This window comes from Flavobacterium sp., assembly GCF_027484705.1.
GTDB lineage: Bacteria > Bacteroidota > Bacteroidia > Flavobacteriales > Flavobacteriaceae > Flavobacterium.
Map to the genome: position 1 here is coordinate 115,343 of NZ_JAIXSL010000015.1, position 47,184 is coordinate 162,526.

Consider the following 47,184-nt stretch of genomic DNA (forward strand, 5'->3'; position numbering starts at 1 on the left):
TATTCAAAGGCGATTTCAAAGCGCTTCAGGCAATCGTTTTAGCGTTATTCGACCTTGTGATTTTCATTCCCAAAATAATCAAACACAGTAACCGGCTGACTTTGAGTGAGTACAAAGCCTACGACCAATTAGAGAACGTGAGGTTGTACTGGAAACCGGAAAAATAATTACTTTTACGCTTCATTTTTGAAAGCTTTCATGAGAGACAAACCTTATTTTATCGCTGAGATTGCGCAGGCGCACGACGGAAGTCTGGGGATTTTGCATTCCTACATCGACGCTGTGGCGAAAACCGGCGTGCAGGCGATCAAGTTTCAGATGCATATTGCTGAAGCCGAAAGCAGCATCCACGAACCGTTTAGGGTCAAATTTTCTTATGAAGATGCCACGCGTTTCGATTACTGGAAGCGCATGGAATTCACTTTCGAGCAATGGCAAGGCATCAAAAAACATTGCGACGAAGTGGGTTTGGATTTCATCTGTTCGCCGTTCAGCAATGCTGCGGTCGATTGGCTTGAAAAACTCGATGTGAAAGCTTACAAAGTCGGTTCGGGAGAAGTTTCGAATTTCCTTTTATTGGATAAAATTATTGAAACCAAAAAACCAATCATCATTTCGTCAGGCATGAGCAGTTTTTCAGAATTGGATCAAGTCGTTGATTATTTGAAAAGTAAAGCAGCAGATTTTTCGATTTTGCAATGCACAACGGCTTACCCGACGCTTCCGCACCAATACGGATTGAATTTGATTCCCGAACTTAAAGCACGCTACAATATTCCTGTTGGTTTTTCAGACCATTCCGCTAAAACCGCCACCGGAATTGCAGCTGTGGCTTTGGGCGCGGAAATCCTAGAATTCCATGTGGTTTTTGACCGAGCAATGTTCGGCCCGGACGCGATCGCATCTTTAACTCTCGAAGAAACAAAACAATTGGTCGAAGGCGCGACGGCCATTTTCGAAGCGCAATCGCAACCGATAGATAAAAATAACACCGAAGCATTCACCACTTTAAAGAGCATTTTTGAAAAATCTTTAGCAGTGAATAAAGACTTACCTGAAGGGCACACGATTACTTTTGAAGATCTGGAACACAAAAAACCAACCGGTTACGGCATTCCGGCGCGCGATTACCAAACGGTCATCGGCAAGAAATTATCAAAAGACAAAAGCCAGTGGGATTTTTTAAATGAAGACGATTTGCCATGAACATCAAAAGAAAAATAGCGGTCGTCATTACGGCAAGGCCTTCGTATAGCAGGGTCAAAACCGTACTCAAAGCGATACAACAAAACCCGGATTTGGAACTTCAGCTCATCATCGCTGCTTCAGCTTTGCTAGAGCGTTACGGAAGTGCCGTAAATTATATAGAAAACGACGGTTTCGAAATTGCCGCCAAAGTATTCAACGTGCTTGAAGGTGAAAACCTGACAGCCGCCGCGAAAACGACAGGAATCGGAATTTTAGAACTGTCAACCGTTTTTGACAATCTGAAACCTGATATCGTAGTTACCGTTGCGGATCGATTTGAAACGATGGCTACGGCGATTGCGGCTTCTTACATGAATATTCCGCTCGCGCACATCCAAGGCGGCGAAGTCACCGGAAATATTGATGAAAAAGTACGTCACGCGATTACCAAATTAGCCGATTATCATTTTGTGGCTTCTGAAAACGCCAAACAACGCGTGATTCAATTGGGTGAAAATCCTGAGATGGTTTTTAACACGGGTTGCCCGTCGATTGATATTGCGCAGCAGGTTTTACAAAGCGACAAACCGTTGTTTGATCCTTATGAACTGTACGGCGGCGTAGGTTCGAAACCAAAATTAGATCAAGGTTATCTGGTTGTCATGCAGCATCCCGTAACCAACGAATACCTCGATTCGAGAAAACACATTGAAGCGACTTTGAGAGCGATTCAGCAAATCAATTTCCCGACGCTTTGGTTCTGGCCTAACGTTGACGCCGGAGCAGACGGAACTTCAACAGGAATCCGTTCTTACAGGGAATTACACAAATTAGAGAATGTTCATTTTTTCAAGAATATGAAAGGCGATGATTTCCTGCAATTGCTGCACGGTTCGGCTTGTCTGGTCGGCAATTCGAGCGTGGGCATTCGCGAATGTTCTTTCCTTGGCGTGCCCGTAGTCAATATCGGCTCAAGACAAAACCGACGCGATCGAGGCAACAATGTGATTGACGTTTCTTATGATGAAAATGAAATCGTCAAAGGCATCCAAAGTGCTTTTCAAAATAAAGAACGGAAACAATCTTTAGTTTATGGCGGTGGCGATGCTGGTGAAAAAATTGCAACATTGTTAAGCAACTTGCCTTTACAATTCCACAAAACCATTTCTTACTAATGCGCACTTTAGTCATCATTCCTGCGCGCGGCGGTTCGAAAGGCGTTCCTCAAAAAAACATCAAATTATTGGGTGGCAAACCGTTGATTGCGCATGCGATAGAATGTGCTTTGGGCTCTAAAAAAGATATTAAAATTGTCGTTTCTACTGATGGCGATGCGATTATTGCGGCTTGTCAGAAATATGCAGTTGAAATCATCAAACGTCCAGTTGCATTGGCTCAGGACGATAGTAATGTAGTCACGGCAGTAACGTTCACTTACGATTATTTAAAAGAGGATTTTGACAACATCGTTTTGCTGCAACCCACGGCGCCTCTGAGAACAAGTGCTGATTTGGATGCGGTCATCGATTTGCTCGAAAAAAATCCGGATACCGATGGCGTCATCAGCGTCGTTCCTATGGATGACGTGCATCCGGCGAGGATGTATGATTTGGGCGATGGCGGTCAAATGATTCCTCTAATTGAAAATGGTGAAACGCTTAGAAGGCAGGATTTAAAACCCGTCTACTACCGAAATGGTTGCTTTTATGCTGTGAGAACTAAAGCGTTTTTGGAGCAGCAATCGTTTATGGTAACTCACAAACTAGCGTATGTTATGAATGCAAATTGGCTCGTGAACATTGACAATCAAAGGGATTTTCAACTCGCGACGCTGTTATATGAAGACTGGAACAATGAAATTACTAATCACCGAAGCTGAACATTTCAGTGCCAAAGCCATAGCGGATTTAAAGCAACAAGTCGAGGTTAGGATTGGGAATATCCAAACACGCGAGGAATTGTTGTCGAAATCGGCCGATTGCGAAGTTTTGTTTATCCGTTTGGGTTTTGCGATGGATCGTGAAATCATTGACAATGCTAAAAATTTAAAATGCATTCTTACCGCAACGACAGGTTTGGATCATATCGATGTCAATTACTTTGAAAGCCGCGGCGGGAAAGTGATTTCATTGAAAAACGAAGTCGAATTTTTAGGTTCGATTCCATCCACGGCGGAACATACCTGGGGATTGATTTTGACTTTGCTGCGAAAAATTCCATCGGCTTTCCAGCACGTCAAACAAGGCGGTTGGGATCGCAATCCTTTCAAAGGAAACAATCTCAAAGGCAAGAAATTAGGCATTTTAGGTTTGGGCAGGGTAGGAAAGCAGGTCGCGCGTTTTGCTGAAGCGTTTGATATGGAAGTGGGTTTTTACGACACCAAATCCATCGCGTCAAATTACCTCAAATTCGATACTCCGGAAGCGCTGTTTCAATGGGCCGAAATCATTACGATTCACATTCCACTAAGCGAAGAAAACACCAACTTTGTCAAGAAATCAATGTTTGAAAATACAAAATCACCATTCATCATCAACACTTCAAGGGGAGCCGTTTGGAATGAAAACGACATGGCAATGCTTTTAAAAGAAGGAAAATTGTCGGGTTTGGCGACTGATGTGATTGTGCACGAACTCGATAGCGACAACAGGAATTCGAATCCGATGATGGCTTTGGCGAACCAAAATTACAATGTCATCATCACGCCGCACATAGCCGGAGCGACGTTTGAATCGATGTCGATGACCGAAGAATTTATTACACAAAAGTTTTTAGAACAACTCAAAAAATAAAATTTAAAATATAATGGGAAACTGGAATTACTGGACCGACAGAAGTTACTATCACAAAGAACTCGCCGATCGCGCCAAAGGATTGAAAAGCGAAATGGAATCGGCCAAACAGGTTGCGAAAGTGGTGCATGACGAAGCGAAAAGCTGTCATTCGATTCTCGATGCGGGTTGCGGAACCGGACATTTCATCCTGAGTTTTGAGAAACAACTCAAGAACGATTTCAAATATTTAGGGATTGATATCACCGAGCAACACATTATCGATGCGAAAGAAATTTTTAAGGAAAACCCGAACTATCAATTTATGCTGGGCGACGTGCGCAAACTTCCCGTAGAAGATAAAAGCTACGAAGTTTCGATTTGCTGCAACACGATTCCCCACATTCCAAATATCGATCAGGCGATTAAAGAACTGATTCGTGTGACCAAAAACGATGTGTTCATCAGAATGCTCGTAGGCAATGAAGTGTTGATCACCAAAAAAGGGTTGTCCGACGAACTCGATGCCAATGGCGAACCGGCTTCGTTCATGTACGTCAACATCTACGATGAAAATTATATTAAGAAAATCGTCGGTGATCTGGGAGAAATTAATATTTACGACGACGAGTTCGATGCCGCTGCGATCATGAAACATTACGAAGAGCACAAAGCCAGCGCGGGAAACAACATCGCCACGAGAATCATCGACGGATCGCAATTTAAAGGACACTTGATGTTGCCTTGGAAAATCGTCCACATTAAATTGTAACAAAGCGCTATATTCGCCTTGAAATGTTTTTTATGTCTGATAAAAAAAGGATATTTGACGCCACTAAAATAAGATAATGCGCAACAATAAATTATTCATACTGCTTCCTGATGGCGTCGGACTTAGGAATTTTGCTTTCACGAACTTTCACAAAACCGCCAAGGCAAGAGGTTTGGACATCGTTTTCTGGAACAATACGCCGTTTGACTTAACCGCCTTAGACTTCAAGGAAATCAAAATTAGCAATGCCAAAGCGCATCCGCTGACGAATATGCTAAAAGTCGCGCAGACCAGAATTGAACTGGCTTTGAGCATCAAACGTTCGAAGGATTTAGTTTACAATTCGTACAAATTTCCTTTTTCGAATGAAGATTGGAAGCGAATTATAAAGAATCTCTATACCAATGCACTCATTTTGCGTTACAATTCCGACAAAGGATTGGCGAAAATCAGGACAAAAATTGCGCAGCACGAACGCAAGACGAAACTCTATTTCGACAGTTTGGAAACGTTGCAAAAAGAGAATCCTGCGATGGTTTTTTGCACGAACCAACGGACGATGTTAGCCGTAGCGCCAATTCTCGCAGCACAGGATTTAGGAATTCCGACCGCAGCCGTCATTTATTCGTGGGATAATTTGCCCAAAGCGACTAAAATTGTAGAACCTGATTTTTATTTCGTCTGGAGCGAGTACATGAAAAAAGAACTCGTGTATTATTATCCGCATGTGAAAGAAGAACAGATCATCGTCACCGGAACGCCGCAGTTTGAGCCACATTTTGATGCTGATTTCTTATCTTCAAAAGAAGATTTTTACAAAGAATACAACCTCGATTTTAATAAAAAATACATTTGTTTCTCTGGAGATGATATCGTTTCCTCGCCGCATGATCCTGTTTATTTGAACGACACGGCGACGGCTGTCAGAAACCTCAATCAGAATGGGCAAAATCTCGGAATCATTTTCCGTTGTTGCCCCGTGGATTTCTCGAACCGTTTTGATGAAGTGATTGAAAAAAACAAAGATGTCATCACGCCAATCGCCCCAAAATGGACGCAGATTGCAGAACAATGGAACACAATTTTGCCGACCAAAGAAGATTTGATTTTGCAGATGAACACGATTGCAAACACAGAATTAGTGCTTAATTTAGGTTCGTCGATGGTGTTTGATTATGTGGCGTTTGGCAAACCGTGCGCTTATTTCAATTACAATGTCGAGAATGAATTATATCAAGACTGGTCCGCCGAGAAAGTCTATAATTTCATGCATTTCCGATCGATGCCAAACCCAAAAGCAGTTTTCTGGATCAATGGATCGGAGGAAATTAGCGGTTTGATTCTCAAAATGCTTGGCGATTCCAAGAAAGAAGCCATTGAAAACGCACAACTTTGGTTTGAAAAAATTAATTTACATCCGGCGAAAGACGCGTCCAAACGCATTGTCGATTCGATTGAAAATATCATGAACGAGTCTCAATCCACAAAAAATGACTAAAAACATAGCCATACTTTCTACCGTGGTCAATTTTGATTTGTATCAAAAATCAGCACCGTTGTTTCCGAAAGGCATCCAGAAATATCTGATCGACGGAAGAAACGGCATGCACGCGATGGACAGCGTTTGCTATATGTTCAAAAAACTCAAAGACCAAAACATCGATTGGCTGATTATGGCCGATGAAGATGTCTTGTTCATCAATCCGGATTTGGTTTTTCCGATTATCCAACGCATGGAACAAGAACAATATACCGTTTGCGGCGTTCGCGACGGCGGTGTGATTCCGCATCGCGTTCAGAATCCGTTTGCGATCAATACGTTTTTTTCGATCATCAATTTCAAAGAGATTTCTCAAATCTGGAATGAAGATGAAGTACTCAAACACCAATTCATTGTTAAGGATGAATTTAAAGATGATTTGAGTCAAGTGCCTGGAGATTACAGCAAGGAAAGTCTTTTTGAGCCTTATTACTGTTTTTATTTCTGGCTCAGAAGGCAACATAAAAAAATCCTGTTTCTCGACGCTTCGGTTCCGTTTGAAGACGATGCAATCACCAATTTAGTTTTTGATGACCAAGGCAATAAAATGCTTTATCATACTTGGTACGCGCGCTCTTATGGCAGCAACGACAAGCACACCAAACGCATCAATGCGATTTTTGACAAGGCGTTGAAAACTGAAAATACTGAAATAGCGCCAATCATTTTTAAAGATCCGACTTATGCGTTCAAAAAGAATTGTGCGAAACAATACGCAAAAGTGGTGGTTAAACTGAAATCAATGCTCAAAAAATAATTTTCGTTCCCGACATGACAAAATCAGAGTTAAGAGACATTCTAAAACACGACTTGCTGCGATACCAAATCGTCAAGCCTTTGACTTTGTTGTTGTTTCTCAGATGTTATTTTATGTACAGCATTCCTGGCTTAAAATTCACGATTGTCTTTCGCTATTGCCAGTATTACCGCCGCAAAAACCGTTTGTTCTTTTATTTTCTTTTTGTTTGGTTGCGTCATCTGAACGTCAAATACGGTTTTGATATTTCTTACCGCACCAAAATTGGGAAAGGCTTGTATATCGGGCATTACGGTGGCGTTGTGATTCATGGCGATACGGAAATTGGCGAATATTGCAATTTATCGCAAGGTGTCACCATCGGTGTTTTGGTGCGTGGTAAAAACACCGGAATCCCGAAGATTGGAAACCGTGTATTTATAGGCCCGGGCGCGACAATCTTGGGTGGAATTACCATTGGTGACGACGTGTTGGTCGGTACGCAGGCGATTGTTACTTTTGATGTGCCGAATGAAGCGGTTCTTGCGGCTCCGTTGGCCACGATCATTTCCAATAAAGGCTCTAAAGGCTATATCTAACAGGATTTTCTAATGATAACATTCAGCAAAATTGGCCGAAAAGGAAATCTTGGAAACCAGTTGTTTCAAATCGCTTCGACCATCGGATTGGCGATTGAAAATGAATTAGATTATGGGTTTTTAGCGTGGCAATACCAACAGTATTTCAAAAATAAATTACCGCCGATTTCGGAATTACCCAACGAAATTACTACACTTCCAGAAAAACATTTCCACCACTACCATTGGGATTTTAAAAAGGATACCGATTTTGACCTCGTAGGCTGGCTGCAATCTGAAAAGTATTTCGATAGTGATAAAACCAAACATTATTTTGAGTTTGAAGAAGATTTAGTCGCTAAAATCAAAACCAAATACGCCGCAACTTTTGAAAAAAAGACGGTTTTGCTTTCGATCCGAAGAGGTGATTTTGTGAACCATCCCGATTATCTGCAACTTTCCATAAAGTTTTATTTGAACGCTTTGGCGCGTTTTTTTCCGGATTGGACTTCCAGAAATTTGATTGTACTCAGCGACGATATCGACTATTGTAAATTCCACTTTTCTTTTTTGGATAACGCTTATTTTGGTGACGGACTGAATGCGATGGAACAATTGTGTCTGGGTTCTTTGTGTGATGATTTCATTATCGGGAATTCCACGTTTTCGTGGTGGTCGGCTTGGCTTGGCGAAAAACAAAATAGCAAAGTGATTTGTCCGCATCAAAACTTCGATGGACAGAAACGGCTCGAATGTGATGACAAGGATTATTTCCCCGAACGATGGATTTCCTATAACGCGTCAAATGAAAAAGTTAACTTGAACGAAGTCACTTTTCATCTTGATTTTAAATCCAATCATGAAATTGTAAGTAGTTATCTTTCGCATTATTTTGATGCTGAAATCTTATCAGGTTCAACAGTCCCGAGAACGTTGAAGTATGCTTATATCTTTAAAAAAGACTATTTTGTTCCGCCGGTTTTAGTGTATTACAGCGCTTTAAAAAAGTCATATTCACCGGTCAATACAATCATTAATCAAGTTACAAATGTGTTTAAGGTTTCGAGAAAACTCAATTATGAAGAATTCTTGCAACAACAGGATTTCGGAATGTTTTCGACGATTTTCAGTTTCAAAGGGAATACTTCACATAAAAGCGGCAAAGACATTTACATAGAAAACACAAACGCATTACAGCATTCGAATACAATAATTATCGAAACTGCGGCCGGACAATTCAGTAATACAGGTTTTGCTTTTAGTTTTAAACGCTATCTCAAAACAGTAGAAATCTCCTTAAAGCGAACCGTCAAAAAATTGCTGTTTATCAAAAAATAAATGAAAAACCAACTGCATATCGCTTACCTCGTTTCCCATTATCCGCACGAAGCTTTCGGCGATGACGGCGGTTTGGGCACAAGCGTTTATACTCTGGTTGAAAAAATCAGAAGAAAAGACTGCTATGTTTCGGTGTTTGTGTATGGCCAGCAAAAAGCTTTTGAGATTCAGGAAGAAAACCTCACGATTTACAGCATTGCCGATATCGATGCTAAGTTTTTTAAATTCTATTGCCACAGAAAACACATCGAAAAATTCGTCAAGGAAAAAATAAAATCCACTTCAATTGATATCCTCGAAGCGCCCGACTGGACAGGAATCACGGCCTTTATGCATTTCAACATTCCGCTGATCATCCGTTTTCATGGCAGCGATGCTTACTTTTGCCATCTCGAGAAACGCAAGCAGAAACTCAAGAATTTCCTGTTTGAGAAACTTGCGATCCGCCATGCTGACGCTTTCATTGCGCCGACTTCTTTTGCCGGCGAATTATCTAAAAAGATATTCAATATCCAAGGCAAGGAAATCAAAACCATCCATTACGGTTTGGCGATTGAAAATTTCCACAACCCGCATCCGGAGCAATTCGAAAAAGGATTGATTCTATACATAGGAACTATTATCCGCAAAAAAGGCGTGTTGCAATTGCCAGGCATTTTTCATTTGTTGCAACAACAATGTCCGGAAGCGAAATTGGTTTTGATTGGTGGAGATTCTTATGATATCGAAACCGGCACAAAATCGACTTGGGCATTGGTGCGCCAGCTTTTTCAAGGCGATGAAGAACAAAGCGTCACTTATTTGGGAAAAGTGCCTTATCAACAAGTAAAAGAGCACATCAAAAGAGCGCATGTCTGCATCTTTCCGACGTTTGCCGAAACTTTGGGCATGGTCACCATTGAATCGATGGCACTTCAGAAACCGGTCATCAACAGCGATATCGGCTGGTCTCAGGAACTAATTGAAGATGGTGTCAGCGGTTATCTCGTCCATCCTGAAAACCATGAGCTTTATGCGCAACGCATTCAGGAATTGTTTCAAAATGAATCTTTGGCAGAAACCATGGGGAAAGCCGCGAGAAAAAGGGTTGAAGAACATTTCGATATCGAAAAAATCGTACTGCAGAATATCGATTTTTACAAGAAAATTTTGAGTCGGAACTAAGCTTAAAAACAAAAATTACAGCAATGACGAAATGGATTCATTTCGTCATTTTTTATTTTTACCCGATTCGGAATGTTCATTTTTGTAACGCATTCAATGCCAAATAACATGACAAGGTTCAACCGCGATAAATACTGCGTATTCAGCGCAATAATCTGCCTAATAAATGCTTCTTTTTAAGCGAATTATTTATACATTTGGCTCCGCATTAAAAATTAGAACAAATACATCGCAAGTAAAAGTATACGTTGAGAATGACCTTGAAAGTAATCGGCGTAATTTTAATCCACGAAAGACCCCATGAATTTAAAAGAATACAAAACCGCAGGCGGCGAAATTATCTTATACAACGGCAACCTGAATACCCAAAAATTAGAGCTTCTGGCAGCAGGCTATGGCGATATTTGGCATAGTTCGTTCGAGCAGGGCTATAAAAATGCGTTTCCTGAGATCGCGATTCAGGGTTCGGTGCTGTTTTGGTATGTGCGTGATTTCGACAATCTCGACGAATGTGTGAGTTGGCGCATCAATCCGAACCATTTCGCAATCAGAAAAACGGCTTGGGAAACTTTGGGCGGATTCGATACGGATTTTGAAAATATCCAAACACAAGCTTTGGATTTCGGGTTCAGTGCTTTGCGTTTTCAGGGCGTCACGCCTTTATATGTCAAAGGTCTTTTCGAATCCAATAGGATGGAACCGATTGCAATTTCCGCACGCGACCGTTATACTTTTTTCATCAAGAACTTTAAGATCGACCATTCGGTATTCATGCTTTACCGCAAGGGATTCTGGAAACCTAGCGAATGGAAAGCGTTCCAATATGCCAAGAATAAATTTTCACTTCGAACCAACCGTCCGTTATTACCGCCGCGTCCTTTGAAGGAAATTCAGGGAAATCCAACAGCGAGCTACATTATTCCAACGATGTTCCGTCAGGATTTCACTTTGAATTTATTGAAAGATTTAGCGAACCAGAACTACAAACCGACACAAGTGTTTGTCGTCGATGCCACGCCGGAAAGTGAACGCGACGAATCGATCTACCAATCACAGGAATTTCCGTTTGAACTGACCGTGATTTGGCAACAATCCAAAGGAAGCTGCCGCGCAAGAAACGAAGCGATTGTTTTGTGTACGGGCGATTATATCGTTTTTGGCGATGACGATGTTAGAATTCCACCGGATTTTATTGAGAACCATATTCGAATTATCCAAACCTACAATGCCGGAGCCTGCAATGGTTTAGACATCAAAGCCGATAATTCGACACAGGATTTAGACGATTTGAAACGAAAATTGAAAGAAGTCGATCACCAGCGTTGGTTTGTCGGCAGCACGCAAATGTTCAGCAATGCCAATTCGTGCGTCAAAAAAGAATATGTTGATAGGCTTGAAGGCAACGACATCAATTACGACGGCGGTTACGGAGAAGACGGCGATTTCGGTCTGGCGCTTTTGAAATTGGGCGTCGGCGTATTGCATAATCCGTTTTCTACGAATCTGCATTTGAAACCTGTCAGTGGCGGTTACCGTTTTTGGGGAACGCAAGCCAGGATTATGGGCAAGAAAAGAAAAACCCAACCTTGGGAACTCGATACACCTGTGAAATGGGTGCGTCCGGTGCCAAGTCCGACATTGATGTATCAGTTTCACAAGCATTTCGGCTCCGAACAACTGTCGGAATACAGACATCGGTATTTTATTACTTTCCTGCTGGATGGTCCGAAACTTACTTTTTTGTACCGCATCCTCAGAATGCCTTACAAACAGATACAGTTCAACAAGTCGATATTTTACGCTAAAAAATTGATGCAATTGGGCGTAAGAACAAAATAACATTATGAAGTTTTCCCTGGTTGTCTGCACCTATATGCGTCCAAAACCCTTGCTCGATTTACTGGAATCGGTCAGGAACCAAACGGTGTATCCGAACGAGATTGTCATTGTTGACGGTTCGACGAACAAGGAAACCCAAACCCTATTGACGGCTAATGCTTTTCAAAATCTCCATTATTTCCTTGTAGATCAAAGCCAACGCGGATTGACCAAACAAAGAAATTTCGGTGTTTCAAAAGTGCAACAAGACTCAGAAATTATTTGCTTTCTCGATGACGATACGGTTCTGGAACCTGATTATTTTGAGGAAATTCTAAATGCTTTTCAATCGGATTCTGAAATTGTCGGCGTCGGCGGAAGTGCCATCAATGAAAATTTCTGGAAGCCAAAAGACACCTCGGTTTCCTACAATCCAAAACGGTTTTACGAATTTGAAGGCTATGTTTATCCTGAAGGATTGCGTAACGTCGTTAGGAATTATTTAGGGTTGCAGTCGCATTTACCGCCGGGAAGAATGCCCGAATATTCACACGGAAAAACCTGTGGATTTCCTTTAACCGATAAAATTTACGAAGTCGATTTACTCATCGGAATGTCTTTTTCATTCAAAAAAACGATCTTCGATCACATTGATTTTTCGACTTATTTCGAAGGTTACGGCTTGTATGAAGACGCCGATTTCAGTATCAAAGCGCAAAGGTTTGGTAAGAATGTCATCACGACCAAAGCGCAGTTATCTCATTATCACAATCCGTCAGGTCGCCCGAACCAATACCAATACGGCAAAATGGTCGTCAGGAACGGCTGGTATGTCTGGCGTTTGAAATATCCGAAGCCATCAATATCCGCAAAGTTGAAATGGAACGCCATTACTTTAGTACTTGCCGGAATCCGATTGATTAATGTAGTGACGACTAGTAAAAGAAAAGAAGCTTTTACGGAATTTTCAGGTAGGATGGTAGGCTGGTTTTCGTTATTTTTGAGCAAGCCGAAACGATTATGACCACATTCCAACTCATCCGATCTGACTATAGGAAATACCGAAAGTATGGCGCCAATTTTTTTGTGATCCTGTTTTTTACGCAGGGTTTCTGGGCCATTTTTCAGTATCGTTTGGCGCATGCTGTGTATCGAAAAATCACGGTACAGCCTTTTCGAATCATTTTGAAGAGTTTGTTTTTTTTATGGCAAAAAGGCATTGAAATCCTCACGGGAATTTCTATACCGGCTTCAGCGAAAATCGGACATTCCTTTTATATCGGGCATTTCGGAGGTATTATCTTCAATCAGGACACGATGATTGGCGACAATTGCAACGTGGCTCAAAACGTTACGATTGGGGTTTCTGGTCAAGGCGAAAAAAGAGGCGTTCCGGTGATTGGAAACAACGTTTACATCGCGGCCAATAGTGTCGTCGCAGGGAAAATAACCGTTGGCGATGATGTGCTGATCGGTGCCTGTTCTTTAGTGAATGCAGATGTTCCCGCGCATGCAACGGTGGTCGGTGTTCCCGCACAAGTGGTTTCCCGAAACGGATCAAAAGACTATATCTGATGAAAATAGTTGTCATTTCTGCCGCGCCTTTTATTGAAAAAGAGGGTTGTTATCAAGCGTATAGCCCTTATGTGAAGGAACTCGCGATATGGGAAAAACATTCCGGCGAGATGGCTTTTTTCTGTCCGATTTGGGAAAGCGATAATGGTTTGCTGATTGCACCCATTCCGTTTCGGGTTTCAAAATTATTTCTTGCCAAAGAATTCAACATCAAGACTTTTGCGAATTTTATAAAGGCAATCCAGTATTCATTTTCTAATTTTTACCAACTGTTCAAAGCGATGGCTTGGGCCGAACACATTCATTTGCGATGTCCAGGAAATATAGGATTGATGGGCTGTATTGTCCAGATATTTTTTCCCGGAAAACCAAAAACTGCCAAATATGCCGGCAATTGGGATCCGAATTCGAAGCAACCCTGGAGCTACAAACTCCAGCAATGGATTTTGAGCAACACCTTTCTGACCAAAAACATGCAGGTGCTCGTTTACGGAGAATGGGAAGGAAGTTCGCCCAACATCAAGCCTTTTTTTACAGCGACTTACACCGAAGCGGATAAAATTCCGGTGCAGCCGCGCAGCCTTGACGATAAAATTTCAATCGTTTATGTTGGCACCTTGACTTCTGGGAAACGCCCGTTATATGCTATAAAACTCGTAGAAGAACTTTTAAAATCGCATCCCAATATTGAATTTTCAATGTACGGAAACGGCAATCAAAAGGAAGAATTGCAGCAATACATTCACGACCACCAATTGGAAAAGGCTGTTTTTCTCAAAGGGAATTTTCCCCAAGACGCGATGAAGAAAATTTATCAAGAAGCCCATTTTTTGTTGCTGCCATCCGAAAGCGAGGGTTGGCCTAAAGTCGTTGCCGAAGCAATGTTTTGGGGATGTTTGCCAATTGCCACAAAGGTTTCGTGTGTGCCGAATATGCTCGACTATGGCAAAAGAGGCGTGCTTTTATCAATGCAATTCGAGGAAGATGTTACGTCTGTTTCAAGCCTAATTCAAAACCCGTCAGCTTATATTGATAAAGTGCAACAAAGTATCGTTTGGTCTAGAAAATATACACTGGATTTGTTTGAGAATGAAATTAAAACCCTGTTGCAATCATGAGAATACTTCAACTCATAGATTCTTTGCAGGTCGGAGGCGCTGAACGAATGGCGGTCAATTATGCCAACGCGCTTGTCGATGCCATCGAATTTTCAGCTTTGGTGGCTTCAAGAAAAGAAGGTGCTCTAAAAAATCACATCAACGATAAAGTCAGTTATTTTTGCCTTGACAAGCAATCGACTTTCGATGTGAAGGCCATTTTACGGTTGCGCGCTTTCTGCAAAAAAGAAAAAATCGATTGGATTCATGCGCACGGAACGTCTTATTTTACCGCTTTTTTATTAAAAATGGTCCATCCGAAAATCAACATTATCTGGCACGAACATTTGGGCGCTAGGAGTTCAGAAAAAGCCATCAGCAATCGTATTTTAAGATTCTGTTCGAGGTTTTTCTGCGGCATTATAGTCGTGAACCACGAACTTGAAGTCTGGTGTCAATCAGCATTGCATTGCGACAAGACGATTTATTTGCCGAACTTTACGATGAAAAATGCGAATGAGAAAGCAGTCACAACCTTGCATGGTTCCGATTCCAAAAGGATTCTTTATCTCGCGAATTTAAGGAATCCGAAAAACCATCAATTGTTGGTTGATGTTGCCATAAAACTGAAACAACGCCATCCACAATGGAGTTTTCACTGCGTCGGAAAAGATCTCGAAGATGATTATTCCAAAGCGTTAAAAGCTTCCATTGGCGAAAATAAGTTGACCGAAACGTTTTACCTTTACGGGCTCAAGGAAGACATTGACCACATCATCAGCCAGGCTTCGATAGGCGTGATTGCCTCGTCCTCGGAAGGATTGCCAGTCGCGTTGCTCGAATATGGTTTGCATCAAAAAGCGGTTGTCGCGACTCAGGTAGGGGAGATTCCCGAAATCATTTCCGATGGCATTAATGGTTTTGTAGTACCTTCGAATGATCCGGATGGGTTTCTCGAAGCGCTGGTCAAACTTGTTGAAGATGAAAGTTTAAGACAGCAATTTGGTAATGCGTTGCACCAGACCATCATCGAAAATCATTCGGAAAAAGCCGTGATTTCAAAATATATTAATTGGATAAATAAAGAATTGCAATGCTGAATGTTGAAAAAAAATACCTCTTTTTAATTGTCTTACATTTAATCATCGGGGCTTTACTGTACAACAATGGCTACACTCCAAAAATCTATGGCTACAGCATTATTTTTGGCGGTATTCTTTACATTATCAATTCCAAAAACAGGAACCATGAAGTGCTTTATGCCACGGCTTATATGGTCGGGAGCGAGATTGTGCTGCGAATGACCGACGGAAATCCCGTATACGAATTCTCGAAATTCGGGGTGATGATTTTTGTTCTGGTCGGTGTTTATTTTAGCGGGATTTCAAAGAATGCGGTGGCTTACTGGATATTTTTGCTGCTGCTGATTCCGAGTGTCATCATTACCTGCGTCGAGTTGAATTACGCGATTAGTTTGAGAAAGGAAATTTCGTTCAACGTTTCCGGGCCAGTATGTCTTGGGGTTTGCTCGATATACACCTACAACCGGAAAGTCTCGATTGAACAGATCAATAATATTTTATTATGCATCGGGTTGCCAATCGTCAGCTGTATCGTTTACCTGACTTTGTTTACGCCCAACATCCGTGACATCATTACCGGAACCGATTCCAATGGTCTGACTTCGGGTGGTTTCGGACCCAATCAGGTTTCGACGATGTTGGGATTGGGAATGTTCATATTCGTCTCGAGATTGCTGTTGCTATCGAATACGAAATACTTGTTTGCGATTAATTTATTCCTTACGATGTATATCACTTATCGAGGTTTCATCACTTTCTCAAGAGGGGGTATGATCACGGGTTTTGTGATGATTGTAGCACTGATTGTCGTCTCTTACTTTTTTGTGAGCCAAGTCAAAAGGTTGCGGATGACGCTGATGATTGCATTCATTATGGCGTCTTTCACCGCGGCATGGTATTATTCTTCCGACCAGACTAACGGAATGATCAATAAGAGATATGCCAATCAGGATGCTGCCGGAAGGGTCAAAGAAGACAAACTTTCAGGTAGAACGGAATTGGCGGCCGATGAGTACGAAACCTTTCTGAAATACCCGGTACTGGGTATCGGCGTAGGCAGGAATATGGAACAAAGGTACCAACGTACCGGCGAACTTATCGTTTCCCATAACGAGATTACAAGGATGATTGCCGAACACGGATCTTTAGGGATTTTGGGGCTCATCATCCTGTTTCTGACGCCTTTGATTTTATATATTGACAATAAGTATAACATCTACCTGGTTTGCTTTTTAGCGTTTTGGCTGCTGACAATCAACCACGCTGCGATGCGATTGGCTGCACCGGCTTTCATGTATTCTTTATCACTGCTCAAAGTAGTTCCCGATGAAGAGTAATTTGCTATTTTTTCACTAAATTGCACCGCTTTAATCAGATACTTATTCTTCAATGGTCGCTAACCGTAAAATACATTTTGAGATTTCTGAACGAAAAATCCTGTTGCGGATTTTCGATGTGCTCAGCGTATTGTTGGCGTTATATTTAGTAGGTATCATCTTCAATTTTCATTACTTCAACATCTCTACAACCAATTATTACTGGACGATTGTTTTGGGAATTTACCTCAACATTATCGGAACCGTGTTCGAGATGTATAGCCTTCAGGTCGCGAGCAACCAGTTTCAGGTCGTTAAAAGTATCGTACTCACTTCTTCATCGACGGTGCTGATTTATTTGCTGACGCCAATCTACACACCAAACCTGCCCACCAACAGGATGCAGATTATCTTCTTTTATGTGGCCATATTGGTTGCGTTATTGTTGTGGCGCTTATTCTATGTAAAGTTTCTAGCCTCAAGCCGTTTCCAAAAAAAAGTTATTCTGATTTGCGATAAAGACCAGGCAGAAGAACTGATTCTCGGACTAGAAAATGTAGATCCGCATTATAAAGTCATCGGTTATGTCAATTCCGATAGCAACCAAATCAGCAATCCCGAAAAGAAAAAAGATTTTGTCAAGAATATCGATATCGATCAGCTTGAGCGTTTCGTAGTACAACATTCGGTTTCTGAAGTGGTGATTGCATCGCAGAAAACAGACGGAATCACGGTTAATCTTTACAACCAGCTCATCCACTTGTTAGAAAACGGTTTCATCATCCGTGAATACACACAGGTTTATGAAAATATCACTCAAAGGATTCCTGTGCAATATGTCGCGCGGGATTTTTACAGGTATTTCCCATTCAGCAGAAGCAACCAGAATCAGCTGTATCTGTTGATTGTCAGATTGGTTGAAGTCATTATTTCGTTATTCGGGCTTGGTTTAGGAATCGTTCTTTTGCCCATAATCGTCTTAGGGAATCTTATCGGCAATCGAGGCCCGTTGTTCTATACGCAGGAACGCATCGGAAAAAATGGTATACCTTTCAAAATACTCAAACTCCGTACGATGATTAAAAATGCGGAATCCAACGGTGCGGTATTTACGACGCTCAATGATTCAAGGATTACTGCTTTTGGAAAGTTCTTAAGAAAAGCCAGAATTGATGAATTCCCACAGTTTTTAAACATTCTCAAAGGCGAAATGGCGGTTATCGGACCCAGACCGGAACGTCCTGTCTTTGTGAATGAAATTGCTGAAGTCATGCCTTTCTACGAAACACGCCATGTCGTAAAACCCGGACTTACAGGATGGGCGCAGGTCAATTATTCTTATGGTGAAACCATTGACGACAGTCTGATCAAATTGCAATATGATTTGTATTATATCAAGCACCGCAGCATTTTCCTTGATATCAATATTGTCCTGAAAACCTTTAGCACGGTTTTATTCTACAGAGGACAATAGTTTTCATAGATTTTTAGACTGTAAGACTTTAAGATTTATCTAAACTTCAAGTACTTTTCTTTTTTTAACAAGGATATAACCGGTCAGTAAACTCAAAAAGAAGATAGCGAGATAAGCAATATAATCACCGCTAAAGACATAAAAAGTCATGTCGGAGTTGAGGTGCACCGTTCCTTTCAAAGCAGTTTTCTCGCCGTATTTCGTTCTCGAAACAATGTCTCCTTTCTGATTGATGAACGCAGAAATTCCGGTGTTGGCGCTTCTGGCAATATCACGTCGGGTTTCTATGGCCCGTAAGGAAGCAAACGTCAGGTGTTGTTTGTGTCCTTGCGTTTCATTCCACCAGGCGTCATTGGTGATGATGGCTAAGAACTGCGCGTTGTTTTTGACGAAGCCGCTCACATATTCCCCATAAACCGACTCATAACAAATAATCGGAGCTACTTTTGTGCCGTCGTTTGCGATGAATGGAATGCGTTCCTTTTGTGTGGTTTTGGTTGAAATTGTGCCGCCAAGATCCAGCATCACATTGCCTAAAAGTGGTTCGAGGATGCTTTTATAAGGAAGGTTTTCAATGCCGACTACCAATTTCGATTTGTAATATTTCTGGAAATCCGGCTGTTCATTGATAAACAAAGCAGCATTATAAAAATCAACCCACATGCCCGGGCGAAAAATATTCGAAGACGGGCTTACATCTTTCGGATCATAAATGAAATGATACGTGTCAATGCCCCACAATAGTTGGACTTTAGGATGTTTTGCGATATAATTCGTCATTAAGGCTCGGCTCGGTGAATTGTAAAACGCATCAAACGGAGCGCTTTCAGCCAAAACAGTTTCAGGCGCAATGATGAATTCCGTTTTGGGCGTCACGAGTGAATCGGCCTGTTCTAAAAGCCCTTTGGTGATGATGAAATTCGGCGTGTCGTATTTTTCGGTGTACGGATCGACATTCGGTTGCAGCACAATGACTTCTTTAGTTTTGCCTTTGATTTCGTAGATGTTATAAATCCATAAAGAGAACACAATTGGCACGGCAATCATCAATATAACTTTCGGGAAAATCCTGAGGATTCCTGATTTCGCATTTTCAGCATTCGAGATGGCATAAAAGGCTACAACATTCGTCGCCAGAACCCATAGTGAACCGCCGAAAGCTCCTGTATATTCATACCATTGAATCCATTTTGGATTGTTCGCGAATACATTTCCTAAATTGAGCCAAGGCCACGAGAAATCCCAATTCAAATGGAATTTTTCAAAACTCAGCCACAAACAAACCAGGAAAAACAAACTCCATTTTGTGGCAATTCTTTTCGCTACAATATGGTACATTAAGAACAAAACGCTCATCAGCAACGCATTGACCAAAACGGCAAAAAACATCCCGAATCCCGAAGCGTAATAAAGCCACCAGGTTGTGATCGCGTTCCAGGTTACGAAAGTAATGTAGGCACAAGCCCAAACCTTCAACTTCACTTTATAATAAGATTCGCGAAGTTGTTTCTCGGCCAATAATAACGGAATAAAAGCAAAGAAAATGAGCAATGGCGAACCATAAGTCGGCCAACTGCAGGCGAGCAAAAGCCCCGAAAGTACCGCAAGCAAAAATGGATTCAGCGCACTTTTCATCTTATTGGAAAATACTCAAATCCACTTTGAGTGAAAAAATATTCGAGTATAAAGCCGCACTCTGGTTGCCCAAATCGGTCAGAGCATAATCAATCTGGATGCCTTTGTATTTGAATCCCAAACCTACATTCGGCTGGAAACTCAATTTGGTGGTATTGTCTATTTGCGTCAGATTCTGGAAATTCCCAAAACCGGTGCGCAGGAAAACCAAATCCGTATATCCGAACTCAAAACCTACCGCCGGAGCGATGCTGACGAAGTCCGAAGCGATGATATCGTTGGTTTTGTAGAATTCCATGTTGAGGTTGATGGCGGGCATAAACGTATAATCGTAATCGTATTCGAATTTGCGTGAAATCCCGAATTGCGCTTTAGGCAAAGTGATTTCAGTGCTTTCTGGCAAATCCTGATTCTGACCTGCAACGGCATTTTGCACTTTCTTATATTCGTCCTCATCGATGTTCCAGATGTTGTAAGTCGTAGTGATGTCGCGCAGCATCAAGCCAATGTCCCAATTTTTTTTCTTGAATTTAAATCCAACATCGACACCAAATCCCCAAGAATTTGCGAATTTTCCAATCACACGGCGGATTACTTTGGCATTGACGCCGTATTGTAATCCATCTAAAGGCAATCTTCTGGCGTAAGAAAACGTAAATCCGTAATCGGCTGTCGAGAATTTGCTGATGCGGTTGTAATCGATGTTGCCCTGATCGTCGATGAGTTCGGTCGTATTCAAAATGTCATCGACCCCAAAACGGATCATCGAAATTCCGAACGCGCTACGATCATCAATGGGTTTGGCATAAGCCGCATAATCGTATTGCGCAATGTTGGCAAAGTAACTCGCGTGCATCAGAGCGACCTGGCCGCCTTCTTCCATATCGAGCAAACCCGCAGGATTCCAATAGCCGGAATTGACGTCATGCGTAGATCCAGTCACGGCATTGGCCATACCAAGCGCCGCGGCATCGACGCCAATATTCATAAATTCATTGGAGTATTTTCTGGTCGTTTGCGCCTGCACAGCCCAACACAACAGAAGAAAAATAAGTAGACTTTTTCGTTTCAAAGCAATTTTGTTTTCAAACCTGAGTTTGATTTTCGTCAAAAATATACAATTTTATTGAGCTTATTTCTTCCGATTCCTAAATATAGATTTAAAAACCGGTGGAAAAAATAAATCTCTACTAAAAACGTACTTGTCTTTAAGTTATTGTACTAAATTTGTTTTTCAAAAATTTTCAAAATGCAAATCAGAAAACACGTCCCGAATACCATTACTTTATTGAACTTATTTTGTGGTTGCATTGCCCTGGTGGCGATAGCGCGAGGTGATTTTTTTAACGCATTTATATTTGTCTGCTTAGGCATTTTTCTCGATTTTTTTGATGGATTTTTCGCGAGGCTTTTTAAGGTTTCGAGCCCATTAGGCTTACAACTTGATTCGCTTGCTGACATGATTACGAGCGGCGTGGTCCCTGGTTATGTGATGTATTCGATGCTTAACTCGGTTACCGAAAATTCGTATTTGCCTTTCGTTGGTTTTGTCATTACGCTTGGGGCTTGCTATCGTCTGGCGAATTTCAATATCGATGAAAGACAAACTGATTCCTTCATAGGATTGCCGACGCCTGCGAACGCTTTATTTTTCCTAAGCCTGCCTTTGATTTCGGGTTTTGAGTTGCTCACGAATGCAGGTTTTTTAATTGCGCTTACTTTGTTGAGTGCGTACATTATGAATGCAGAAATCCCGTTATTTTCATTAAAAATCAAGAAACTCAACTTCAAGGACAATGCGCTGCAAATTTCGTTTCTTTTGTTGTCTGTTTTGCTGTTGGTCGCTTTTCAGTTTCTGGGCATACCCTTAGTGATTTTGATGTATGTACTACTTTCGATCATCAACAACCAATGGCTTAAAAAAGCCGCTTGATGATGAAGAAAAAACCGGTTCGCAAAAGAGCCACTTCCAAAAAAAATCCTTTAAAATCTAAAATATATAGTGTTGTTTTAGGCGGATTGAGTGTACTTTTTTTAGGCGTCATCATCTGGCATTACCGCAGCGGGCTTGCTTATTACCTGGGTTTCAAATCGGATAAGGTTTTAAGCGACAAAGAAGAAAAGCGGCTCACCGATGTCAGGAATTATCAGGTTTTAAACTGTTACCGCGAGAAAGCTGTCGGTATTGATGTTTCGGAATATCAAGGAAAAATCAATTGGGATGAAGTGCATTGGGTCGAGAATAATTTCAGGCTTCAGTTCGTTTTCATCCGCGCCACCGTAGGAAAAAACAAAGTCGATGCGCAATTTTCTGAGAACTGGAAAGGCGCGAAAAAAAAATTGATTTGCGGCGCTTACCATTATTACCGCCCGAATGAGAATTCACTCGAGCAAGCTAATAATTTCATTAAAAATGTCAAGTTGCGTTTAGGTGATTTGCCTCCGGTACTCGACATTGAAGCAATGCCCAAAAACCAATCGATTGATAGTTTAAAAGTTGGTTTGAAACGCTGGCTCGAAAAAATTGATGCACACTATCAAGTGAAGCCCATCATTTACACGAATGAAAAATTCTACGAAGCTTTCTTGAAAGAAGAATTTAGCGATTATAAATTCTGGATCGCGAATTACAGTTTCTTCGATGAAACCCTACAAGACGACTGGCTCTTCTGGCAGTTTACGGAAAAAGCAACCGTGTCTGGCATTGACGGCAATGTTGATGTGAATATTTACAACGGAACTACAAAAATGCTGCAGTATCTGACGTTAAATTAAAAATGAAGTTTCTTTTTGCGCAGCTCGAAGTTTTGTCCTAAATAGACGCGGCGCACCATTTCATCTTCGACCAATTCTTCGGGAATTCCGGCTTTTAGAATGCCACCTTCAAACATCAGATAAGTTTTGTCGGTAATGGCAAGCGTTTCCTGAACGTTGTGATCGGTAATCAGGATGCCGATGTTTTTGTCTTTGAGTTGCGCCACGATGCGCTGAATATCCTCAACAGCCACAGGATCGACGCCTGCGAAAGGTTCGTCAAGCAGGATGAATTTTGGGTCGGTGGCCAAACAACGCGCAATTTCAGTACGACGACGCTCACCACCGGACAATAAATCGCCGCGGTTGGTTCTGATGTGCTCTAATCCGAATTCGTCAATCAGCGATTCCATTTTGGCGATTTGATCGGCTTTCGGAAGTTTGGTGAGTTGCAATACGCTGAGAATGTTGTCTTCAATACTCAATTTTCTGAACACCGAAGCTTCCTGCGCCAGATAACCGATACCTTGCTGTGCTCTTTTATACATCGGATAGTTCGTGATGTCGAGATTGTCTAAGTGAATCGTTCCTGCATTGGGTTTCACAAGGCCTACAATCATGTAAAATGAAGTCGTTTTTCCTGCTCCATTTGGACCTAAAAGACCGACAATTTCCCCTTGGTTGACTTCTACAGAAATGCCTTTGACGACGCTTCTGCCTTTGTAAGTTTTGACTAAATTATCTGCTCTTAAAATCATTTTCTTTAAGGTACTGAGGTTCTGAGTTGCTGAGGTTCTGAGTTGGAATCCGTACAAATAAACGAATTATCGTGGGAACTGAGGATGAGTTTAACCAATTATTAATGGATTCGTTTTTAATTATAAATTATCAATTGTTAATTATCAATTATTCTCAAGCGCTTCCCAAAATTCGTAAGCTCTTCTGAGATGAGGAATGACAATGGTTCCGCCGACTAAAGTGGCAATGCCCATGGCTTCCATCATTTCTTCTTTGGTGATGCCTTCTTTGTAGGAAGTTTCGAGATGGTATTTGATGCAGTCATCACAGCGCAACACCGTCGAAGCTACCAAGCCCAGTAGTTCTTTGGTTTTGACATCGAGCGCGCCTTCTGCGTAAGCATTGGTGTCGAGGTTGAAAATCCGTTTGACAATCTTGTTGTTATCGGCGAGCAACTTTTCGTTCATTTTCGCACGATAATCATTGAATTCCTGTACTAAATCAGCCATTTTCTTTGAGTCGTTTTTTATAAACCAGCACCGATAAAAGAATGCTGACTTCGTAGATTAATAACATTGGGATGGCCACAATCAATTGGCTCACTACATCAGGAGGCGTAACAATCGCGGCAACAATTAAGATCAGTACCACAGCATATTTCCAGTATTTTCGTAAAAAGGCTGGCGTCACCAATCCGAGTTTTGTAAGGAAAAAAATGATGATTGGCAATTCGAAAAACAAACCGCTTGCCAGAATACTGGTTTTAAACATGCCGATGTAGGATTCGAGGGTGAATTGGTTCTTGACGACCGCGCTCACGGAAAATGTCGCGACGAAATTGACCGACATAGGAATGACTACAAAGTATCCGAAAATTACGCCCATAAAGAACAACAAAGACGAGAAAAAGATGAATACGCGGACGCCTTTTCGCTCTTTTTCATACAAGGCCGGGCTGATGAAATTCCAAACCTGCCATAAGATGTATGGGAAACTCATTACGAAACCGGCCAACAAACACATCCAGACGAACATATTGACCTGACCTTCCATTTCGGTATTCTGGATGATGAACGGCAGATCTTCGATACAGATGCTGTCAGCAAAACCTAATCGGTGTGAAAGTTCACAGAAATAACGGTAAGTAAAAAAACTGGAACGTGTTGGCCCAAAGATGATCACGTCGAAAAGATAATCGCTTACAAAATAAGTCCCGAAAGCCATGACGATGATCGCAATGGTACTGCGGACCAACAACCATCGCAATTCCTCGAGATGGTCTAAAAACGACATTTCGTTAAGATTTTTCTTTGCCATTATACAATCCCTTCTTTTAGAATGTCGTGTAAGTGCAATATGCCTTTATATTCGCCATTGTCGGCAACTACGATTTGCGTGATGGAATTATCTTCGAGAATGTTGAACGCATCCACCACCATCGCATCGGATGCAATCATTTTCGGGTTTTTGGTCATGATGTCGCGCGCCGTTACATCATTTAACGTGTCTCGGTCGGCAAGCATTCTACGAATGTCGCCATCGGTAATGATCCCAACGACTTTGTTATTTTCAATCACTGCCGTTACGCCAAGACGTTTTTCGGAGATCTCAAATATCACTTTTTTGATCGGTGTATCGAGGCTGACGGAAGGTTTGAGCGCATTGTTGAGCATGTCTTTCACACGAAGCAACAGTTTTTTTCCAAGTGCGCCGCCGGGATGGTATTTGGCAAAATCCTCGGCTTTGAAATCGCGTATTTCCATGAGGCAAACCGCTAAAGCATCGCCAATAACTAGTTGTGCTGTGGTGCTGTTGGTTGGAGCGAGATTGTTCGGACAGGCTTCAGCATCTATGGTGGTATTCAATACCAAATCAGAAGATTTAGCGAGGAACGAAGTCATGTTGCCAGTAATGGCGATTAAACTGCTGCCATAATTTTTTAAGAATGGAACTAATATTTTGATTTCGGGGCTGTTGCCGCTTTTGGAAATACAAATCACTACATCGTCTTTCTGGATCATTCCCAAATCGCCGTGGATGGCTTCCGAGGCGTGAAGAAACAGCGAAGGCGTTCCCGTAGAATTCATCGTGGCGACAATCTTCTGGGCGATGATCGCGCTTTTTCCGATGCCGGTCACAATCAGTCTGCCTTTAGAATGGAATATCGTTTCTACAGCTTCAACGAACTGATCATCGAGGAAATCGACGAGCTTTTTTATAGAGGCACTTTCCGACAGTATTGCTTTTTTGGCGGCCGCCAATATATTTTCTTTTGTAATCAAAACTGTATGTTTAAAATTTGCGTGTGTAAAAGAAAGTTGTATCTTTATGTGATGCAAATTTATATAAAAATACCATTAACACAGAATGAATTCAAACGAAATTGACATACACAAAGAACTAAAAAAGTATTTTGGTTTCAACCAGTTTAAAGGTCTACAAGAACAAGTCATCAAAAGTATATTGGCAAAACAGAACACCTTCGTCATCATGCCGACCGGAGGCGGGAAATCGCTTTGCTACCAATTGCCTTCTTTGGTTCAGGAAGGAACGGCGATTGTCGTTTCCCCATTGATCGCATTAATGAAAAATCAGGTCGATGCCATCCGAAGCGTATCTTCAGAAAACGGTGTCGCACACGTATTAAATTCCTCACTCACCAAAACCGAAATCAATCAGGTCAAAAAAGACATCACCAGCGGCATCACTAAATTGCTTTATGTGGCTCCGGAATCGTTGACCAAAGAAGAGTATGTGGCTTTTCTTCGCACCGTTCCGATTTCATTCGTAGCGATTGATGAAGCGCATTGCATCTCAGAATGGGGCCATGATTTCCGCCCGGAATACAGAAACTTAAGACACATCATCAAACAATTGGGCGATGTTCCTGTAATCGGATTAACCGCTACGGCAACGCCTAAAGTGCAGGAAGATATTCTCAAAAACCTCGACATGTCGAATGCGACGACTTTCAAAGCGTCATTTAACAGGCCGAATCTTTTTTATGAAGTACGCACCAAAACTAAAAATATTGAAGGTGATATCATCCGATTCATTAAGCAACACAAAGGCAAATCCGGGATTATTTATTGCCTGAGCCGCAAAAAAGTGGAAGCCATTGCGGAAGTGCTTCAAGTGAATGGCATCAGTGCCGTTCCTTATCACGCAGGCTTGGATGCGAAAACACGCGCCAAACATCAGGACATGTTTTTGATGGAAGACGTAGATGTTGTGGTCGCCACGATTGCGTTCGGAATGGGCATCGACAAACCCGATGTGCGTTTTGTGATCCATCATGATATTCCCAAATCTTTAGAAAGTTATTATCAGGAAACCGGTCGCGCGGGTCGTGACGGTGGTGAAGGTTATTGTCTGGCTTATTATTCCTACAAGGATGTGGAAAAGTTAGAGAAATTCATGTCCGGAAAACCAGTCGCGGAACAGGAAATCGGTTTTGCTTTGTTGCAGGAAGTCGTGGCTTATGCCGAAACTTCGATGTCGCGGCGTAAATTCCTGTTGCATTATTTCGGAGAAGAATTCGACAGCGAAAATGGCGATGGAGCCGATATGGATGATAATGTGCGCAATCCGAAAACCAAAATCGAAGCGAAAGACCAAGTCGTCAAATTACTCAAAGTCGTTCGCGATACCAAGCATTTATACAAATCCAAAGAAATTATTTACACGTTGATTGGCCGTGTGAATGCCGTAATTAACGCGCACAAAACCGATGCGCAACACTTCTTCGGTTCGGGAAAAGATTTCGAAGAACGTCACTGGATGGCTTTAATCCGCCAAGTATTGGTCGATGGTTTGCTTTCCAAAGACATCGAAACTTACGGTGTGCTTAAAGTGACCGAAAAAGGAATGGATTATATCGACAATCCAACTTCGTTCATGATGTCGGAAGACCACGAATATACTGAAGCTGAGGACGAAGCGATAATATCAGCGGGTAAATCTACCGGAACTGCTGACGAAGCGCTGATGGCGATGTTGCGTGATTTGAGGAAAAAAGTCGCCAAAAAATTAGGTGTGCCGCCGTTTGTCGTTTTTCAGGATCCGTCTTTAGATGATATGGCTTTGAAATATCCGATCAGCATTGATGAGCTTACGAATATTCACGGAGTAGGCGAAGGTAAGGCCAAGAAATACGGTAAGGAATTCGTCGAACTCATCAGCCGGTATGTGGAAGACAACGACATCATTCGTCCGGATGATTTGGTCGTAAAATCGACGGGTGCCAATTCTGCCAACAAATTATACATCATTCAGAATATCGACCGCAAACTTGCTTTGACTGACATCGCTTCCGCCAAAGGGCTCAACATGGATGCGCTCATCAAGGAAATGGAACAAATCGTTTATTCCGGCACCAAACTCAACATCAAATACTGGATTGATGAAATGCTCGATGACGAACAGCAGGAAGAAATTCAGGACTATTTTATGGAATCGGAAACCGACAAAATAGAAGATGCGCTCAAAGAATTTGACGGCGATTACGATATTGATGAATTGCGTCTGATGCGCATTAGGTTTATCAGCGAAGTTGCCAATTAAAATAAAAAACAGTTTAAATCCCAAATTCCAATAAGCTAAAATTGGAGTTTGGGATTTTTTATTGGTGCTTATTCACCATAAATTTCTCCACGGTGCGGTTTCAAAGTATCGCGAACGGTGATCATGTTTGCTTCTTCTACAACCATAAAAGCCGTGGCGTGCATGTCATTGATGATGTCAAACCCCGTAATGTTTAACGGCAATTTTTCCGACGCAATATATTCTTTGAGATGTATTTCGTGATGCTCCGCTGTCTTGGAAGCAACCGATCCGCGGAAATCCCAAATAAGCTTGATTTTTTTAGACATTTTTTTAGCAAAGATACATTGTCGGGTGATTTGTTTTGCTACATTTGAAAAAAACTAATCTTATGAGCAATAATTACTTAACGTTTCGGTCTGCGCTAAAAGGTGCTTTTTTATTACTTTTTTTAGGCTTCTGTTCAAACAATATTCAGGCACAATCAAATTATTCGGTAGTTCCGATTCCTTTTCAAGTATATACAGCAACGGCTCCTGTTCAAGGGACTAATGATGATTCTTATGCAGAACCGATTTTATTGGGTTTTGATTTTGACTTCTATGGCACAACATACAATCAGGTTAGTGTAAGTACCAACGGATATATAAGCTTTACGCCGCAAAACACTGGTGAAGGCAGCTCGCCTTACTTTTTTAATCAAACCATTCCAGATGCGAATTTTCCGGTAAAAAACGTTTTTTTAGGCGCTTATCACGATATGGATAATCGCAACGGTGAAGGAACAATTACCTATGCCATAATAGGCAATGCGCCCTACAGAAAACTAGTGGTGATTTTTGACAATCAATCGCATTACAACTGTAATAATATCAAAAGCACTTTTCAAATGGTTTTGTATGAGACGTTAAACATCATGGATACACAAATTATTGACAAACAAGACTGTTCAATCTGGAATTCGGGAAATGCCGTAATAGGGATTATCGACCAGACAGGACTATTGGCGGTTGCGCCTCCAAACAGAAACACTGCAGCGTGGACGGCTTTCCATGAAGGATGGCGTTTTCAAAGACCCATTTCAACAAGTTCTTATTTGTTTGCCAAATGTGATGATGATGCTGACGGTTTCGTAAGTTTCAATCTGCAAGTCGTACAAAATGATTTGTCGGCAGCCAATCCGGCCGGAATTTCTTTCTACAGCAACGAATCTGATGCGGTTTTGCAAACCAATGCTTTTACAAATCTCAATTATACCAACAGCACGATTGACACCGAAAAGATTTATACCAACGTCAATGGAGAAATCAAAACAGTTGTTCTAAGAGTGGTCGCTTGTGGCAATGACTATGATTTAGATTCAGTTGCCACCGCTGACGAAGACTTAAATGCCGACACCAATTTAGCGAACGACGACACAGATTCAGACGGAATTCCAAATTTTATCGACAATGATGACGACGGCGATATGATCCTGACTTCGGTAGAATATGTATTTAACAGAAGCGCGAATAGTGCTTTGGCTTACTTAGATACTGACAATGATGGCATCCTTAATTATCTTGACAATGATGATGACGGCGACAACGTATTGACCATTAACGAAGACTACAACCAAAATAATAATCCGGCTGACGATGATACCAACACCAATTCCATTCCGGATTATTTAGAAAGCGCGGTGGCTTTGGGTGTCAACAATTTTGATATCAAAAGAACTGTGACGATTTACCCAAATCCGGCGAGTGCTGTTTTGAATATTGACAACCAATCGAACGAGATAATTTCGAATATTGCCGTGTACAATATCAATGGTGTTAAGGTCAAAGAAATCAAATCTGCAGAAGCCATGCAGTCCATTCCGGTTTCGGATTTGCAGAGCGGTATTTATTTTGTAAAAATCGAATTGAACGAGCAAGTAATCAATTATAAGTTCATCAAGAATTAAAATACACTTCTGAAATATTTTTAAAAGGTTTGGTAGCAATACGGAACCTTTTTTTTATGTCAGAATGTTGTGTGAAATATTTATAAAATCAATTATTTTTGTGGCAGTAAAATTAAAATCATCATGAGAAATTGGCTTGAACGAAAATTAGCAATGGTTCTGGTTTTTTGCTTTTTTTCATTATTCGCTACCGCACAAAACGGTTACAAGATTACCGTTAACATGAAAAATTGTAAGGATTCCATTGCGTTTCTTACTTTTTATCAGATGGATAAAACCTACATCAAAGACACTTGCAGGAATATCAGCAACGGGAAAATTGTGTTCACCGGAAAAGACAAACTCGACAAAGGCGTCTATTCGTTAGTCAACCAAAAAAAGGAAATCGTCTTTGATTTTATCATCGATGATAACATGCAAAATCTCAAATTGAATGGAGATTCCGCAAGCCTCAAAAGAGAAGCCAACGCTGAAAACTCCGATCAGGAAAATGATTTTTTCAAGTATATTCAATACCTGACGCAGCAAAATGAGCAATTCGCTACGGCCAAACAGGAGCTCAAAGGTTTGTCTAAAAAAGATTCCATATCAAAAGTGATGACGCTTTACAAAACGTTGGAGCAAAGCATCAACGACTACGAAATAAAGGTTTCGGAAAAAAATAAAGGCAATTATTTAGGAGATTTCATCAGCCTCAAAATGGATAAAAACCTCAAAGAGATTCCGAAGGCTTCCAACGGACGTCCTGACAGTTTGAAAGTTTATAAATATTATAAGGCGCATTTTTGGGATGGCGTGAGTTTCAAAGATCCGGTCATCACGCGCAATCCATTTTTCTCGAACAAACTCAAGAAATACTTCGAGACGGCGGTTTACAAGCACCCGGATTCCGTGATTGTTGAAATCGACAGAATCATGCTCAAGCCCGATCCGGGAAACTTGCTCTACAAGTTGTTGCTGGCGCATTTCACATCGACTTACGAAACCTATAATGTCATGGGATTCGACAAAGTGTTCGTGCACATGGCCGATGCTTATTTCAAGACCGGAAAAGCCGTCGGGACTTACGAAGATGATGTCATCGATAGAATCATCAAACGCAGCGACAAACTCAAGCCATTGTTGCTAGGAACCGTCGCGCCCGAATTGTCGATGATTAAAGCTTCCGACCGCGAAAAGATTGCCAAATTGGGTTTTGAAAACGCCAAAAGCAGCGCAGAAGTCACGCAACTTTATTACAATAATGAAGCTGAAATCAACAATATGTTTTATAAACTGAGTAGTGTTAAGGCAGACTTTCTGATTCTCGTATTCTGGGATGTCGATTGCGGGCATTGTCAAAAGGAAATCCCAAAGCTTTTGGAAGAATACCACAAATTGCAAAAAGAAAACAAAGACGTCAAAGTGTTTAGCGTCTACACGCAGCAAGAAGGTGACAAATATTTGAAATACATCGATGAGCACAAACTCGACTGGATCAATGTTTATGATGGTGTGTTTTTCAATAACGTGACCGAGAAATACGATATCTATTCGACGCCCGTGATTTATGTGCTCGATAAAAATAAAATCATCAAAGCGAAACGCATCGGAGTCGAACAGATCAAAGACATCATCAGGGATATTGAAGCCGAATACAACAAGGTCAAATAATTCCCTCGCATTTTAATCACCGCATCCTGACCATTTATTTTTAAGTTTGTCAAAAATTCCGCCATGCCACAAGAATTGCTTTTACAGGTTCCGCCCGAAGTGGCCGTTGATGCCCTTTTGCTCAAGGAGCACGTAAGCAAGTTAATACGCAGCAACCCTAAAGAAATACAGCATATTTCGATTGTAAAGCGTTCAATTGATGCACGCCAAAAAGCCATCAAGATCAATCTGAAAGTGTTGATTTTCATGAATGGCGAAACCTTCACGCCTCAAAAAATTGAACTTCCAGAATATAAAAATGTAACGAATGCTCAGGAAGTAATCGTGATTGGAGCCGGTCCTGCCGGACTTTTTGCGGCTTTGCAACTCATTGAAATTGGGCTCAAACCCATTGTTATCGAACGTGGAAAAGAGGTGCGTGGCAGACGCCGTGACCTTAAAGCAATTAATCTCGATCACATTGTCAATGAAGATTCGAATTATTGTTTTGGCGAAGGTGGTGCGGGAACGTATTCCGACGGCAAACTTTATACGCGTTCCAAAAAGCGCGGCGATGTCACCAGAATATTGGAATTGCTCGTGGCTTTCGGAGCTTCGGAAGCTATTTTAATTGAAGCGCATCCGCACATCGGAACCAATAAACTGCCACAAATCATTCAGGACATCCGTGAAAAGATTATAGAATGTGGCGGGCAGGTTCTGTTTGAAACCCGCGTCACCGATATCATCTTAAAAAACAATGCAGTTCAAGGCATCGTGACCCAAAACGGAACTACGATAACCGCCAGTAAAATCATTTTAGCGACCGGACATTCGGCACGCGATATTTTTGAACTGCTCGATAGAAAACAAATTTATATTGAAGCCAAACCATTTGCACTCGGCGTTCGCGCAGAACATCCGCAAGCGTTGATTGACAAGATCCAATACAGTTGCGATTACCGCGGTGACTATTTGCCTCCGGCGCCTTATTCGATTGTGAAGCAAGTCGGCGGTCGTGGCATGTATTCGTTTTGTATGTGTCCCGGCGGCGTGATTGCGCCTTGTGCGACGAGTCCGGGAGAAGTGGTGACCAATGGTTGGTCGCCGTCAAAACGCGATCAGGCTACGGCGAATTCGGGCATTGTGATTGAACTCAAACTCGAAGATTTCAAACCTTATCAAAAATTCGGCGCTTTGGCAGGCATGGAATTCCAGAAAAGTATTGAACAAAAAGCGTGGCATTTGGCAGGCGAGACGCAAAAAGTTCCGGCGCAACGCATGGTCGATTTTACGCAAAACAAAGTCTCGGCCGATATTCCTAAAACTTCCTATGTTCCCGGAACGACTTCGGTTGAAATGGGGCAGGTTTTTCCTCGATTCTTATCGCAAATTTTGCGCGAAGGTTTTTCTGAATTCGGCAAAACGATGAAAGGGTATCTGACCAACGACGCAATTTTGCATGCGCCCGAAAGCAGGACTTCTTCGCCGGTGCGGATTCCGCGTGATGCTGAAACTTTGGAGCATGTTCAGATTAAAGGCTTGTATCCTTGCGGAGAAGGCGCGGGTTATGCCGGAGGAATTGTTTCTGCAGCGATTGATGGGGAGAAATGCGCTTTGAAGATTGGGGAAATTCTGCTTAAAAAGTAAGCCTTATGCTGACCCTAGATTGCGTGAGGGATTGGCGCGGTATCCTTTTGTTCCGGGGTTCGGGACAAAAGATTTAGCAAAAGCCCGACCCTTGTGGTCACGCCCAAAAAGAAAGCCGAAAATCACTTCCCGGCTTCTTTAAAATTATTTCTTTTTCAATCGGTCTTTGAAAACCTTTTCGAACTTTTCCAGTTTGGGCTGAATCACCATTTGGCAGTAAGGTTGATCTTTGTTCTGCTGGTAATAATTCTGGTGGTAATCTTCAGCTTTGTAAAATTTCGTGAACGGTTCCAAAGTCGTCACAATCGGATGATTGTAAACCTTCGCTTTTTTGAGCGCGGCGATGATGTTTTGTGCGGCTTCTTTTTGCGCTTCGTCTTTGTAAAAAATCACAGAACGGTATTGCGTTCCGACGTCTGCACCCTGACGATTCAAGGTTGTCGGGTCGTGAACCGTAAAAAATACACGGAAGATTTCGTCGAGGTTCGTAACGGTTTTGTCATAAGTGATTTGCACGACTTCGGCATGACCCGTGTTTCCGGAACAGACTTCGCGATATGTTGGGTTTTCGTTTTTACCACCGGCAAATCCGGAGACTACCGATTGCACGCCGTTGAGTTGTTCATATACGGCTTCGACGCACCAGTAGCAGCCGCCGCCAAGGGTTATGGTTTCAAGATTCGACATTTTGTTGGGTGTTTTAGGTTTGTTTTGTGCGATACCGCTTTGTGCGATAAGGGCGAAAATGAGCAATATTTTTTTCATGGTTATTTCGTGTCAGGTTCAAAATCGAGCGCGATGGAATTCATGCAATAGCGTTTTCCGGTTGGCGCGGGGCCGGCATCGAATAAGTGACCTAAATGTCCGCCGCATCTTCCGCAAAGTGCTTCTATACGGAGCATTCCGAACGAATTGTCATCTTTATACACGACACTGTTTTTGTTTTCCTGTTCGAAGAAACTTGGCCAGCCGCAGCTGCTCGAAAATTTAGCGTCGGAACGGAATAGTTTGTTGCCACAAGCGGCGCAATAGTAAGTTCCTTTTTCGTCGGAATTCCAGTATTTTCCCGTGAAGGCGCGCTCTGTGTCGGCGTGTCTGGAGACTTGGTACAGATCTTCAGTCAGGACTTTTTTCCATTCTGCATCGGTCACGTGAAGTTTTTCTTGGCTGGTTCTGGAGTAATACGGATTTTTCATAGCGGTTTCTTTTTTGGGGATGGTTTTTTGGTCGGTTTTATTTTGCGCACAGGCTGTTAAAATGAAGCAAAGCGTAAACATGTATAGCGACAGCAATCGAATGTTGTTTTTCATAATCAAGGTTTTTTTGTTCGATGTAAAGGTATTGCGTTACTTACGTTGGGGTTTGTCGGTTAGTTTACAAAACATCGATTTTTATAGAAAACTTAACATCTTCAAGGCTCCTAAAAAGCATCCGTAAAATTAACGCAGCAAGTCATAAAGGCGTATGAAACACTCGTTAAACTTATCACAATTTCAAATTCGCCAAAATCAACCGCGGTTTTTTTGTATTTTTGGGCATCGATACTGCTATGAAAGAAGAACAAGTTATTTTAGTCAACGAAAACGATGAGCCGATTGGTTTGATGCCCAAACTCGAAGCGCATCAGAAAGCGATGCTGCACCGTGCCTTTTCAGTTTTTATCCTCAATGACAAGAAAGAGATTATGTTGCAGCAACGCGCGCATCAGAAATACCATTCGCCATTGCTGTGGACTAATACTTGTTGCAGCCACCAGCGCAACGGGGAAACCAATATTGAAGCCGGAAGCAGAAGGTTGTTTGAGGAAATGGGATTTCGAACCGAACTCAAGGAATTATTCCATTTTATTTATCAGGCGCCGTTTGATAATGGGCTTACCGAACATGAACTCGACCATGTGATGATCGGTTATTACAACGAAAATCCGGTCATTAATTCCGAAGAAGTCGAAGCTTGGAAATGGATGAAGATTGAAGACGTCAAAGCCGACATGATCCAAAATCCTGAAATCTACACCGTTTGGTTTAAGATCATTTTTGATGAGTTTTACCATTTTTTAGAAGACCATACCTTATAATTCCTATGAAAGTAACCCTCAGTAGAAAAGCGCATTTCAACGCCGCGCACCGCTTGTACCGCAAAGATTGGTCTGACGAAAAGAATGACCAGATTTTTGGCAAATGCAACAATCCGAATTATCATGGGCACAATTATGAATTGATTGTGAGCGTTACCGGTGAAATCGATGCTGAAACGGGTTATGTCATGGATGTCAAATTCCTGACTGATATCATCAAGGCGGAAGTGGAAGATGCTTTCGATCATAAGAACCTAAACCTCGATGTCGAAGATTTTAAAGATTTAAATCCGACTGCCGAAAATATCGTCGTGGTGATTTGGAATAAAATCAGAAAACGCATCGCATCGAAACTCGATCTCGAAGTGGTTTTATATGAAACGCCGAGGAATTTCGTAACCTATAGCGGAACGTGATGGCCTTGCAAGTCGGAGATTCCATTCCACATTTTATAGCCAAAGATGCAGCCGGAAAAGATTTTGACAGCCGCAATTACATCGGCAAAAAGCCTGTCGTGATTTATTTTTACCCCAAAGATGACACGCGTGTTTGCACCCAGCAGGCTTGCAGTTTCCGCGACCAATATGACGATTTTAAAGCGTTAGGTGCGGAAGTTATTGGCATTAGTGGCGACAGCATCCAGTCGCACCAGAAATTTTCTGCGCAATATCAGTTGCCTTTCATACTTTTGTCGGATGCCGATAGAAAGCTAAGGAAGCTTTTCGGAGTTCCTAGAGATTTATTGGGATTGATTCCGGGCAGAGTTACTTATGTGGCCAATGAAAGAGGCATAATCACGATGATTTTCAACAGTACTTCTGGCACGATTCATATTAAAAAAGCGTTAGAAGCCTTACAAAAATAATTTACAAAATGACAGCTAAACAATTATACCCGCTGCAATTCCAACCGATTCTTAAAGACAGGATTTGGGGCGGCACGAAACTGAAAACGGTTTTAAACAAACCCATTACTTCAGAAATTACAGGCGAAAGCTGGGAATTATCTACTGTAGAAGGTGACGTGAGCGTAATCGCAAACGGACTATTCGAAGGAAAATCGCTGCTAGAACTCATCAACGAATTTCCCAATGAGGTTTTAGGAACGCAAGTACATGAACAATTCGGCAAACAATTTCCGTTGCTGTTTAAATACCTCGATGCGCGCGAAGATTTATCGATTCAGGTGCATCCGAATGACGCTTTGGCTAAAGCACGCCACAATTCTTTCGGGAAAACCGAGATGTGGTATGTGATGCAAGCCGACCCAAACTCAAGATTGATTGTAGGTTTCAAGAAAGATTCGAACGCTAAGGAATACGTCGAAAACCTTGAAAATAACTCCTTGCTCAACATCCTCGATCAAGTGGATGTGAAGGTCGGTGATGTTTTCTTTCTTGAAACCGGAACCGTACATGCGATTGGCGCCGGCTTATTGATTGCGGAAATCCAGCAGACTTCAGATATTACTTATCGTTTGTATGATTTCGACCGTGTGGATGCGCAGGGAAACAAGCGGGAACTGCATGTTGATCTGGCTTTGGATGCGATCAATTACAATCGGGTTGAAGCTAAAAAAGAGTACAAAAAAAAGGAGAATGCTTCCAATACGATGGTGGATTGCAAATATTTCACCACCAATTTTATTCCGTTGGAAGGTTCGCTGAATGTTCAGAAAGATGCCACTTCGTTTACAGTTTATATGTGCACCGAAGGCGAGTTTACGCTGACTTTGGCCAATGCGGTTTACAGTTATAAAAAAGGCGATACGATTTTGATGCCTGCTTCGCTGACCGAATTCCAACTCGACGGAACCGCTTCTGTTTTAGAAATTTATATCAAATAAGTTTTTTATCCGTAAAATAGGTGTACTTTTGCACGCAAATTAAAATTAAAAAATACCATCATCATGGCAAATGTTAAGAATTTAAAGAAAGACATCAACTACGTTTTAGGCGATATTATTGAAGCGGTTTATTTGTTCGAATTGTCTACTACCGGAAAGCCTTCAGATGCGTCTAACGCCGTAATCGACGAAGCGATCGCTACTTTTGACCAATTGATCACGAAAGTGAACGCCAAAAAAGTAGAGAACAAAAAAGCGCACTTCAAACAAATCAACGTGGAATTAGAACAAGCTGCTAATCAACTGGTTGCTAAGATCAACGATTTGCAGTAATAAATTGCAGTAAAAAAGTTTCATTTTTATTTTGGATATTTAAAATGGACTTCTATATTTGCAACGGATTAAACCGCCAGCGTAGCTCAGTTGGCTAGAGCAGCTGATTTGTAATCAGCAGGTCGTGGGTTCGAGTCCCTCCGCCGGCTCCAGAAAACCATCACTTTTTAGTGGTGGTTTTTTTATGCGTAAAACGAACAACAATAAAAAAACCGTAAGCGAATCACTTACGGTTTTTATGTTTTTATGGAAAGATTATTATCCTTTAAGCCAAGCGGTTCTGAGTTTTTCTTTGCTCGCATCGGTAGGTTCGTAACCCACTTTGTCTTCGGTCGGGATTTTGATTTTTCCACTGATTACTTGCTCTTTTCCGTCGCGGCTAACTTTTACTGAGATCGGATCGCCATTCTGCCAGGTTTGGCTCGCCTGGATCAATTCGTAGATGTTGTCTAAATTGTATGGTTTCATATTGACTTCTTTGAGCACATCTCCGCCTTTGATGCCCAATTCCGTGTAGAATTCATTAAGCTCAACTTCCGTGCGCACATAGATTTCTTTGGTCACCTGATCGACATTGATGTAAGGAACCTGCCCTTTCAAAAACGGATTTCCCGGGCTTTTCACTACTTTTTTAGTAACGCCCATTTTCGCCAGATAAACGTCGTAAGGAATCGGCGTTGATCCAGAAACGTAAGTGGTCAGGAATTCCCCAACTTCAGGATAAGTAAGCGCCGTGATTTTCGCAAACAGTTCGTTGTCGTTGAAAGCCTTGTGCACGCCATATTCGGCTGATAATTTTTGCATCAGATCTAAAATGCCTCGTGTGCCATTGCTTTTTTCACGGATGATGATATCGAGGCACATGCCGATGAGTGCGCCTTTTTCATACACATTCAGATATTGGTCTTTGTAAGGTTTGGTCAATACATTAACGCTCATAGTAGTAAACGGCATCGTATCGTCCATTCCGTCGGCATTGGTGATTTTCCCTGCCATCCTGTTGCAGAAATCATCTTCGGAAATCAAACCTTGATTCACTTGGAACAGATTCGCGAAATATTCGGTCACGCCTTCATACATCCATAAATGCTCGGACATTTTGGGTGCGGTATAATTAAAATTCTGGATTTCATCGGAATGAATCGTAAGCGGTGTCACAATATGAAAAAATTCGTGCGACACGACGTCTTTCAATTGCTCGTTGAGTTCGTCAAGACCCATCATTTCAGGCATTACGACGGTTGTTGCGGTCGGATGTTCCAAAGCGCCGAATCCATGTGCGTCATTTTCTACCTGCATGTCAGACAAATAAATCAGCACGCTGTATTTTTTGGTGCTGTTGAATTTCCCTAAGAAGTTCTTTTGCGCGGTCATCATTTTTTGCATCGCCGGAGCGATTTCTTCCGCTTTATGCGTTCCGTTTGGGGAATACACTGCAATCAGGATATCCATGTCATTGACTTTGAAAGTTGTGTAATCCGGCTTGCTGTACATGATAGGATTTTCGACGAGTTCCGCATAACGGTCTGTCACAAAAACATCATTCGTATTGCTCGCATCGGTATCGGCCATCGAAGTTGCGCCCCAAAGCGTATCAGGATGCTGCACGGTCACTTTATAGTTGATGTCTTTGTAGTTGTCGAAAAATCCAACAAAACAATGCGTGTTGAGCAGGATGTTTTTGCCGGCGTCGATGTTACTACCTACGGGTGAGAAAATCTCGTGCGTCGCTTCGATGTCGTAAGTGTCATTGACCAGATACGAAACCGAACCCAATTGTGTCGCGTCGCTGATTTTCCAGGAATTCTTATCGACTTGCGTCACGCTGAGGTAAGCGCCTTTTTTGTTGTAGGCTTTAAAATCGTCAATGAACCGCCCGAAATCATCCTCAGAATAAGTCCCTGGAACAATTTTAGGAAGGTGGTATATGATTTCAGAAGTCTTGATTTTCGGGGCCTGAACCGTCACGGGAACCCTGTCTTTATCAATCGCATTGAGGTTGATTGTGACCTGAACCTGTTCCTTGGTTTTTGATTGCGCCGCAGCTGAGAAATGGCCTAAACATGACGACAAAGCCAGCATAAAAAATATTCTTTTCATAAATAAATTTCAAATTTTGACCCGAGCGTTAGCGAACAGATCGTTAGATAATTGTCGTCAAATGTATAAAATAGTTTGGCTTTAAATCGATTTTATAAATTGATTAACTACTGCAACCAATTCAGATGCAATCGGTAAATCAGGATTGTTATACGAGGCTTGGTTTTCCGCCGGATCATCCGTTTTGATTTCCTTGAAAAGGTGGTTCATGTTGGTGATGATCTTCAGTTGTGCCTCAGGTTTGGCTTTTTTCAACAATTCGGCGTCCGAAACAGGCACTTGCATGTCTTTGGTTCCGTTGATGATCAATATCGGAATTTTGAGTTTTTGGATTTCTTTCGTCGGATCGTATTTGATCCACGAAATCATATACGGCTGAACACTTTCTCGAAATATGGAACCTAATGCCGGATTTTCAAGTTTGAAGGTTTGTCCGCTTTTAAGTATCGCCAAGTCTTTTTCGACTTCATCTTTTAAGTACGGGGCTTGTTTTCCAATTTGTTCGGCGAGGATCAAATCAATCGTTCTTCCGGCGCCGGCCAGTGAAATGAAACCGTCTGTATTGTCTTTAGCGGCAATCATTCCGATCAGTGAACCTTCGCTATGGCCCGCGATGATGATGTGGCGGTATTGTTTTTTGGCTTTGAAATAAGCGATGATATCTTTGACATCGCTGATGAAATTCTCAAAAGAAAGGTCTTTTTCCGAAAGGGTTCCGGCCGCCATCAACGCAATAGTACGTTTGTCGAAACTAAATGCGGCGATGTCATTCTGAGCCAATTGTTCTCCTAAATAACGCAGCGAATTGTTATCCATTCCGGCCTGGTTTCCGTTGCGGTCGGGCGATCCGGATCCGGCGATGATGATGACCAAATCAGTTGATTTTGTCAGGCGCTGTGGGCTATACAACGTTCCGTTGATTAGTGTATTGACTTTGAGATCTTCCTTTTTAATCGGTTTTTCTTGTGCGGCGCAAGTCAATGTAATCGCAAAAACGGCAACTAATAAAGTTTTCATATTATTTTGAATTTAAGAGTTTTATGGCGGCTTCAGGATTCTGCACTTCGATGTAAAGTTTGTTGTATGGGTGGTTTTTGAGTTCTACGATAATCGTGTTTTTTTCGCGTGACATATCCCAAAAGTTCGTTTTGTTTCTTAAGTAATAAGTGCCAGCGATGATGATGAACGGAATGTAAGTTCCGACGCGGAATCCGCAGTATCGGTGTAATTCCTCTATGTCCTGATAGGCTTTTACGACGTTTTCTTTGGGCACATTGATTTTGCTTTTCAAAGCCCAAAATTGATGAAATCCTCTAATGTTGAAGATGTATTGATCTCCTTTTGATTCGATGGTTACCATGATTTTGATGTATTAATTTAAGGTTGAAAGGATCATTTTTGAAACGACTTCAGCAATCAGAAGCGCCGCGACAAACAGCACGGTGTTTTTGATTCCCTTCGCATTGGTCGCCACTTTATAGCCGTTATATAAAAGGATTACGGCAAGAACCAAGGCTAATAAAGTTACCAGACTGAACAGCAGGATAGGAATCAATTGCGACATGTCCAATGCTTCGGGCTTGTGTTTCAAAACGCTTTCGACCAATTGGATGGAACCGTGATAAATCCAGTCATTGATATTGAAAACGGTCAACACATAAAAAGGAATTTTCGCGATACTGCAGGTATTGAAGATATCAATGAGCCGCGTTTTCGGGTTCGCATATTTTCCAGTTAAAAAAAGCAACAAACAAGCGCTTAAAACCGAAATAAGGATGTCGGTTAAACTCGATAAAAAGGTCGCTTTTTCTACAAAATGCAGATCGAAAACACCGTCAAATCGGGCATTAAAGAAGCTTCCCAATGTGGCGCCAACCAATATTGAGAAGGCACCAATGATCAGCAGTTTTTGGTCTGAATGTTTTTCAAACGGATTCAGGAGAATATTGTTCATAGCTTAAGATTTTTGTTTGAGCAGGTTTACTTTCTGGATGATGTCGTCGAGTTTGTTGCGCACCGTCGGGTAGCTGTTGCCCATCAGCGAGGCCATTTCCTTGAGGCTGCCGCTGGTCATAAAAAACTGTAAGATGAAATTTTGTTCTTCTTCGGTGATTTGCAACAACAAAGGCAGCACATAGTTTCCGGAAACTACGGTTGCGCAATGGTTGCAGGTGAGTTGGGAAACGGATAAAGAACTTTCACAACTCGGACATTGAATGGGAAGTTTCGGTTGCATGATTTTTAAATTTATGTCATGCAAATTTAAATAATATTTATTTATAAATTAATATTGTTTAAAAATGAATTGTCATTGTTTAATAAATGTTTGAAAAACAGAAATAAAAAAACTCTTGCGGAACAAGAGTTAGTATCGTTAGTCAAATTTGTTTTTGATGTAGTATTTACCGTCTAAGTCATCGTCAAAATCATCAATTTTCATCGGTTTCGGTTTGGGCTTTGCGGCGTTGGCTTTCTTTTTCCAGACTTCGAATTTGTCCGCCGTGAGTTTCTTTTTCATGATTTCCAGAACATCCTTTTCATCAATCCCTAATTCCTTCTTGATGATTTCATACGGATTCCGTTCTTCCAAAGCCAGGGTAATCAATCGTTCATTTTGCTCCCAGGTCAAATCGATGCGTTTATTCTTTTTCATTCTTTGAAAATTAATTCAACTGTGTTTTTTCGTGTTAGGTTTTCTTAATCCAATATTAATAAAAAATCCAATTACTTTCAAAATTCAAAAAAATATTTTTTAAGCCGGTTTTCTCTTGGGTTGGAACGGAATCCTGAGCAGATTCGGAATGTTATTGTGTTCTTCCGTTTTCTGATGCGTATCGATGCCGTAAACGATTTCATTTTTTGAAAGTGTTTTGAAAGTCCCGAACAGTCTGTCCCAAACCGAAAAAATGTTCCCGTAATTACTATCGGTATAAGGCAAAACATAATGATGATGCACTTTATGCATATCGGGCGACACAATGAAATAGCTCAAAAACGTATCAAGTTTTTTAGGTAGACTGATGTTAGCATGGTTGAATTGTGTAGCCACAACGGAAAGCGTCTGATATAGAAACACCATCCACATCGGGCTTCCAACAATCAAAACCCCTAAAGTCGTGAAGACAAACCGGATCACGCTTTCGCCAGGATGGTGCCGGTTCGCGGATGTTGTGTCGATCCAGGTGTCGGAATGATGGATGAGATGGAAACGCCATAAAATGGGTACTTTATGTTCGATCCAATGCACTAGATAAGCGCCAATCAAATCCAGTAACAATAATCCAACAATCGTATACAACCACAAATTCATTTCGGGCATCCATTGTAAAATCCCGAAGTGATTTTCAATCGTCCAGTTCGCCGCTTTGAGCAATATAAAAGCCAAAACGAAATTGATCACGATCGTCGTCAGCGTAAAAAAGAAATTAATTCCGGCGTGGTTCCATTTCTTATAAGAAAATTTAAACAGCGGAAAAGCATTTTCGATCCACCAGAAAACGGTAATCCCGCCAACCAGAATCAAGCTTCGATGGGAAGAAGGAATCGTCGAGAAGTAAGCTATAATCTCATTCATGACTATAAATTTTTATAAAAATAATGAATTATTGAATCACCCGAAACGTTAAATTGATGCGGCCGCCCATCGGTTTGCTAGTTTTCGGAATCTGGTGTTTCCAGCAATGCTGTGTCGTGCCTTTCATCAATAACAAACTGCCGTGTTGCAACAGGATATTTTGTTTTAACTCAGCATTGGTATTGTGCTTCATCTGGAACATTCTTTCCGCACCAAAGCTTAACGAAGCGATGACCGGATTTTGGCCAAGTTCTTTTTCATTGTCCGCGTGCCAGCCGTTACTGTCTTTTCCGTCGCGGTAATAGTTGAGCAACACTGAGGTGAATTGAGTTTCGGCGACCGTTTCAACCTGATATTTTAATTTTTGTAATAACAGATTCCACGCATGTGGCTGCATCGTAATGTTGGAATAGGAATAAGGTTTGCCGTCATTGCCAAACAAAGCGGTAAGTCTGGGTTGGGGATGTTCTTTGCCGTATACTCTGATGGTATCGTGTTGCCACGGAATGCCGTGAAGCAATTCATTATATAATGAGTCAGACACTTCTGTTCCAAAAAAAGACGGATAGTAAATAATATCCGCATCAGCTAAATTCAGTACAATAGGTTCGGTTGAAAAGAGTGAATTCATACTACAAAAATAAAGAGAAAAAAGAATGTTTTTTATCCTTCCTTCTCTTTATTAAGAATGTGATGTAATCTATGCTTCTGTATGGTCTTGCAGTAGATTTTTATAAATGAACCCGGCAGCAATGGCGCCTAAAATAGGAGCTGCCCAAAACAACCAAACTTGTGACAAAGGTTCACCTCCCGCAAAAATGGCTTGAGATAAAGACCTTGCAGGATTGACTGAGGTATTTGTAATCGGAATGCTAATCAGGTGAATCAACGTCAATGCGAGACCGATGGCGATGCCTGCAAATTTTCCGTTTGCAAACTTATCTGTCGCTCCTAAAATCACCAACAAAAAGAATAAAGTGAGGACAAATTCGGCAATAAAAGCGGATTGCATAGAATAGCCATCTGGAGAGAAAGCACCGAAACCGTTAGAAGCAAAAGCACCTGCTTTGGTGTTGTCGATGGTAAAACCTGTCTTTCCGGATAAAATTGTAAAAAGCGTTCCTGCCGCGGCGATGGCTCCGACGCATTGTGCCACCACATACGGAAGCAATTCTTTCATCGAAAACCGCCCACTTGCCCACAAACCAAAAGAAACCGCGGGGTTAAAATGACCTCCGGAAATATGCCCGACGGCATAGGCCATTGTCAGGACGGTTAATCCAAAAGCTAGTGAGACTCCGGCAAATCCAATTCCCAAATCAGGGATTCCTGCAGCGAAGAGTGCGCTTCCGCAACCTCCAAAAACCAACCAATACGTTCCGAAAAATTCTGCTAATAGTTTTCTCATAATCATTGTTTTAGTGAATAGTTATTGTTCAGAAAAGTAAAATTTGCACGAAAATTTCCCTTCTTATGAAACGGTGAAAGAAGGTTTGTCAAAAAAAGCCGATAAACAATGCGAGGAAGTATCGTCTTGAAAGGAATTTTTTCAAGAAAGGTCATTACACGAGAATGACTTCGTAAATCCATAATTGGTTTATTTGTTACGAATGTATGTAAAATTTTAACTAAATAATGTTTAATGTGAAATTTATTATCATAAAAAAACAAATTATCTGTATAAATTTCATAAAACAAATAAATGAAGAGGCGTTTTTTTGTAATCTATTTCGGTTTCACATCAATTAAATCCTTCAAATGCAAACGAAGTGCGGTTACAGAAATGCTAATTTCCCAAAATGAAATTCCCAAAGAAATCAGTAAGCAAAGCAAGCTGAGTCCGAATAAATAAATACCCAATTCCGGTAAAGCCAGAAATAACAATAGCATCGCAAACACAGAAAGAAACAGACACAATACGCCGAACATCTGCATATAACGAATCAGCGTAAGCCGTAGGTTGAGGTTTTTGATTTCGAGCAAAGTAGTAGAACTTTCCTTTTCTTCATAGTTTTTTTTCAGACCTCTGACGATGGATGCGATGGTCAGAAATCGGTTGGTATAGGCGAGCAGAATTAATGAAGTTGCGGAGAATAATAAGGCCGGTGTTTCTATTGTTAGTGTCATTGATGCTGTTTTTTGAGATGTAAAATTAAGGGTTTTAAAGGCATATCGATTGACTTTTTTTACATTATATCAACAAAACCCTAATCGTTAAATAAAGTACAGAATGGTTAAAAATTATAAAATTGTGGTAAATTGCGCAGTTAAATTTTTTGCCCAAAATGAATCTTCGCATCAGCCTTCCTGCTTTATTTTTGTTTGTGTTTCTTTTGTTTCCTTGTGTGGAGGTTTTCTCCCAATGTTTGGATATTGAAACCATTTTAGTAGATTCCTGTGACAGTTCCGGCGACGAAGGATATAACGAAATGACGCGTTTTCGAACCAATGGTGCACCACTCAACGTTGCCACCATGACCGTCAATTGGCCCGCAGCAGGAGTATTATGGCAAGGTTTGGCGCAAGATGCTTTTACGGCTTCAAAAGTAGCGACTTTAAATGCTCAAATTGCTGCCTTAGGCGGTTGCGGAAGATTGCGGGAGCCTATCGCTGGTGTCATTCCTGCCAATACGGAAGTCATCCTGATTACGAGCCAGAATTTTAGCCTCACAGCGAATGCTTTTGGGGCATTGATACAGGATGTCTACATTCTTTTACAAGACAATACTACCGTCACTACTGGGCATTTTGGTAATTATAATGCTACTAGCGGTATTAGAACGCTCACTATTTCATTTGGTGCTTGTAGTGATACGGTAAGTTACGATCGCTCATTATTGGTAAATGCCAGCGGACTTCCCGGTGCAGCTAATGGAGCCACAGTAAATTTCACACCAGCCGGAGTGGCTAGTTATACCAATGGAGGTTGTGTAGCCCCTATTGATGTCTTTTCAGTAGATGCTGGAAATACGATCTCAGCTTGTCCCGGAACTACCATTACTTTGGCAGGGACAGCTTTAGGTCAATCTTCCGTTTCTTGGTCGGCACCGAGTGGCACTTTTTCAAACAGTGCGGCATTGAATTCCAGTTTTACTTTGCCTTTTTCTGCTTCAGGGTCTATCGTTTTAACGCTCACCGCTACCAATGCTTGCGGGAATTCCATCACGGATACTGTAACTATTACAGTGAGCCCAAGTACAGCGCCTAATTTTTCGGCTACTTTGGCTTTGTGTTCCGGAAGTGTTGCACCGGCTTTGAATACGACTTCACCAAACGGAATTGTTGGGGTTTGGTCTCCTACAGTCATTGACAATTTGCTGGGTGGGAATTATGTTTTCACACCCAATATCGGACAATGTGCCACTAGTTTTACCATGGCCGTGACTATAAATCCTAGTACTACCCCTGATTTTTCGACAACCTTAACTTTGTGTTCTGGAAATACTGCACCAGCATTAAATGCTACCTCGCCTAACGGAGTTACTGGAGTTTGGTCGCCTAATGTCATCAATAACACAGTTGGAGGGAATTACACGTTCACGCCGAATACAGGGCAATGTGCGAGCAATGTTACACTCGTAGTTACGGTAACTTCGGCCACAATTGTTCCGGATTTTAGTCCAACTTTAACCTTATGCTCAGGAACGACTGCACCTGCGTTAAATGCTACTTCCCCTAATGGAATTACAGGAGTTTGGTCGCCTAATGTCATCAATAATACAGTTGGAGGGAATTATATTTTCACGCCGAATACAGGGCAATGTGCGAGCAATGTTACACTTGTGGTTACGGTAACTTCCGCGACAAGTGTTCCGGATTTTAGTCCAACTTTAACCTTATGTTCAGGAACGACTGCACCAACATTAAACACTACTTCCCCGAATGGAATTACTGGTGTTTGGTCGCC

The 47,184-nt window shown here is 41.6% G+C and carries 48 protein-coding genes, 1 tRNA gene and 1 pseudogene (1 of these 50 running past the window's edge); 31 read left to right on the forward strand and 19 right to left on the reverse strand.

The window, feature by feature from the left end; translation table 11 throughout:
* The 18 genes from Q0058_RS08375 to Q0058_RS08460 form a co-directional block, all read left to right on the forward strand.
* A protein-coding gene (locus Q0058_RS08375) for a glycosyltransferase family 2 protein (protein WP_298222823.1) crosses the window boundary here: on the forward strand, positions 1-167 show its end. Its footprint begins 748 nt before the window's first position; 167 of the gene's 915 nt are visible here — the last part of the coding sequence; its start codon lies off the left edge, out of view; the stop codon is at positions 165-167.
* Positions 168-198: 31 nt separating this feature from the next.
* Positions 199-1,206, forward strand: coding sequence for an N-acetylneuraminate synthase family protein (locus Q0058_RS08380; protein ID WP_298222825.1), 1,008 nt, complete (start codon positions 199-201; stop codon positions 1,204-1,206).
* On the forward strand, positions 1,203-2,363 hold the full coding sequence (gene neuC / locus Q0058_RS08385) for a UDP-N-acetylglucosamine 2-epimerase (RefSeq protein ID WP_298222827.1): 1,161 nt from the start codon (positions 1,203-1,205) through the stop codon (positions 2,361-2,363). Before Q0058_RS08380 ends, neuC begins: the two co-directional genes overlap by 4 nt.
* Positions 2,363-3,067 (forward strand): acylneuraminate cytidylyltransferase family protein, encoded by a 705-nt coding sequence (locus Q0058_RS08390; RefSeq protein ID WP_298222829.1) that lies wholly within the window; start codon positions 2,363-2,365, stop codon positions 3,065-3,067. Before neuC ends, Q0058_RS08390 begins: the two co-directional genes overlap by 1 nt.
* Positions 3,042-3,980: an NAD(P)-dependent oxidoreductase gene (locus Q0058_RS08395; protein ID WP_298222832.1), complete on the forward strand. Its 939-nt coding sequence runs from the start codon at positions 3,042-3,044 to the stop codon at positions 3,978-3,980. Before Q0058_RS08390 ends, Q0058_RS08395 begins: the two co-directional genes overlap by 26 nt.
* Before the next feature lie 13 nt (positions 3,981-3,993).
* On the forward strand, positions 3,994-4,731 hold the full coding sequence (locus Q0058_RS08400; protein WP_298222834.1) for a class I SAM-dependent methyltransferase: 738 nt from the start codon (positions 3,994-3,996) through the stop codon (positions 4,729-4,731).
* 76 nt (positions 4,732-4,807) lie between these two features.
* Entirely contained in the window at positions 4,808-6,229 is a 1,422-nt protein-coding gene (locus Q0058_RS08405) for a UDP-glycosyltransferase (protein ID WP_298222836.1), read from the forward strand.
* Positions 6,222-7,028, forward strand: a complete 807-nt coding sequence (locus Q0058_RS08410; protein ID WP_298222838.1) for a hypothetical protein — start codon at positions 6,222-6,224, stop codon at positions 7,026-7,028. Before Q0058_RS08405 ends, Q0058_RS08410 begins: the two co-directional genes overlap by 8 nt.
* 14 nt (positions 7,029-7,042) lie before the next feature.
* The gene (locus tag Q0058_RS08415; protein ID WP_298222840.1) at positions 7,043-7,606 is read left to right on the forward strand and encodes a serine O-acetyltransferase; all 564 of its coding nucleotides are present in this window, start codon (positions 7,043-7,045) and stop codon (positions 7,604-7,606) included.
* Positions 7,607-7,618: 12 nt separating this feature from the next.
* The gene (locus Q0058_RS08420; RefSeq protein WP_298222842.1) at positions 7,619-8,923 is read left to right on the forward strand and encodes an alpha-1,2-fucosyltransferase; all 1,305 of its coding nucleotides are present in this window, start codon (positions 7,619-7,621) and stop codon (positions 8,921-8,923) included.
* Entirely contained in the window at positions 8,924-10,087 is a 1,164-nt protein-coding gene (locus Q0058_RS08425; RefSeq protein ID WP_298222844.1) for a glycosyltransferase family 4 protein, read from the forward strand.
* 300 nt (positions 10,088-10,387) lie between these two features.
* On the forward strand, positions 10,388-11,926 hold the full coding sequence (locus Q0058_RS08430; RefSeq protein WP_298222846.1) for a glycosyltransferase family A protein: 1,539 nt from the start codon (positions 10,388-10,390) through the stop codon (positions 11,924-11,926).
* Positions 11,927-11,930: 4 nt separating this feature from the next.
* Positions 11,931-12,929, forward strand: coding sequence for a glycosyltransferase family 2 protein (locus Q0058_RS08435; protein ID WP_298222848.1), 999 nt, complete (start codon positions 11,931-11,933; stop codon positions 12,927-12,929).
* Entirely contained in the window at positions 12,926-13,480 is a 555-nt protein-coding gene (locus Q0058_RS08440) for a serine acetyltransferase (protein ID WP_298222850.1), read from the forward strand. The genes Q0058_RS08435 and Q0058_RS08440 overlap by 4 nt, the downstream gene beginning before the upstream one ends.
* Positions 13,480-14,598 carry a glycosyltransferase gene (locus Q0058_RS08445; RefSeq protein ID WP_298222853.1) on the forward strand — a complete coding sequence of 373 codons (1,119 nt, stop codon included), beginning with the start codon at positions 13,480-13,482 and terminating at the stop codon, positions 14,596-14,598. Before Q0058_RS08440 ends, Q0058_RS08445 begins: the two co-directional genes overlap by 1 nt.
* On the forward strand, positions 14,595-15,677 hold the full coding sequence (locus Q0058_RS08450) for a glycosyltransferase family 4 protein (RefSeq protein WP_298222855.1): 1,083 nt from the start codon (positions 14,595-14,597) through the stop codon (positions 15,675-15,677). The genes Q0058_RS08445 and Q0058_RS08450 overlap by 4 nt, the downstream gene beginning before the upstream one ends.
* On the forward strand, positions 15,671-16,996 hold the full coding sequence (locus Q0058_RS08455) for an O-antigen ligase family protein (protein WP_298222856.1): 1,326 nt from the start codon (positions 15,671-15,673) through the stop codon (positions 16,994-16,996). The genes Q0058_RS08450 and Q0058_RS08455 overlap by 7 nt, the downstream gene beginning before the upstream one ends.
* Positions 16,997-17,048: 52 nt before the next feature.
* Entirely contained in the window at positions 17,049-18,449 is a 1,401-nt protein-coding gene (locus Q0058_RS08460; RefSeq protein WP_298222858.1) for an exopolysaccharide biosynthesis polyprenyl glycosylphosphotransferase, read from the forward strand.
* 39 nt (positions 18,450-18,488) lie between these two features.
* On the opposite strand, the gene lnt is transcribed toward Q0058_RS08460, so the two are convergent.
* Positions 18,489-20,084: an apolipoprotein N-acyltransferase gene (lnt, locus tag Q0058_RS08465; RefSeq protein ID WP_298222860.1), complete on the reverse strand. Its 1,596-nt coding sequence runs from the start codon at positions 20,082-20,084 to the stop codon at positions 18,489-18,491.
* A gap of 1 nt (position 20,085) precedes the next feature.
* Positions 20,086-21,072 carry a PorV/PorQ family protein gene (locus tag Q0058_RS08470; protein WP_298222916.1) on the reverse strand — a complete coding sequence of 329 codons (987 nt, stop codon included), beginning with the start codon at positions 21,070-21,072 and terminating at the stop codon, positions 20,086-20,088.
* A gap of 261 nt (positions 21,073-21,333) precedes the next feature.
* Between Q0058_RS08470 and Q0058_RS08475 the strand changes: the two genes are divergently transcribed.
* The gene (locus Q0058_RS08475; protein WP_298222862.1) at positions 21,334-22,017 is read left to right on the forward strand and encodes a CDP-alcohol phosphatidyltransferase family protein; all 684 of its coding nucleotides are present in this window, start codon (positions 21,334-21,336) and stop codon (positions 22,015-22,017) included.
* On the forward strand, positions 22,017-22,859 hold the full coding sequence (locus Q0058_RS08480) for a glycoside hydrolase family 25 protein (RefSeq protein ID WP_298222864.1): 843 nt from the start codon (positions 22,017-22,019) through the stop codon (positions 22,857-22,859). The genes Q0058_RS08475 and Q0058_RS08480 overlap by 1 nt, the downstream gene beginning before the upstream one ends.
* Here the strand turns inward: Q0058_RS08480 and lptB are convergent.
* From lptB to Q0058_RS08500, 4 genes are all read right to left on the reverse strand, one after another.
* A complete protein-coding gene (lptB, locus tag Q0058_RS08485; RefSeq protein ID WP_298222918.1) occupies positions 22,856-23,596 on the reverse strand; it encodes an LPS export ABC transporter ATP-binding protein in 741 nt (246 codons plus the stop codon). The two genes, Q0058_RS08480 and lptB, sit on opposite strands and share 4 nt — an antisense overlap.
* Positions 23,597-23,740: 144 nt before the next feature.
* Positions 23,741-24,085, reverse strand: a complete 345-nt coding sequence (locus Q0058_RS08490) for a carboxymuconolactone decarboxylase family protein (RefSeq protein ID WP_298222866.1) — start codon at positions 24,083-24,085, stop codon at positions 23,741-23,743.
* Positions 24,078-24,893: a twin-arginine translocase subunit TatC gene (tatC, locus tag Q0058_RS08495; RefSeq protein WP_298222868.1), complete on the reverse strand. Its 816-nt coding sequence runs from the start codon at positions 24,891-24,893 to the stop codon at positions 24,078-24,080. The genes Q0058_RS08490 and tatC overlap by 8 nt, the downstream gene beginning before the upstream one ends.
* Positions 24,893-25,858, reverse strand: a complete 966-nt coding sequence (locus tag Q0058_RS08500; RefSeq protein ID WP_298222870.1) for a KpsF/GutQ family sugar-phosphate isomerase — start codon at positions 25,856-25,858, stop codon at positions 24,893-24,895. Before Q0058_RS08500 ends, tatC begins: the two co-directional genes overlap by 1 nt.
* Before the next feature lie 85 nt (positions 25,859-25,943).
* On the opposite strand from Q0058_RS08500, the gene recQ reads away from it, so the two are divergent.
* Entirely contained in the window at positions 25,944-28,139 is a 2,196-nt protein-coding gene (gene recQ, locus Q0058_RS08505; RefSeq protein ID WP_298222872.1) for a DNA helicase RecQ, read from the forward strand.
* 68 nt (positions 28,140-28,207) lie between these two features.
* On the opposite strand, the gene Q0058_RS08510 is transcribed toward recQ, so the two are convergent.
* Positions 28,208-28,447 carry a hypothetical protein gene (locus tag Q0058_RS08510; RefSeq protein ID WP_298222874.1) on the reverse strand — a complete coding sequence of 80 codons (240 nt, stop codon included), beginning with the start codon at positions 28,445-28,447 and terminating at the stop codon, positions 28,208-28,210.
* 62 nt (positions 28,448-28,509) lie between these two features.
* Here Q0058_RS08510 and Q0058_RS08515 point away from each other — a divergent pair, with 62 nt between their 5' ends.
* The 3 genes from Q0058_RS08515 (at position 28,510) to Q0058_RS08525 (ending at position 33,348) form a co-directional block, all read left to right on the forward strand.
* Positions 28,510-30,066 (forward strand): T9SS type A sorting domain-containing protein, encoded by a 1,557-nt coding sequence (locus tag Q0058_RS08515; RefSeq protein ID WP_298222876.1) that lies wholly within the window; start codon positions 28,510-28,512, stop codon positions 30,064-30,066.
* 123 nt (positions 30,067-30,189) lie between these two features.
* Positions 30,190-31,719: a TlpA family protein disulfide reductase gene (locus tag Q0058_RS08520; RefSeq protein ID WP_298222878.1), complete on the forward strand. Its 1,530-nt coding sequence runs from the start codon at positions 30,190-30,192 to the stop codon at positions 31,717-31,719.
* Positions 31,720-31,782: 63 nt separating this feature from the next.
* Positions 31,783-33,348: an FAD-dependent protein gene (locus tag Q0058_RS08525; RefSeq protein ID WP_298222880.1), complete on the forward strand. Its 1,566-nt coding sequence runs from the start codon at positions 31,783-31,785 to the stop codon at positions 33,346-33,348.
* 144 nt (positions 33,349-33,492) lie between these two features.
* On the opposite strand, the gene msrA is transcribed toward Q0058_RS08525, so the two are convergent.
* Positions 33,493-34,113: a peptide-methionine (S)-S-oxide reductase MsrA gene (gene msrA, locus Q0058_RS08530; protein ID WP_298222882.1), complete on the reverse strand. Its 621-nt coding sequence runs from the start codon at positions 34,111-34,113 to the stop codon at positions 33,493-33,495.
* Between the two features lie 2 nt (positions 34,114-34,115).
* Positions 34,116-34,544 carry a peptide-methionine (R)-S-oxide reductase MsrB gene (msrB, locus tag Q0058_RS08535; RefSeq protein WP_298222920.1) on the reverse strand — a complete coding sequence of 143 codons (429 nt, stop codon included), beginning with the start codon at positions 34,542-34,544 and terminating at the stop codon, positions 34,116-34,118.
* 353 nt (positions 34,545-34,897) lie between these two features.
* On the opposite strand from msrB, the gene idi reads away from it, so the two are divergent.
* The 6 genes from idi to Q0058_RS08565 all read left to right on the forward strand — a co-directional run bounded on the left by idi (position 34,898) and on the right by Q0058_RS08565 (position 37,755).
* The gene (idi, locus tag Q0058_RS08540) at positions 34,898-35,425 is read left to right on the forward strand and encodes an isopentenyl-diphosphate Delta-isomerase (RefSeq protein ID WP_298222884.1); all 528 of its coding nucleotides are present in this window, start codon (positions 34,898-34,900) and stop codon (positions 35,423-35,425) included.
* Positions 35,426-35,430: 5 nt separating this feature from the next.
* On the forward strand, positions 35,431-35,841 hold the full coding sequence (locus tag Q0058_RS08545) for a 6-carboxytetrahydropterin synthase (protein ID WP_298222886.1): 411 nt from the start codon (positions 35,431-35,433) through the stop codon (positions 35,839-35,841).
* The gene (locus tag Q0058_RS08550; protein ID WP_298222888.1) at positions 35,841-36,290 is read left to right on the forward strand and encodes a peroxiredoxin; all 450 of its coding nucleotides are present in this window, start codon (positions 35,841-35,843) and stop codon (positions 36,288-36,290) included. The genes Q0058_RS08545 and Q0058_RS08550 overlap by 1 nt, the downstream gene beginning before the upstream one ends.
* Before the next feature lie 8 nt (positions 36,291-36,298).
* A complete protein-coding gene (locus Q0058_RS08555; RefSeq protein WP_298222890.1) occupies positions 36,299-37,270 on the forward strand; it encodes a type I phosphomannose isomerase catalytic subunit in 972 nt (323 codons plus the stop codon).
* A gap of 63 nt (positions 37,271-37,333) precedes the next feature.
* Complete coding sequence (locus tag Q0058_RS08560; RefSeq protein WP_298222892.1) at positions 37,334-37,603, forward strand: hypothetical protein; 270 nt, start codon at positions 37,334-37,336, stop codon at positions 37,601-37,603.
* A gap of 75 nt (positions 37,604-37,678) precedes the next feature.
* A tRNA-Thr gene (locus Q0058_RS08565) sits at positions 37,679-37,755 on the forward strand.
* Positions 37,756-37,861: 106 nt separating this feature from the next.
* Here the strand turns inward: Q0058_RS08565 and Q0058_RS08570 are convergent.
* The 10 genes from Q0058_RS08570 to Q0058_RS08615 all read right to left on the reverse strand — a co-directional run bounded on the left by Q0058_RS08570 (position 37,862) and on the right by Q0058_RS08615 (position 45,404).
* Positions 37,862-39,703, reverse strand: a complete 1,842-nt coding sequence (locus Q0058_RS08570; RefSeq protein WP_298222894.1) for a peptidase M61 — start codon at positions 39,701-39,703, stop codon at positions 37,862-37,864.
* An 81-nt stretch (positions 39,704-39,784) separates the two neighbouring features.
* Entirely contained in the window at positions 39,785-40,720 is a 936-nt protein-coding gene (locus Q0058_RS08575) for an alpha/beta hydrolase (protein WP_298222896.1), read from the reverse strand.
* Between the two features lies 1 nt (position 40,721).
* Positions 40,722-41,063 (reverse strand): hypothetical protein, encoded by a 342-nt coding sequence (locus Q0058_RS08580; RefSeq protein WP_298222898.1) that lies wholly within the window; start codon positions 41,061-41,063, stop codon positions 40,722-40,724.
* Between the two features lie 12 nt (positions 41,064-41,075).
* Entirely contained in the window at positions 41,076-41,657 is a 582-nt protein-coding gene (locus Q0058_RS08585) for a hypothetical protein (RefSeq protein WP_298222900.1), read from the reverse strand.
* A gap of 3 nt (positions 41,658-41,660) precedes the next feature.
* On the reverse strand, positions 41,661-41,939 hold the full coding sequence (locus tag Q0058_RS08590; RefSeq protein WP_298222902.1) for a DUF2089 family protein: 279 nt from the start codon (positions 41,937-41,939) through the stop codon (positions 41,661-41,663).
* A gap of 138 nt (positions 41,940-42,077) precedes the next feature.
* Positions 42,078-42,356: a DUF2805 domain-containing protein gene (locus tag Q0058_RS08595; RefSeq protein ID WP_298222904.1), complete on the reverse strand. Its 279-nt coding sequence runs from the start codon at positions 42,354-42,356 to the stop codon at positions 42,078-42,080.
* A gap of 99 nt (positions 42,357-42,455) precedes the next feature.
* Complete coding sequence (locus Q0058_RS08600; RefSeq protein ID WP_298222906.1) at positions 42,456-43,277, reverse strand: sterol desaturase family protein; 822 nt, start codon at positions 43,275-43,277, stop codon at positions 42,456-42,458.
* A 28-nt stretch (positions 43,278-43,305) separates the two neighbouring features.
* Positions 43,306-43,908 carry an alpha-ketoglutarate-dependent dioxygenase AlkB gene (locus Q0058_RS08605; protein ID WP_298222908.1) on the reverse strand — a complete coding sequence of 201 codons (603 nt, stop codon included), beginning with the start codon at positions 43,906-43,908 and terminating at the stop codon, positions 43,306-43,308.
* 69 nt (positions 43,909-43,977) lie between these two features.
* Positions 43,978-44,685: an aquaporin Z gene (aqpZ, locus tag Q0058_RS08610; protein WP_298222910.1), complete on the reverse strand. Its 708-nt coding sequence runs from the start codon at positions 44,683-44,685 to the stop codon at positions 43,978-43,980.
* Positions 44,686-45,002: 317 nt separating this feature from the next.
* Complete coding sequence (locus Q0058_RS08615; protein ID WP_298222912.1) at positions 45,003-45,404, reverse strand: DUF2721 domain-containing protein; 402 nt, start codon at positions 45,402-45,404, stop codon at positions 45,003-45,005.
* A gap of 158 nt (positions 45,405-45,562) precedes the next feature.
* Between Q0058_RS08615 and Q0058_RS08620 the strand changes: the two are divergent.
* Positions 45,563-47,184, forward strand: a pseudogene (locus Q0058_RS08620) (hypothetical protein); the annotation flags it as partial.

Coding starts and splice junctions, on each gene's coding strand:
- Q0058_RS08380 (WP_298222825.1), top strand. CDS start 199: ATGAGAGACAAACCTTATTTTATCGCTGAGATTGCGCAGGCGCACGAC.
- neuC (WP_298222827.1), top strand. CDS start 1,203: ATGAACATCAAAAGAAAAATAGCGGTCGTCATTACGGCAAGGCCTTCG.
- Q0058_RS08390 (WP_298222829.1), top strand. CDS start 2,363: ATGCGCACTTTAGTCATCATTCCTGCGCGCGGCGGTTCGAAAGGCGTT.
- Q0058_RS08395 (WP_298222832.1), top strand. CDS start 3,042: ATGAAATTACTAATCACCGAAGCTGAACATTTCAGTGCCAAAGCCATA.
- Q0058_RS08400 (WP_298222834.1), top strand. CDS start 3,994: ATGGGAAACTGGAATTACTGGACCGACAGAAGTTACTATCACAAAGAA.
- Q0058_RS08405 (WP_298222836.1), top strand. CDS start 4,808: ATGCGCAACAATAAATTATTCATACTGCTTCCTGATGGCGTCGGACTT.
- Q0058_RS08410 (WP_298222838.1), top strand. CDS start 6,222: ATGACTAAAAACATAGCCATACTTTCTACCGTGGTCAATTTTGATTTG.
- Q0058_RS08415 (WP_298222840.1), top strand. CDS start 7,043: ATGACAAAATCAGAGTTAAGAGACATTCTAAAACACGACTTGCTGCGA.
- Q0058_RS08420 (WP_298222842.1), top strand. CDS start 7,619: ATGATAACATTCAGCAAAATTGGCCGAAAAGGAAATCTTGGAAACCAG.
- Q0058_RS08425 (WP_298222844.1), top strand. CDS start 8,924: ATGAAAAACCAACTGCATATCGCTTACCTCGTTTCCCATTATCCGCAC.
- Q0058_RS08430 (WP_298222846.1), top strand. CDS start 10,388: ATGAATTTAAAAGAATACAAAACCGCAGGCGGCGAAATTATCTTATAC.
- Q0058_RS08435 (WP_298222848.1), top strand. CDS start 11,931: ATGAAGTTTTCCCTGGTTGTCTGCACCTATATGCGTCCAAAACCCTTG.
- Q0058_RS08440 (WP_298222850.1), top strand. CDS start 12,926: ATGACCACATTCCAACTCATCCGATCTGACTATAGGAAATACCGAAAG.
- Q0058_RS08445 (WP_298222853.1), top strand. CDS start 13,480: ATGAAAATAGTTGTCATTTCTGCCGCGCCTTTTATTGAAAAAGAGGGT.
- Q0058_RS08450 (WP_298222855.1), top strand. CDS start 14,595: ATGAGAATACTTCAACTCATAGATTCTTTGCAGGTCGGAGGCGCTGAA.
- Q0058_RS08455 (WP_298222856.1), top strand. CDS start 15,671: ATGCTGAATGTTGAAAAAAAATACCTCTTTTTAATTGTCTTACATTTA.
- Q0058_RS08460 (WP_298222858.1), top strand. CDS start 17,049: ATGGTCGCTAACCGTAAAATACATTTTGAGATTTCTGAACGAAAAATC.
- lnt (WP_298222860.1), bottom strand. CDS start 20,084: ATGAAAAGTGCGCTGAATCCATTTTTGCTTGCGGTACTTTCGGGGCTT.
- Q0058_RS08470 (WP_298222916.1), bottom strand. CDS start 21,072: ATGAATATTGGCGTCGATGCCGCGGCGCTTGGTATGGCCAATGCCGTG.
- Q0058_RS08475 (WP_298222862.1), top strand. CDS start 21,334: ATGCAAATCAGAAAACACGTCCCGAATACCATTACTTTATTGAACTTA.
- Q0058_RS08480 (WP_298222864.1), top strand. CDS start 22,017: ATGATGAAGAAAAAACCGGTTCGCAAAAGAGCCACTTCCAAAAAAAAT.
- lptB (WP_298222918.1), bottom strand. CDS start 23,596: ATGATTTTAAGAGCAGATAATTTAGTCAAAACTTACAAAGGCAGAAGC.
- Q0058_RS08490 (WP_298222866.1), bottom strand. CDS start 24,085: ATGGCTGATTTAGTACAGGAATTCAATGATTATCGTGCGAAAATGAAC.
- tatC (WP_298222868.1), bottom strand. CDS start 24,893: ATGGCAAAGAAAAATCTTAACGAAATGTCGTTTTTAGACCATCTCGAG.
- recQ (WP_298222872.1), top strand. CDS start 25,944: ATGAATTCAAACGAAATTGACATACACAAAGAACTAAAAAAGTATTTT.
- Q0058_RS08510 (WP_298222874.1), bottom strand. CDS start 28,447: ATGTCTAAAAAAATCAAGCTTATTTGGGATTTCCGCGGATCGGTTGCT.
- Q0058_RS08515 (WP_298222876.1), top strand. CDS start 28,510: ATGAGCAATAATTACTTAACGTTTCGGTCTGCGCTAAAAGGTGCTTTT.
- Q0058_RS08520 (WP_298222878.1), top strand. CDS start 30,190: ATGAGAAATTGGCTTGAACGAAAATTAGCAATGGTTCTGGTTTTTTGC.
- Q0058_RS08525 (WP_298222880.1), top strand. CDS start 31,783: ATGCCACAAGAATTGCTTTTACAGGTTCCGCCCGAAGTGGCCGTTGAT.
- msrA (WP_298222882.1), bottom strand. CDS start 34,113: ATGAAAAAAATATTGCTCATTTTCGCCCTTATCGCACAAAGCGGTATC.
- msrB (WP_298222920.1), bottom strand. CDS start 34,544: ATGAAAAATCCGTATTACTCCAGAACCAGCCAAGAAAAACTTCACGTG.
- idi (WP_298222884.1), top strand. CDS start 34,898: ATGAAAGAAGAACAAGTTATTTTAGTCAACGAAAACGATGAGCCGATT.
- Q0058_RS08545 (WP_298222886.1), top strand. CDS start 35,431: ATGAAAGTAACCCTCAGTAGAAAAGCGCATTTCAACGCCGCGCACCGC.
- Q0058_RS08550 (WP_298222888.1), top strand. CDS start 35,841: ATGGCCTTGCAAGTCGGAGATTCCATTCCACATTTTATAGCCAAAGAT.
- Q0058_RS08555 (WP_298222890.1), top strand. CDS start 36,299: ATGACAGCTAAACAATTATACCCGCTGCAATTCCAACCGATTCTTAAA.
- Q0058_RS08560 (WP_298222892.1), top strand. CDS start 37,334: ATGGCAAATGTTAAGAATTTAAAGAAAGACATCAACTACGTTTTAGGC.
- Q0058_RS08570 (WP_298222894.1), bottom strand. CDS start 39,703: ATGAAAAGAATATTTTTTATGCTGGCTTTGTCGTCATGTTTAGGCCAT.
- Q0058_RS08575 (WP_298222896.1), bottom strand. CDS start 40,720: ATGAAAACTTTATTAGTTGCCGTTTTTGCGATTACATTGACTTGCGCC.
- Q0058_RS08580 (WP_298222898.1), bottom strand. CDS start 41,063: ATGGTAACCATCGAATCAAAAGGAGATCAATACATCTTCAACATTAGA.
- Q0058_RS08585 (WP_298222900.1), bottom strand. CDS start 41,657: ATGAACAATATTCTCCTGAATCCGTTTGAAAAACATTCAGACCAAAAA.
- Q0058_RS08590 (WP_298222902.1), bottom strand. CDS start 41,939: ATGCAACCGAAACTTCCCATTCAATGTCCGAGTTGTGAAAGTTCTTTA.
- Q0058_RS08595 (WP_298222904.1), bottom strand. CDS start 42,356: ATGAAAAAGAATAAACGCATCGATTTGACCTGGGAGCAAAATGAACGA.
- Q0058_RS08600 (WP_298222906.1), bottom strand. CDS start 43,277: ATGAATGAGATTATAGCTTACTTCTCGACGATTCCTTCTTCCCATCGA.
- Q0058_RS08605 (WP_298222908.1), bottom strand. CDS start 43,908: ATGAATTCACTCTTTTCAACCGAACCTATTGTACTGAATTTAGCTGAT.
- aqpZ (WP_298222910.1), bottom strand. CDS start 44,685: ATGAGAAAACTATTAGCAGAATTTTTCGGAACGTATTGGTTGGTTTTT.
- Q0058_RS08615 (WP_298222912.1), bottom strand. CDS start 45,404: ATGACACTAACAATAGAAACACCGGCCTTATTATTCTCCGCAACTTCA.